Genomic DNA, 44,859 nt, shown 5'->3' on the forward strand with positions numbered 1-44,859 from the left:
GGCGTAGCGGGCGGCGAGGTCGCGTCCGGGCGAGGATGTGCCCGCCTGGAACAGCAGCGGTGTGCGCTGCGGTCCGGGCGGCACCGTCAGCAGGCCCTTGGCGTCGAAGTGCGGCCCGTGGTGCTCGATCTCGCGCACCTTGTCGGGGTCGGCGAAGACGCCGCGCTCGCGGTCGAGGGCGAGGCCGTCGTCATCCCACGACCCCTCCCACAGTTTCAGCGACAGGTCGACGTGGTCGGCCGCGATCTCGTAGCGCTTGTCGTGGTCGGTCAGCGGGATGCCGAACAGGCGCGCGGACGCGTTCTGACCGGCGCCGGTGACGATGTTCCAGCCGATGCGTCCGCGCGTGAGGTGGTCGAGCGTCGCGAGCTTGCGGGCGACCATTGGAGGCTTCTCGACCATGGTCGAGAGGGTGACGGCGAGACCCAGGCGGTCGGTCACGGCGGCGAGGGCGGGGAGGATCGCCATCGGATCGGCTTTCGGGAACTGGATGGCGCCGCGGATCGCGGCCGGCGGCACGGCATCGTCGACGATCGGGTATCCGTAGTCGTCGGCGAGGAACAGGAAGTCCACGCCGGCTTGTTCGCAGCGCCGTGCCATCGTGACCCAGTACTCCAGGTCGAGGTAGTCCGTCGACCGGTTCTCGGGCAGCTTCCACATGCCCATCGGGCCTGCGCTCTGGAACATGCCGAGCTTCCACGGTGCCGCCATCCGACTCTCCTCCGACCTGAGTGAACTGAACGGTTCACACTGTAGGCGGCGATTGTTTCGGCGAGGTCACCGGCGGGTCAGAAGCGCGTGCACCGTGGCGTGGTTCGCCGCGCGAAGCTCGTCGGGATCGACGCCGGTGAGGGTGAGGAACTGCAGGCCGCGCCAGAGGCCGACCAGCTGCGTCGCCGCGACGCGGGCGTCGTCGGCGCCGAAACCGTCGCGCCGCAGCACCTCGGCGGTCGCGTCGATCCACTCGTGCGCGATGCGGTCGGTGAAGGCGTCCCAGCCGTCGCGGTCGCGCATCGCGGTGCCGAACTGCTGGAAGAACAGGCGCAGGAACGGGTGGTTCTCGGGCGCGGAGAGGTCTTCCCACACCGCCAGCAGGCGCTGTTCGATCGGACCGTCGCCGGCGAGGCGGGCGAACATGTCGCGCAGGCGGGGAAAGCGCTCGAACGCCGCCTGCGCGGCCTCATCCAGCAGCCCCTGCTTGGAGCCGAAGTAGTACAGCACCATGCGGTTGTTCGACCCGATACCGCGCGCGATCGCGCTGAGGCTCATGTCGATCACGCCCTCGCGCAGGATGAGGTCGGTCGCGAGCCCGAGCAGGCGCGCGCGCTCCGGGCTGTCGCCGGCGTCGTTCACGCGAGCCAGGCGTCGATGGCGGACCTCGCGCGCGCCTTCGTCTCGTCATCGGCGAGGGTGGTCTCGATCGAGGTCCACGCGCACGCGGCGAGCTGCTCGTCGGTCATCCCGAGTTCCCGCCGGCACAGCTCGTACTCGTCGAGGATGTCGGGCCCGAACAGGATCGGGTCGTCGGCGTTGATCGAGCAGCGCACACCCGCATCCAGCAAACCCACGAGCGGATGCGCGGTCATGTCGTCGACGATTTCGAGCAACAGGTTCGAGGTGGGGCACACATCCAGCGGGATGCCGCGATCGGCCAGTTCCGCCACGAGCGCCGGGTCTTCCGCCGCGCGGACGCCGTGGAGGATGCGGTCGGCCTGCAGGGCATCCAGGGCGTCGCGGATCGACTCCGGGCCCACGAGTTCGCCGGCGTGCGGCGTGGACTGGAGCCCGGCGGCCTTGGCGAGGGCGAACGGCTCGGCGAAGTCGCCGGCGGGGTAGCCGCGCTCCTCGTTGGCGAGCCCGAGGGAGACCACGCCGTCGCCGGCGCGCGCGGCGGCCGCACGAGCGATCACCATGGCTTCATCGAGATCGCGCATCCGGTCGATGGTCGGCATGAGTCCGAAGGCGACGCCGTGTGCCGCCGACGCGGCGCGGGCCAGCGCGATGAGTTCGTTCAGCGCCGCCTCGACGGTGCCGTAGCGTTCGGCGTAGAACTGCGGGCTCACGGCGAGTTCGAGGTAGGCGACGCCCTGCGCCGCCTGATCGGCGAAGATCTCATCGGTCAGGATGCCCAGATGGTCGGGGTGGTCGAGCGAGGCCAGGAGGCTGCGATACGTCGCGCTGAATTGGGTGAAGCCGGCGAAGCCGGTCGTCGGCGTCACCTCGATGCCGAGCTTCTGCGACAGTCGCGTGAGCGTCGCCGGGCGCATCGCCGCCTCCATGTGGAGGTGGAGGTGTCCCTTGGGGAGAGCGCGCAGGTCGCGCGCGGCGGGGGCGGGAGTGGTCACGGGATGCTCCTGGGATCGGCGGAGTGAATCGAACGGTTCACACCCTACGGCCGCGATGTTTCCGCGACGTGTCGCGGCCGTGCCCGCACGCGACGAGGGCGCCCCGACTGCGGTCGGAGCGCCCTCTCTGGTCGCTGAGCGGATGAGGTCACCCAGCGAGCTGTTCGAGCTCCCGCAGGTGGCGGTAGGCGCCCTTGAAATAGAGGAGGGGCTCGGTGTCGCGCTCGTGCCATTCGGCCGGGCTCATCTCGACGACCCTGCCGATCACGATGAGGTGGTCGCCCGCCTCGTGCTCGGCCCAGATCTCGCAGTCGACCCACATGAGGGTGTCGGCGATGACCGGGTTGCCGGATGCCGCCGGGCTCCAGTCGATGCCGGCCCACTTGTCGGTGCCCTTGCGGGCGAACTGGTTCGAGACGGCGTGCTGATCATGGGCGAGCACGTTGACGGCGAACTTGCCGTCTGCGGCGATCCGCGGATACGTGGTCGACGTCTTCATGACGCTGAACGACACCAGCGGCGGGTCGACGGACACCGAGTAGAACGACTGGCAGGTGAAGCCGATGGGCGCGCCGTCTTCGATGCCGGAGACGATGGTGATGCCCGAGGCGTAGTGGCCGAGCGTGTCGCGGAAGCGGCGCGCGTCGATGGCCGTGGGCGGGGTGGGGTGAGACATGAATCCTCCTTCGGCCGTCGTTCAGGCGGTCACGGGCGCGTCGGCCGTCGCGGCGGCGACGGTGGCCAGGCGGTTGAGATTGCTGCGGTACTCGGCGGCGGCGTTGGCGACGACCTCGTCGAGCTTGTCCATCTGGCTGAGGGCCAGGTAGAAGCCGCGTCCGGGAACGGTCGCGCCGAGCTCCACCAGGAGCGGTGAGAGCGTGAAGGTCGGGCCCATGGCGTGGGTGAAGTCGGCGCCGGTGTGGACCGGGATCGCGGTGACGCCGGCGAGGCCGTTCGCGGGGTATCGATCGAGGAAGGCCTTGAGAAGGCCCGTGTAGGTCGCCTTGTACGTCGGCGACGCGAACACCACCAGATCGCTCTCGGCGACCTGCGTGTTCAGGGCGGACATCTTCTCCGACGGCCACGCGAAGATCTCATCCACGTGGTCGGCGAGGTCGATGACCTCGAGTTCGTACGAGCCGGGGCTCAGCAGGTGGGAGACCAGAAGCTCGGCCACCTTGCGGGTGCGGGATGCCGGCTTGGGGTTGCCGACGACGACCATCACTTTCAACGACATATGTTGCTCACATCCGTACCGGTTGAGGGGGAACGGAGAGTGCCGTGACTCCACGTAGCGCAGGGGCTGTGGAGCGCACGAGACCTCCACACGCATCCAGGTTCTTTTGGCCCGGAGCGCCCGCAACGGCTTACGCTGCGAGACCGATTCTGCCACCGTCGTGTTTCCGAAGTGTGTCGAAGGTCGTCACACACTCCGGCGCGCTGCAGTGTGCTCGTGCCCGAGGAGAACCTCGTCAGCGGCCGCGAGGGGCTCGCCCACTCAGACTCCACGTCGGTGACGACCTCCAGCGTCTCGAGCGAGACGGCCGCGGCGGCGAAGTCGTCTTCTTCGCGGAGGAACGACACCACCTCGCCCTCCGCCCTGCCGACGTCGACGGCGGCGCGTGGAGATGTGCACGCCGTCGGTCGGCGATCGTGTCGAAGCAGTGGCGGCTGCCGAGCACCTTGCCGCGCACGAGCTCAGCGAGCTCGCTCAGCGTCGTGGGCTCGGCGATGCGCGTCGAGCCGTAGGTAGCGCTGCGCCCCCGTTGCGCTGGTCGGTCATCGAGCCGACCCGTCGCGGTCGAACGGCGACGGCCCGAGCTCCTCGAGCAGCTGCGCCATGCGCGCGTACGCGGTGTTGCGGTACGTCACGAGCTCGGCGATCTTCTCGGGGTCGATGTCGCGGAATCCGCCGCCCGTCTTCGTGCCCAGGCGCCCCGCGTTGACGTGCTCCTCGAGGATCGCGGGCGTCGCGAAGCGCTCCGGGAAGTCGCCCTGCAGCGACCCGTAGCAGAACGCGTACACGTCGAGCCCGGCCATGTCGGCGACCGCGAACGGCCCGAAGAACGGCAGCCGGAACCCGAAGGTCGAGCGCACGATCGCGTCGATGTCCGCGGGCGAGGCCACGCCCTCGTCGACCAGCTGCGTCGCCTCGTGGAACAGCGCGTACTGCAGGCGGTTCAGCACGAAGCCCGTGGCATCCTTCACGCGCGCGGCGATCTTGCCGCCGCTCGTGATGAGCGTCTCGGCCGCGACGATGGCCGCGTCGGTCGTGCCGGCGTGGGGGATGATCTCGACGCCGGGGATGAACGGCGCGGGGTTGGAGAAGTGCACGCCCAGGAAGCGCTCGGGCGCCGTGACGGCCTCGGCCAGGCGCGTGATCGAGATCGTCGAGGTGTTGCTGCCGATGACGGCCGTCGCGGTGGCGGCTGAGATGCGCGCGAGCGTCTCGGTCTTCAACTCGATGCGCTCGGGCACCGCCTCCTCGACGAACTCGGCGTCGGCGACGGCCTCTTCGAGGCTGGATGCCGCGCGCACGCGCTCGGCGACGGCCTGCGCGCTGCCGGGGGCGATGAGCCCCTCGCGCTCGAAGTCCTGCGCCTCCTGTCGGATGCGTTCGAGGTTGGCGGCGGCGATCTCGGCCGTCGCGTCGCTGATGACGACGTCGTGGCCGGCGATCGCCAGCACCTGGGCGATGCCGCCCCCCATGTATCCGCTGCCGACGATGGCTACCCGCGTCATGCGCGCTCTCCCGTTTCTGCGGCGCCGTCGGCCCCGCCCTCGTACGCCTCGATGGCCGCCACCTTCTCCGCCGAGGCGGAGGTGGGGTCGAAGCGGTAGTCGAGCCACTCGCCGACGAGGCGCTTGGCCAGTTCCAGCCCGATGACGCGCTCGCCGAGGGCGAGCACCTGCGCGTTGTTGCTCAGCACGCTGCGTTCCACCGAGTAGCTGTCGTGCGCCGTGACGGCGCGCACGCCGGCGACCTTGTTCGCCGAGATCGCCACGCCTAGTCCCGTGCCGCACACGAGCAGCGCGCGGTCGGCCGTGCCGGCGGCCACCCGGCGGGCCGCCTCGACGGCCACGTGCGGGTAGGCGGTCGTGCCGCCGTCGTCGACGCCCACGTCGGTGACGCTCTCGACCCGCGGGTCGTTCTCCAGCAGCGTCCGCAGGGCGGTCTTGTAGGTGTATCCCGCGTCGTCGCTTCCCACGACGATGCGCCAGCGCTCGCTCATTCGGTGTCCTTCCGATAGGTGTCGGCGACCGTGGTCGCCAGGAGGGCCAACGACGTCGCTCCCGCGTCGGGGTGGCCGATGCTGCGCTCGGCCAGGGGACGCGCGCGTCCGATGGCCGGCCGCAGCCGTGAGGTGTCGCGCGCCGCGTCGGTCGCGGCATCCGCCGCCGCCGTCAGGGCGTCGCCCAGGTCGTCGCCGCGCTCGACGCGCTCGCGGAGCACGTCGACGTAGGGCACGAGGGCGTCGACCATGGTCTTGTCGCCCACCGTCGCCTTGCCCCGGCCCATGACGGTCTCGCGCATCGCGTCGGCGGCGTCGACGGCCGCGGCGCGCAGGTCTGCGTCGGCCGCGTCGAGCGTGCGACCGACGGCGCGCAGGGCTGCGCCCCACAGGGCCCCCGACGTGCCGCCCGCCTTCTCGCTCCACGCGTCGCCAGCCGCGGCCAGCGCGCCCGCGAGGCCCAGCTCGGGATCGGCGGCCGCGTAGGCGGCGTCGATCCCCGTGCGCATGCCGACGCCGTGGTCGCCGTCGCCGGCGATCGCGTCGATGCGGCCGAGCTCCTCCTCGTGGGCGTGCAGCGCGTCGCGCGCCGCCTCGAGGTAGCGCCGCGCGACCCGTGCGGCCGCCTGCGACGACTCGGATGCCGCGGGCCCGACCGGCGCGGCATCCTGCAGCGCGTCGTCGTCACCGTCGTCGGCCACGGTCGTCGCCGACGCGTCGACGGCCCCCTTGCGGTAGGCGGGGGTCGCCGCGGGGGCGGCCCACAACTCGGCGAGCTCGTCGTCGAGCCAGAAGAAGGTGACGGATGCCCCGGCCATGTCGAGGCTCGTCACGAGCTCGCCGACCTCGGGCTGCACGATCGTGAGGCCCGCCTCGTCGGCGAGCGCCGCGACATCCCCGAACAGCACGAACAGCTCTTCGTACTTGACGGTGCCGAGGCCGTTGACGATGACGGCGACGCGGCCGTCGCGGTCGTCGGGCGCGTCGGCGAGCAGGGCGTCGACGAGGGTGCGCGCGAGCTCGCGCGAGGGCACCATCGCGGTGTCGCGGATTCCGGGCTCGCCGTGGATGCCCAGCCCGATCGACATCATGCCCTTCGGCACGGTGAACAGCGGCTCCCCGGCGCCGGGGAAGGTGCACCCATCGAAGGCGACGCCCAGCGTGCGCGTGCGGTGGTTGGCGAGGCGAGCCAGGCGCTCCACCTTGTCGAGGCTGTCGCCGCGCTCGGCCGCCGCGCCCGCGATCTTGAAGACCACGAAGTCACCGGCGATGCCTCGGCGGCGCTCGATCTGGTCGATCGGGGCGCTCGCGATGTCGTCGGTGCACAGCACCGTGCGCACGTCGATGCCCTCCTCGCGCAGGCGCTCCTGCGCCTCGCCGAAGTGGAGCACGTCGCCGGCGTAGTTGCCGAAGCTGTAGAGCACGCCGCCGCCTCGCTGCGCCGCGCGGGCGACGCGGTAGGCCTGGCCGGCCGAGGGCGAGGTGAAGATGTTGCCGCACACGGCGCCGGCCGCGAGGCCCGGGCCGACGACGCCGGCGAAGGCGGGGTAATGCCCCGACCCGCCGCCCACGACGACGGCGACCGAGCCGTCGGAGATCGGTGCGCGGCGCACGACGCCGCCGTCGACGGCGCGGATGGTCTGCTCGTTGGCGCGCACGAAGCCCGCGAGGGCCTCGGAGACGAAGTCGTGCGGGTCGTTGGCGATGCGGGTCATCGTTCGCCCCCCTCCGTCAGCGGCGCGGGCTGGCGCACGCGGCTGGCCGCCGGCTCGTATTCGCGCTTGGGCAGCACGTGCCGGCGCAGGTAGTCGCGGTTGTCGGCGCACACCGTGAGCCCGTCGCCGCCGTAGTTCTCCACGCAGATGACGCCCTGGAACCCCTGCTCGATCGCGTAGCGGAAGGCCCGGCGGTAGTCGATGAGGCCGTGCGCCATGGGCGAGGGCATCGCGACGTAGCGGCCCGCCGCGACATTCTCGTCGCGCGAGTAGCCCTTGACGTGCCAGAAGTTGGCGTACGGGAGGGTCTTCTCGACCAGCTCCTGCCACGGCTCGATCGGGCGGTGCAGGCGCACGAGGTTGCCGATGTCGGGGTTCAGGCCCACGTTGTCCATGTCGATCGCCTCCACGAGGCGCACGGAGGAGTCGGCCGTGCCGAGGAACGTGTCCTCGTACATCTCCAGCGACATGATGATGCCGAGGTCGCGGGCGTGCGCACCCAGCTCCCGCAGGCGCGTCACGGCGAGGTCCCAGTCCTCCGGGTCGTCGCGGTGGCCCTCGACGGTCCAGAACCACAGCTGCTCCTGCTGCGCCGGCGTGAGCGCCTGGTGCAGGCCGAACGACACCGTGCCGATGCCGAGCGCCGCCGCGGCCTCGAGCGTGCGGTGGCTGTACGTGAGGTTTTCCGCGCCCGAGGCCTTGTCGATGACGCTGCGGCGGATCGCCGAGATCGAGGTCGGGATGACGCCGGCCTGCTTCGCGGCCCCGGCGAACGCCTCGAGGCGCTCGGGGGACAGGTCGCCCAGGCGCAGCCACGAGTCGGTCACGTCGATGCGGTCGAAGCCCGCGTCGGCGACCTCCTCGAGCACGCCGCCCCACACCGCGGCATCCGCGTCGGTGACGCTCGTGCCGTCGGACAGCGTCCCCGGGAAGGGGAGGGCGGCGGCCGCGATGGGCCAGTTGTCTGCGGTGTATCCGCTCATCGTGTGCTCCTTGCGGTCTCGCGGACGGGCGTGGTGAGCACGGGCTCGCCGACGACGCGCGGAGGCCCGTCGATGCGGAAGGTCGCCGGCTCGCTCAGATGCGTCAGCGACAGCCCGGCGGCCAGCTCGATCGTGCCGGGCTCGACGATGCGCGTGCGCTCGAGCCCGTGGAAAGAGAAGCGATCGGCGTGCAGATCGAAGGCGAGCGTGACCGATTCGCCGACCGCGGCATCCACCCGTGCGTAGCCGACGAGCTGGCGCACCGGGCGGGTGACCTGCGCGACGGGGCCGGAGCTGTAGAGCTGCACGACGGTCGCGCCGTCGCGCTCGCCCGTGTTCGTCACGACGACGGTGGCCGTCACCGTGCCGTCGGGCGCGAGGCGGTCGGCGTCGAGCGTCACGGGCGACAGTGCGAACGAGGTGTACGACAGGCCGTGTCCGAAGGGGAAGGCCGGCGCGATCGAGAGGTTGCTGATGCGGTCGCCGTCCTGGCCGAGCGGAGGCGCGAGGTAGGTGTGCGGCAGGGCGTCGCCGGTGTGCGGGACCTGCACGGGCAGGTGCCCCGACGGGTTGACCTCGCCGGTCAGCACTGCCGCCAGCGCCTCCGCGCCCTCGACGCCGGGAAGGAACGACATGAGCGTCGCGGCCGCGCGTTCGGCGTGCCGGCCGAGCGCGTAGGGCCGGCCCGAGACGACGAGCAGGATGACCGGGGTGCCGGTGTCGAAGAGCGCCGAGAGCAGGCGGGCCTGCTCGCCGGGCAGATCGAGCGACGGGGCATCCGACCCCTCGCCGGAGGTGCCGGCGCCGAACATGCCCGCGCGGTCGCCGACGACGGCGATCACGAGGTCGCTCTCGCGGGCCGCGGCGACGGCGCGCTCGAACTCGGCCTCGTCGGCGGCGGTCGCGAGCGGGACACCCCGCTCGACTCGGATGTCGGAGCCCGGCAGCGCCGTGCGCAGCGCGTCGGGAAGCGTGACGCAGGGCAGCCCGAGGCCGAGCTGCGGGTGACGCGGCAGCACGTGAATGGGGTACGAGTAGGCGCCCATCAACGCGCCCGGATCTTCGACGCAGGCGCCGACGACGGCGATGCGTCCCGGCGCCTGCGTGAGCGGAAGGGCCCCCGCGCGGTTCTCGAGCAGCACGATCGACTGCGCAGCGATGCGGCGGGCGATGTCGCGGTTGCGGGGGCTGTCGAGGTCGACCGTGCGCGGCGACGACGGCGCCCATTCGGCGTCGAGCAGGCCCAGCTGCGCCTTCTGGAGGAGCACGCGGCGCAGCGCCGTGTCGATGTCGGCCTGGGTGCGGGCCGGGTCGGGATCCTCGACGTCGAGCGCGCCGTACGCGGCGGTGTCGGGGAGTTCGACGTCGAGCCCCGCGTGGATGGCGAGGCGTCCGGCGTCCGGCATCGTCTCGGCGACGCCGTGCTTGGACTTGAGGAACGCGATGGCCCAGTAGTCGGAGACCACGGTGCCCTCGAAGCCCCACTCGCCGCGCAGCACGTCGGTGAGCAGCCAGCGGTCGGCGGCCGCGGGAACGCGGTCGAGCTCGGTGTACGAATTCATGACGCTGCCCACGCGGCCCACGCGCACGGCCATCTCGAACGGCGGCAGCACGAGGTCGCGGAACTCGCGCTCGCCCATCGAGACCGGAGCGTGGTTGCGGCCGCCCCGCGACGTGGCGTGCCCGGCGAAGTGCTTGAGCGTCGCGATGACCCCGGCATCCTGCAGGCCCTCGACGTAGGCGGTCGCGAGCGTGCCGACGACGTACGGGTCTTCGCCGAGGGTCTCCTCGACGCGGCCCCAGCGGTAGTCGGTCACGACGTCGAGCACGGGGGAGAGCCCCTGGTGCACCCCGACGGCCGCCATGTCGGAGCCGATCGCACGCGCCATCTCGCCGACGAGCGCGGGGTTCCAGGTGGCCGCCCACGCCATCGACGTGGGGTACACCGTCGCCCCGAGCGTCGTGAAGCCGGTGAGGCACTCCTCATGGACGAGGGCCGGGATGCCGAGGCGGGTGCTCTGCCGCAGGTGCTCCTGGCCCGCGGCGACCTTGCGCATCCCGTCCTCGGACGAGACGGGGGTCGTGCCGAAGACGCGGGTCAGGTGGCCGATGCCGTTCGCGACGGCCTGCTCGAACGCCGGCCGTCCCCGGGACAGCACGTCCTGCATGGGCGCGATGATCTGCGTCGAGTCGCGCCGATCGTCCCAGTAGCTGCCCAGCTGAGCGGCCTTCTCGGCCGGCGTCATCGCCGCGATGAGGGCGTCGACGCGCTCCTCGATCGGGCGGCCGGCGTCCTGCCAGACGGCCGGAGCGGTCTTCTCCTGGGTCGAGTCCATCGGCGATGTCGTCCTCTCTCGCGCACGTGATCGACGCGGGGAGGGAGTCGCCGTCGACCGGGGGTGGGGGTGATCCGTCCTACTTCTCGAAGCCTGCGCCGAACCTCCGCGCGGACTTCTCGATATGCCTTCTCATAGCGTAGGCGGCGGCATCGGGGTCCCGAGCCGAGATGGCCTCGAGGATCTGCTGGTGCTCGTCGAGCGCCTCGGCGGTGATCGCGGAGGTGCTGCGCAGGCGGAAGAGGTGCACGTGCGGGTGCAGGCGCGCGAGCGAGTCGCGCATGTAGCCGTTCTGGCTGCCGGCCGCGATCGCGTCGTGCAGCTGTGCGTCGATCTCGGAGAACCGGGCGTACGAGGCGACGTCCGAGACGCGCTGAGCGTGCAGGGCGCGCATGTCCTCCTGGAGGGCGAGCAGGTCGGCCACATCGTCAGGCGTCATGCGCTCGGCCGAGCGGCGGGCGGCCGCCGGCTCGAGGAGGAGGCGGATCTCGACCATATCCTCGAACTGCGCGCGGTCGATCTTCGGGGCCACACGGTACCCCGCGAGGTGGTTGCGCACGACGATGCCCTCGGCGTCGAGGCGGTGCAGCGCCTCTCGGATCGGCGTCTGCGAGACCCCGAAGTCGCGCGCGAGGGTGTCGATCGTGAGCCGGTCGCCCGGGTCGAGGTCGGAGGTGAGGATGCGGGAGAGGATCGCGCCGTAGATCTCGGCGCCGAGCGGCGTTCGCGCGGAACCGTCGCGTGATCGCAGTGCTGCGACCTTCTCTCCGCCGTCCGTGCGCGATTCCGTGGCCATGGTTCTCCCTTACCGAACGGCGATCGTATCCGATCTGATCACCGCTTCCTTCTAGTCTGCCGTAGATCGAGGTGCGACGCCACTGCGGGTCTCATCCTTGCCCAGGGCCCGTGAATACGTGGGGAAGAGGCGGGCAACAGGGGTGCGGGATCGCGGCTCGCTGTGGACGTTCTCGCAATGTCGGTTGACAGTTCGTGCCGCCGTCATTACGTTGATGCGAGAAGATCGTATCGGATATGCTGCCAACGGAGGATGAGCGATGTACGCGATGCTGCGATCGCCCGAACAGATCGTTTTCGGGCGCGGTCAACGCCACCGCATTCCCCACCTCGTTGCGCAGCGGGGTACCCGCGCCTTCATCGTCGTGGACCCGTTCCTGGCCGACGCCCCCGACATCGCCGCCCTGCGCGACGCGATGACGGACCTCGGCATCCAGTCGGTGCTCTTCAGCGACGTCGTGCCCGAGCTGCCGGTGCATGCCATCTCCGCCGCCGCGAGCGCCGCGTCGGAGTTCGGCGCCGACGTCTTCGTCGCCGTCGGCGGCGGCAGCAGCATCGACACCGCCAAGATGGCGGTCGTCCTCGCCGCGCACGGCGGGGAGGTGTCCGACTACTACGGCGAGGGCAAGGTGCCCGGCCCCGTGCCGCCGATCATCGCCGCCCCCACGACGGCCGGCACGGGTTCCGAGGTGACGCCCGTCGCCGTCATCACGGATCCGGTGCGCGAATCGAAGGTCGGCGTCTCGAGCCCGTACCTCATCCCCACCGTCGCCGTGCTCGACCCAGAGCTCACCCTCAGCTGCCCTCCCGCGGTCACGGCCGCCTCGGGCGCCGACGCGCTGTGCCACGCGATCGAGGCGTACACCGCCGTCAAGGGCGATCCCGCCAGCACCGCCTCGCCCCGCGTCTTCATGGGCTCGACCGCCCTCACCGACCTGCTCGGCCTCGAGGCGGTGCGCCGCCTCGCTGCGGGACTCGTGCGGGCCTACCGCACGCCCGACGATCTCGAGGCGCGGTCGCTGACGCTCTACGGTGCGCTGCTGGCGGGGCTGGCTTTCGGCACCGCCGGCACCGCTGCCGCCCACGCCCTGCAATACCCCGTCGGCGCCGTGACGCACACCTCGCACGGCATCGGCGTCGGATTGCTGCTTCCCTACGTCATGGCCGTCAACGCGCCCGCGCGCCAGGCCGAGCTCGCCGAGGTCGCGCTCGCCCTCGGCGCCGAGCCCGCCTCCGAGGCGGAGCTCGCCGAGCAGGCGCCGCTGCTCGTGCGCACGCTGATGACCGACATCGGCATTCCCGCCTCGCTCGCCGAGCTCGACTTCCCTCGCGACCGCCTGCCCTGGGCGGCGGAGGAAAGCCTGAAGGCCCGCCGCCTCGCCGACAACAACCCCGTGCCGCTCACCGCCGAGACGGCCCTGCGCATCCTCGAGGCCGCCTACGAGGGCTCCCTCACGTCACCGCCGTCCGCCACGGGAGGAAACCGATGACCACCCTTCTCTTGCCGAGCGCCACCGACGTGGCATCCGCCTCGCGCTTCGCCGTGATCAACCCCGCCGACGGGTCGGTCATCACCGAGATCGCCGATGCCGGGGTCGACGACGCCGACCGCGCCGTCGCTCTCGCACAGGTCGCCGCCGCCGACTGGGCGGCCCGCTCGTCGCGCGAGCGCAGCGGCATCCTGCTGCGCGCGTTCGACCGCATGATCGAGCGGCAGGACGAGCTCGCCGCCCTCATCTCGACCGAGAACGGCAAGGCCCGCGCCGACGCGCTCGCCGAGGTGGCCTACGCCGCCGAGTACTTCCGCTGGTACGCCGAGGAGGCCGTGCGGGTGCGCGGCGAGCAGTTCGACAACCCCGCGGGCACGAGCAAGGTGCTCGTCTCCCACGAGCCCGTGGGCATCTGCGTGCTCGTCACGCCCTGGAACTTCCCCGCCGCGATGGCCACGCGCAAGATCGGCCCCGCCCTGGCGGTCGGTTGCACGGCCATCCTGAAGCCGGCCGCCGAGACGCCCCTGACGGCGCTCGCGATAGCCGACATCCTCACCGAGGCGGGCCTGCCCGAGGGCGTGCTGACCGTGCTGCCCACGACGTCGGCGGGGACGGTCGTGGACCGGCTCCTCGCGCACGACGATGTAAGGCTGATCTCGTTCACGGGGTCGACCGAGGTCGGTCGCCACCTGCTCGAGCGCGCCGCACAGCGGGTGCTGCGCACCGCCATGGAGCTGGGCGGCAACGCCCCCTTCCTCGTGCTCGAGGACGCAGACCTCGATGCCGCCGTGGAGGGTGCCATGCTTGCCAAGATGCGCAACGGTGGACAGGCGTGCACGGCGGCGAACCGCCTCTTCGTTCACGAGCGCCTGCACGACCGTTTCGCCGAGGCGCTCGCCTCGCGGATGGGCGCCCTGAGCATGGGAGATGCCGCGGACCCCGCCATCGAGGTGGGCCCGCTCGTCAACGCCAAGAGCCGCGTGAAGGTGCAGGAGCTCGTCGACGACGCGATCGCTCGCGGCGCCCGCGTGCTCGTGGGCGGCGCCGTCCCGAAGGGCCCCGGCTACTTCTACCCGCCAACCGTGCTCGTCGACGTCCCCGCCGACGCCCGCATCCTGCACGAGGAGGTGTTCGGGCCGGTCGCGCCGATCGTGCGCTTCTCGGACGAGGACGCTGCGATCGCAACGGCCAACGACACCATCCACGGCCTGGTCGCCTACCTCTACACCGAGGACCTGCGCCGAGGGCTCGCGGTGTCGGCCCGGCTGCAGGCCGGCATGGTCGCCCTCAACCGTGGCCTGGTCTCCGACCCCGCCGCGCCGTTCGGCGGTGTGAAGCAGAGCGGACTGGGGCGCGAAGGCTCGACCGAGGGCCTCCACGAGTACCTCGAGACCAAATACGTCGCGACCAACTGGTAACGGCCGCGCGAAGACCACCACGAAAGGAAGGCAGTAGCGCCCATGGACTACCCCGAGATCGAAAAACTGTACGAGGGACTGCGCGTCTCGGACGTGCGCGACGGCATGGACTGGATCGGCCTCTTCAGCAAGGGCAGCGTGTCGCGCGACATCCGCCCCCTGTTCGACGGTGCACGACTGATCGGACCGGCGCTCACGGTGCGCCTCGTCGCCACGCACGAGCAAGCGCCGCCCATCAGCGCCGACGAGTACACCGAGTGGGCGCGCAACTACTGGTACAAGGAAAAGCACATCGAGCCGTACGTGTCCGACATCGTCAAGGGTGATGTCATCGTCATCGAGGCGCCGTACCTCGGGGTCGGCCAGCTCGGTTCGTGGAACACGCTGAACTTCTACCTCAACGGCGCCCAGGGCGTCGTCAGCTCGGGAGGCGTCCGCGACACCGACGAGTGCCGGCTGCAGGGCGTGCCGATCTTCACCCAGTTCATCGGGCAGTCGATGACGCAGGGGCGGATCGAGTACCTCGAGCACAACACCCCCATCACCATCGGCGGACAGCGCGTCAACCCGCGCGACCTCGTCGTCGGTGACGGAGACGGCGTCATCATCGTCCCCGAGCAGCACATCGAAGAGGTCGCCAAGTACGCCCGCCAGGAGGCGGACAATGACAAGCGCGGCCGTCGCAAGATGTACGAGCAGCTGGGCTGGGCGCCCGACCACACGGTCGAAATCGACTGACGCGCGCACGTTCGGCGCGGATTCAAAGGAGAAGCCATGCAAGTCGGATTCATCGGGCTGGGTGACATCGGGATGCCGATGGCCCTGAGCCTCGTCGACAGCGAGTTCGACGTCGTCGGGTGGGACCTGGCGGAGGAGAAGCTCGCACGCCTGACCGAAGCGGGAGGGACCGCCGCCACGGGCGTCGACGACTTCGCGGACTGCGAGGTCGTGTGTCTGGCCGTGCCGGACGATTCCATCGTCGAGAGCGTCCTGGTCGAACAGGGCCTTCTCGACGCGCTCTCCACCGGATCCGTGCTGGTGCACAGCACCGTGCTGCCCGACACGATCGAGCGGCTGGTCTCCGACGCTGACGGGGAGGTCCAGATCCTGGACGCCCCCGTCAGCGGAGGTGCCGCGCGCGCCCGTGACGGGTCGCTCACGATCATGCTGGGCGGCGAGCCCTCGGACGCGGCCCAGAAGGTGCTGGACGCCCTCGGCACGACCGTCCGGTGCGGTCGCCCCGGCGCCGGCGCCGCGGTCAAGCTCGCCAACCAGCTGTCGATGCTGGCGTCGCTGCAGGCGCTGTACGAGGGCCTGGAGCTGACCTCGGCCTACGACGTCGACACCTCGCTCGTGCTCGACACGCTCTCGTCCTCCACGGGCGACACGTGGGTCGCGCGCAACTGGGGCTTCTTCGACGACCTGGCCCTGGCGTACGACAAAGCCGGCGTCGAGGTGAAGTTCCGGCCCTGGAGCAAGGACCTCTTCGACGTGGTCTCCGCCGTGCGGCAGGCCGGGACGAGTGCCCCCATGGCGGCGCTGCTGTCGCAGATCCTCGCCGAGCGGGTCGAGCGCCACGCACACGAGTCGGGGTCGGGCTCGTGAGTCAGACGATGGTCAGCGACCAGCTGCCCGAGAACACGACGTTCGACGCCGACACGCTCACCCCCGACCCGGAGCGCCGGAAGGTGATGAAGCGCAACCGCCGCCGCAACACGCTCTCGGCGTACGGGTTCCTCGCGCCGTGGCTCATCGGCATGGCGGTCATCACCCTCGGGCCGATGATCGCGTCGCTGTACCTCTCGTTCACGCGGTACGACCTCATCGGGACCCCCGAGTGGATCGGATTAGACAACTACACCCGCATGTTCGAGTCGGACCCGCGGTACATGAAGTCGGTCGGCGTGACGGTGATGTACACGATGCTCGGGGTGCCCGGCATCCTCATCTTCTCGCTCCTGCTCGCCCTGTTCCTCAACCGGGGTATGCGGTTCCTCTCGACCTACCGGACGCTGTTCTACATCCCGTCCCTCCTCGGCAGCAGCGTCGCCATCGCGGTGCTGTGGCTGCAGGTGTTCGGCTCCAACGGAATCTTCAACGAGTTCCTGGGTCTGTTCGGCATCGACGGCCAGAGCTGGATCGGCAACCCGAACACGGCCCTGTACACCGTCGTCGCGCTCGCCGTCTGGACCTTCGGCAGCACGATGGTGATCTTCCTCGCCGGTCTGCGGCAGGTGCCGCTGTCGTACTACGAGGCGGCCCAGATCGACGGGGCCAACAAATGGCAGCAGTTCTGGTCGATCACGTTTCCGCACCTCACGCCGGTGATCTTCTTCAACGGCCTGCTCACGCTCGTGAACTCGCTGCAGTCGTTCACCCCGGCGTACGTCATCAGCGGCGGCACCGGTCAGCCGGCCGACTCGCTGCTCCTCTACACCGTGTACCTGTACCAGAAGGGGTTCGTGGACTTCCAGATGGGGTATGCATCCGCAATGGCGTGGGCGCTGCTGATCGCTCTCGGGCTGCTCACCGCCGGCATCTTCTGGAGTTCCCGCTACTGGGTTTTCTACGGGGAGGACTCATGACCGACACCTACACGATCACGACGGCGAACTCGCGTCGCCGGTCGCGGCTGCTGCCCTCGCGTCCGACCAAGAGCCGCGTGCTCGCCACGTGGGCACGCCATGCCATCACCATCGCGGTGCTGGTCATCATGCTCTACCCGGTCATCTGGATGGTCGACGCGTCGTTCCGCCCCAACGCCGAGATCGGCAACGACCTCATCCCGTTCACGGGCACGTTCACGCTCGACAACTACATCACCGGCTTCACGGCCTCGACGACGCTCAACTTCGGCGTGTTCTTCACGAACTCCTTCATCATCGCCGTGCTGGCCGTCGTCGGGAACCTGTTCGCGGCGACCCTCACGGGCTACGCCTTCGCCCGCCTGGAGTTCCCCTTCAAGCGGACGATGTTCGCGCTGCTCATGGTGACGCTGCTCCTGCCCTACCAGGTGACGATCGTGCCGCAGTACATCCTCTTCAACGAGCTCGGGTGGCTGAACACGTACCTGCCCCTGGTGGTGCCGAAGTTCCTCGCGACGGATGCGTTCTTCATCTTCCTGACCGTGCAGTTCATCCGCGGCCTGCCGCGCGACCTGGACGAGGCGGCGCGCCTGGACGGATGCGGCAACTTCGGCATCTTCCGGCGCATCATCCTCCCCCTGCTCGGCCCGGCGATCGCGACGACGGCGATGTTCACCTTCATCGCCACGTGGAACGACTTCCTCGGCCCGCGCCTCTACCTCTCCGACACCTCGCGGTACACCGTTCCGCAGGGCCTGGTGCAGTTCGTCGACTCGACGGGCGAATCCTCCCTCGGCGCACTCTTCGCGATGGCCACCCTCTCCATCGCCCCCCTGATCGGGTTCTTCCTCGCGTCGCAGCGGCTGCTCACCCAGGGCATCGCCACGACCGGCATGAAGTGACCTCGACCCCATAGAGAAGGAAACACAGCATGAAAACACAGCATCGTGTCCTCAGCGTCGGCGCCGTCGCGGTCGCCGCGGCCCTCCCCCTGACCGCCTGCGGCGGAGGCGAGACGCCCCCGACCGCCCAGGACGGCGAAGTCGCCGGCGAGATCCAGTACTCGTGGTGGGGCGGGCCCGCCCGCAACGACAAGACCCAGGCCGTGATCGACCTCTACGAAGAGGCGACCCCCGGCGTGACGGTCAACGGCACCACGGCCGAGTTCGCGGCCTACTTCGAAAGCGCCAGCGTGCAGGCCGCCGGCGGCAACCTGCCCTGCGTGCCGCAGATGCAGAACCGCGTCATGGCCGACTACGCCGACCGCGGCGCCCTCCTGCCCCTCGACGGCCTCGTCGAGGAGGGGGCCATCGACGTCTCGAACATCCCCGAGAGCGTGCTCGACAGCGCCCGCGGCGCCGACGGCAACCTCTACATGATCCCCTACGGCGCGGCCTTCGGATCGCTGCTGGTCAACGTCACGGACGTCGAGGAGCTCGGCCTGCCGCTGCCCCCCGAGGGCTACGACTGGGAGTGGCTGGACGAGTGGCTGACCGACATCAGCGAGGCCACCGGCACGCCCGCCACCGGCATCGTCGGCAACCAGCAGGACGTGCTCGAGGCGTGGCTGCGCAGCCACGGCGCCGACTACTACGAGGACGGCCAGGTCGGCTTCACCGCCGACGACGTCGCGGCGTTCTGGGACTACGCGGCCGACCTCCAGGAGCGCGGCGTGTCGATCTCGGCCGAGCGCGCCTCGGAGACGAGCGGTCTGCCGCTCGAGCAGAACGAGTTCAGCCAGGGCACGCAGGCCACCGTCTTCTGGCCGGCCAACGGCCTGGGCACGGCGCAGGCGACCATCGACCAGGCGGCCCCCGGTCACGAGCTGGCGGCCTACCCGCTGCCCAGCGGCCCCTCCGGCAACGGCAGCGCCTTCTGGCTGTCGGGCCTGGCGATCTCGGAGAACTGCGACAACGTCGCCACGGCGGCCGACTTCATCGACTTCTTCGTGAACGACCCCGAGGCGGCGCTCGTCTACGCGTCGGACAACGGCGCCAACACGCAGACCGAGAACCTGCAGGCGCTGCTGGATGACCCGGCCACGTCGGAGGCGAAGAAGTCGGAGCTTGCGCTCTACCAGACCCTCGCCGACGAGGGTGTCGCGCCCGCCGTCTACGGCAAGGGCTATGCGAGCCTGTTCCAGCAGGCGGTGACGCGCTACTACCAGCAGATCTCCTTCGGCGATCTGACGGTGGACGAAGCCGCGGAGCAGTTCACCAACGAGGCCGAAGGCGCCATCGGCTGATGCCGCGGGGGACGGGTTCACCCCGTCCCCCCGCCCATCCCTTCGCCGCCCCCACCCCTGAGAGAAGAAATGCACCCTGTCGCTCTGCACGGAATGAAGGTCGTCGACCTGACCCAGGTCATGGCCGGTCCGTTCTGCACCATGCTCCTCGCCGACTTCGGCGCCGACGTGATCAAGGTCGAGCCGCCCGGCGGCGGGGACCAGACCCGCCACTCCTGGGGGCGCTCCGGCAAGGGCGACGACGGCCCCGCGTTCTTCGCGCTGAACCGCAACAAGCGATCGGTCGTGCTCGACCTGCGCACCGAGGACGGGCTGGCCTCGTTCTGGGAGCTCATCTCCGACGCCGACGTGCTCGTGGAGAACTACCGTCCGGGCGTCGCCGCCCGGCTCGGCATCGACTACGAGGCCGTCTCCGCCGTCAACCCCGGCATCATCTACGCGAGCATCTCGGGGTTCGGCCAGACCGGCCCGTACGCCAACCGGCCCGGCTACGACCTGATCGCCCAGGGCATGTCCGGCGTCATGGGCGTCACCGGCCACCCGGACGCGCCGCCCGCGAAGGCGGGGGTGCCCGTCGCCGACCTCGGGTCGGGCCTGTTCTGCGCGTACGGCATCGCCGCCGCCTACGTGCACAAGCTGCAGACGGGGGAGGGGCAGCGCATCGAGACGTCGCTCTTCGAGGCGGCGCTCGGCCTGACGGTCTGGGAGGCGACGGAGTACTGGGCCAGCGGCGAGGTGCCCGCCCGCACGGGGTCGTCGCACCGCATGTCGGCGCCCTACCAGGCGTTCCGCACCCGCGACGGCTGGATGACGATCGGCGCCAACAACCAGCGCCTGTGGGGCTTCCTCTGCGCCGCGCTCGGCGCGCCCGAGCTCGAGAACGACGAGCGCTTCGCGACCAACCCCGACCGCATGCGGCGCAAGCCCGAGCTGGCCGGCGTGATCGAGGAGATCCTCGCCGACAACGACACCGAGTACTGGGTCGAGCGCCTCCTCGCCGGCGGGGTGCCCTGCGGGCCGATCCTCGCGTACGACGAGGTGCTGCGCGACCCGCACACCCAGTACCGGGAGATGGTGCAGACGATCCCGCACCCCGTCGAGGGGTCGGTGCAGACACTCGGATTCCCCATCAAGATGAGCCGCACGCCCGCCGAGGCCCGCCGGCATCCTCCCCTGCTCGGTGAGCACCAGGAGGAGATCTTCGGCCCGAGCGCCTCATGAGCGGCACCGTCTCCGCCGAGACGCAGGACGGGGTCGTCACGATCACCCTGTCGTACCCCGAACGACGCAACGCGATCACGCGCGAGATGTACGTGCGCCTCGAGGAGGCGCTCGCCGCCGTCGCGGCGGAACCCGAGGCGCGCGCCGTCGTGCTGCGGGGCGCCGGCGGGGCGTTCGCCGGAGGCACCGACATCCGGTGGCTCGAGGAGATCGGCGGCGGCGAGGAGGGCGTGGCCTACGAGGCCCGCATGCGCGAGGTGCAGCGCGGTCTCATCGTTCTCGACGTGCCCGTCATCTCGGTCGTCGACGGGGCCTGCGTCGGCGGCGGGATCGTGCTCGCAGCGCTCAGCGACCTCGTCCTGTGCACGCCGGGCTCCCGCTTCGGGTCGCCCATCGCGCGGACGATCGGCAACACCCTGTCCCCGACATCCATCCACCGGCTCGCGACGACCTTCGGCCGTCGCAACACGGCCGAGATGCTGTTCACCGCACGGCTCTTCGGGGCGGACGAGGCGCGGGAGGCCGGCTTCGTCAACGCGGTGCTCGAGCCGGACGCCCTCGAGGAGCGGCTGGCGGAGATGCTCGCCTCGATCCGGGCGTGCGCGCCCCTGACCCTCGGCTCGTTCCGCCGGCTGTGGCGGCGCATCGATGCCTCCCTCGCCGACGTCGAGCACGACGACGTCTACGCCGACATCTACGGCAGCGCCGACTTCGCCGAGGGCGTGCAGGCGTTCCTCGGCAAACGAACCCCGCGATTCGAAGGACGATGATGCTCACGGTCGATTCCCACCACCACCTCTGGCCGATCGACGTGATCGACCGCCAGCCGTGGCGACCCACCGACGACGCCGTGCTGCGCCGCGCGTTCGAGCTGGCGGAGTTCGAGGCGGAGCTCGACGCATCCGCCATCGACGGCAGCATCGTCATGCAGTCGGTCGACGCCGCCGACGAGAACCCGCGCCTGGCCGCGTACGCCGCCGCGAGCGACCGCATCCTGGGGTGGGTCGGATATGCCGACCTGCCGAGCCCCGACGCCGAGCGGGAGATCGACTCCCTCCTCGCCCTCCGCGAGAGCCCCGGCGGGGACAAGCTCGTGGGCGTGCGCTGCCTCGTCGGGAGCGACCCGATGCGCTGGACCGGCGAGCGCGCCGGGCTCGCGGCCCTCCGCGCCGCCGCCGACGCCTCGCTCACGTGGGACGTCGTGCCGATCACCGACGAGCAGGTGGATGCCGTGTGCGTCGCCGCCGAGCAGCTCCCCGAGCTGCGGATCGTCGTCGATCACCTCGCCTCCCCGCCCGTCCACGACCCGGCGGCGCACGACGCGTGGCTCGGGCGCCTCGACTGCCTGGCCGCCTACCCGCAGGTCGCGATCAAGCTCTCCGTGGGCGTGGCCGTGCTGCAGCGCTGGTCGTCCTGGGACGAGGACGCCCTGCGCCCGTTCATCGAGGACGCCCTCACGCGGTTCGGCCCCGAGCGGTGCATGCTCGCGACCAACTGGCCCGTCGTGCTGCTGCGCGCCTCGCACGCCGAGGCGTGGCAGGGGGCGCGGTCGGCGCTCGGGGCTATCGACGACGACGCCCGCGCGCTCGTGGACGGCGGCACCGCCCTGCGCTGGTACGGGATCGCCTCGTGACCGGCTCGCGGCTGCGGCTCGGGCTCGTCGGCACCGGATGGGTCGCCGGCCAGCACGTCGCCGGGGCGCGGGGGATCGGGGCCGACGCCGTGGAGATCGCGGCCGCGTGCGACCCGCGCCGCGGCATCCTCGACCAGTTCTGCGACCAGCACGGCATCGCGCACCGCTTCGACACGGCCGACGAGATGATCGCGTCGGGGACCGTCGACGCCCTCGTGCTGCTGACACCGCCGGCCGTGCGCTGGGAGGTGATCGGCCCGGCGCTCGAGCGCGGGCTGCACCTGCTCATCGAGAAGCCGTTCGCCCAGTCGGGCGCGGATGCCGTGATGTACGCCGACGCGGCGGAGCAGGCGGGCGTCGTGATGGCCGTGAGCCAGAACTTCCGCTGGTTCCCCGAGTACACCTGGCTGGCTGCGCGCCTGGACCGCCCCGACGTGGGCCGGGCCGACTTCCTCGAGGCGCGCACCTTCCAGGACCGCCCGCAGGCGCCCGGCGTCTGGCGTGCCGAGGAGTCCCGGCTCGAGATGGCGATCTTCAGCGTGCACCTCATCGACCGGATGCAGTGGCTCGCGCCGACGGCGCCCCTCACGGTGCGGGCGCTCACGCGCCGCCGCCGGGGCAGCGAGGTGCGCGGGGAGCAGTTCAGCTCGCTGCTCGTGGAGTTCGCCGACGGCGTCGTGGGGTCGATGACCTCGTCCTGGGCGAGCCGGGCGATGCCGAGCAACACCTTCCGGGTCGACACCGACACCGGCTCCGCGATGGTCGAGAGGGCGCTGCCGATGTCGGGCGACGCCGTCGGCAGCGCCGCCTTCGGCGGGGAGCCGGAGCGCGCGGAGTTCTCCGAGACCGCCGCCGGCGAGCACGCGGCGCTGTCGTACGGATCGAGCGCCCGGGAGTTCGCGCTCGCCATCGCGGAGGGCCGCCGGCCGGTGCACAGCGCCCGCGACAACCTGCGCACCATGGGGATCATGGAGGCGGCCTACCGGTCCGCCGCGCGCGGCGGCGGCGTCGTGACGATCGAGGAGGCCCTGTACGGGCATCCCGGGCATGGCTGACGGGTCGGCGGCGCCCATCGGCGTCGGCCTCATCGGTCTCGGCAACAGCGGCCGGCACTACCACCTGCCGCGGATCGTGGCGGATGATCGCTTCGACCTGCGCGCGGTCGCGACCTCGAACGGCGGTCCGGACGCGGAGCTCTCCGTGCCGTGGCACCGGGGGTGGGAGCCCCTCCTGAGCGACCCCGGCATCGAGCTGGTCGTCATCGCGACGCCTCACGGCCTGCACCACCGCATCGCGGCGGCGTTCCTGGACCGCGGCATCCACGTGCTCGTCGAGAAGCCCATGACGGTGACCACCGTCGAGGCCGACGACCTGCGACGACGCGCGGCGGCCACGGGAGCTGTGCTCGCGGTGCACCATCAGCGCCGGTGGGAGGAGGACTTCGTCGCGCTGCGCGAGCTCGTGCAGCGAGGCGATCTGGGCGAGCCGTGGCGGATCGTTGCGTCGCGCGGACACCAGGGTGACTACGTGTCCACGACGACCCACCGTCCCCACGCGGGCGAGCGCGTACTGCCGTGGGCGCGCTCACGCCGGGACGGCGGGGGCGTCATGCGCGTCATCGGCCCGCATCCCATCGACCACGTGCTGCAGCTGGCGCAGACGCACGCACGTCGCGTCTCCGCGCGCCTGTCGATCGGCGCAGGCGAAGACGTCGAGCGGTGGGCGGGGATCGAGATCGACTTCGGATCTGCCCTGTCCGGCCGGGTCGAGACCTTCCGCTGGCAGGGCCCCCCGGGTCCGCGCTTCGCCGTGTGGGGTGAGGCCGGCGCCGCCGTCGCCACGGACGGCAGCCGCCTCGTCATCCGGCTGCACACGGGCGCCTCGCACGAGGTCGTGGGCCTGACGCCGCCCGGCGTCCTCGGCGCGGAGGTGTACGACGACGTGTTCGCCGCGCTGCGCACCGGGGGCGCGCTGCGGGCATCGGCCGAGCAGGCGCGCGCCGTCGTCGCCGTGATCGAGGCCGCCGAGCGCTCCTCCGACGCCGCCGGCGCGTGGGTTCCGCTCGCACACGAAAGCGGCTCCGAGACCCGTTGAGGTCCCGCAGCCGCTTTCGTCTCCGCGAGGGGTGTCAGCCGAGGGTGCCCTCGGCCTCCGCGATGAACGCGTCCGCGGCATCCTCCACCGACATGTCACCGAAGGCCACTCCCTGGTAGTAGCGGGTCAGGGCGTCGAGGAAGACGCTCTGGTACCCCTTGCCGTAGACGACCGGCGCGATGTCGGCCTCGGCCAGGTATGCGTACATCTCCAGTTCGGTCTTGCGCGTGTCGGAGATGTCGGGGCTGTCGAGCAGGGCCTCGAGGTTCGCCGTGTTCGTGTTCGCACCGTTGTCCGAGGCGTAGACGAGCGCGCCCTCTTCATCGTTGACGAAGAAGTCGATGAACGACGCCGCCGTCGCGACGTTGTCGCAGTCCTTCGAGATCGCCAGGCCTGACAGCCACAGCGCGTTGCCGGGGCCTGCCGCGCCGCTGGGCATGACGACCGCGGTCAGCTGCGTTCCCGGCGCGACGCCCTCGATCGTGGCCTGGGCGCTCGAGAGTCCGTTCGCCGGCCAGAAGAAGGATGGCTGCTGACCCTGGCTGAAGGGCTGCTGCTCCAGCGGAACACCCATCAGCTCGGAGCCGCGCTCGGCGCTGATGGTCACACCGGCCTCGCGCAGGGCCTCGCTGTAGTTCCAGAACTCCACGAGGGTGTCCTTGTCGAAGCCGAGCGCGCCCTCCTCGTTGTAGAGGTTGTCGCCCTGGCTGCGCACCCACGCCTCGAGCTGGTCGTCGTTGCCGCCGAAGATGTCGATCGCGGGGGTTTCGGACGCCTCGGTGAGGCTCGTGAGCCAGGTGGCGAGCTCATCCCAGTCGTAGCCGTCCTCGGGCACGCTCTCGCCCCACTCCTCGACCTGCGTCTGGTTGACCAGCAGCGCCCCGAATGCGGCGCCGTAGGGGATCATGTACAGGTTGCCGTCCTTGCCGCGGCCGCTGTCGAGCACGCCCTCGGGGATGTTCGAGACGTCGATGATGCCGCTCTCCACGAGGTCATCCAGGGGGCGGAGCGCTCCGCGGTCAGCGAAGTCGGCCATGACGCGGTTCTGCATCTGCGGCACGCACGGCAGATTGCCGCCCGCCGCCTGGACGCTGGCGTTCTCCCAGTAGGCGTTGTACTCCGACGTCGTGCCCTTGACGGTGACCTCGGGGTTCGCCGCCGTGTACAGGTCGATGACCGCCTGGGTCTTCTCGTTGCGTCCCGTGCCGCCCCACCAGGCGTACTGGATCTCACCCTCGACTGCACCGAGGTCGGGCGCCGGCTCGCCGCCGCCGCCCCCTCCGTCGCCGTCCGGTCCCGCGCACCCGCCGAGGGCGAGTGCCCCGACGACGGTCATTCCCACAGCCCACATCTTCGTGTTCTTCATGGTCTTCGCTTTCTGGTCAGCCGTGCGTGTGATCAGGCGATCTGCACGGTGTCGTCGAGAGCCCAGCCGAGCTGCTCGTACATCTTCCGCCGCCCGCGCTTGTCGTTGTCGGCCTCCTGGCGGGCGTACTTCGCGACCTCCTCGAGGTGCTGCTCGGGGACGATGATCACGCCGTCCCCGTCGCCCACCACGAGGTCGCCCGGGTTCACGCGCTGTCCGCCGATCGTCACGGGGACGCCGTGCTCGAGGTACTCGATGCGGCCCTGCGTCATGGTCTGGCTGATGTGCTGCGCGAAGACGGGGAACTTCTGCAGGCGGCACTCGTCGGTGTCGCGCACGCCGCCGCTGGAGACCACGCCCTGCGCGCCGAACGTGAGGTACGCGATGGTGTTGTTCGACCCCAGCTGCCCCACACCCAGATCGGGTGCCTCGATGACGACGACGTCACCGCGGGAGATGTCCTGCTTGTAGGGCGAGATGTGGCGCGAGCCGTACCAGTACTGGTGCGCCCAGTCGGTGTACTCGTCCGGGGTCATGGGCGGCGCCTGCTCGTGGGACGCCACGAGGCGCACGGTCAGGGCCGGGCCCGCGATGCGCGCACCGTCGAAGAGCGGGCGGATCGACGGAGAGACCGAGCCCTTGCTGAACAGGCCGATCCAGTCCATCCCGTCGCGCACGTCCGAGACCCGCAGCCCGGCATACAGCTTCTCGATGTCCCCGTAATCCATCATCGCACTCCCACTTCTTCGTTGGAATTTAGATCCGATCGGATTTACCGGACGATACTGCGGGAGAGCTGGTCTCGTCAATGGGAAATTCGCGGTTGTGCCAGGATCGCCTCCTCGCTTCGGGGTAAATTCCGATCTGATCCAAACCATTCTGAGAACTTCTGGTGCTGGCAACGCGCGTCCGGACATTGGGCGTAGGCGGTCAGTGCGCGGATTCGATAGGATGTGACCCGGTTCAGCCCCTCGTTCGGAGCGTTGACCCGACGTGCTTCCAGGGTCGTTCGGGGGAATCCGGGTGAGCGCGAAGATGTCGGTCTGGCGATGTCGAGGTGATCCCGAGAGTCTTGACCAGCTTGTCCATCCGGCGCACGACGTCGTCCGTCCCGGCGGACAGCAGCGCGTTGATAGTGGTCTGCAGCACCCGCCTCATGATTTCCGGCGACAGGTCGACGAGGGCTTTGGCGAGCAGGCGGGACCGGAGTGCAGAGTAAGCCGCTGCGGGCCCTCTCGGAACACGAGCTGCGCTCCGGCCGGAGACCACCCCGGCAGGCGCCGAGACCCTCAGGAGCGGTGGGTGCGGTAGTACTCCAGCAGGGCGCGGGTGGATGCATCCTGCGCGGCGATGGCGTCCTCGTCGCCCTCGATCGCCGGAGCGATCTGCAGCGCGAGCTGCTTGCCGAGCTCGACCCCCCACTGGTCGAAGGAGTTGATGCCCCAGATCACGCCCTGCGTGAACGTGATGTGCTCGTACAGAGCGACCAGCTCGCCGAGCACGCGCGGGGTGAGCGCCGGCGCGAAGATCGACGTGGTCGGCCGGTTGCCGGCGAAGGTGCGGGCGGCCACGAGCGCACCCGTCGTGCCCTCGGCCTCGACTTCCTCGGCGTTCTTGCCGAACGCGAGCGCCTTGGTCTGCGCGAGGAAGTTCGACAGGAACAGTCCGTGAACGTCGCGGCCGTCGTCCTGAAGCGGGTATGCGGGGTTCGCGAAGGCGATGAAGTCAGCCGGGATGAGGCGGGTGCCCTGGTGGATGAGCTGGTAGAACGCGTGCTGTCCGTTGGTGCCCGGTTCGCCCCAGAACACCTCGCCGGTGTCGGTGGTGACGGGCGTGCCGTCCCAGCGCACGGACTTTCCGTTGGATTCCATGGTGAGCTGCTGCAGGTACGCGGCGAAGCGGCTGAGCTGCTGGGCATAGGGGAGTACGGCGTGCGACTGGGCGCCGAGGAAGTTGACGTACCAGACGTTCAGGAGCCCCATGAGCACCGGCACGTTCTCGGCGAGGGGCGTCGAGCCGACGTGCTCGTCGACGGCGTGGAAGCCCGCGAGCAGCTCGCGGAAGACCTCCGGGCCGAACTCGATCATGAGCGACAGGCCGATGGCCGAGTCGACCGAGTAGCGGCCGCCGACCCAGTCCCAGAACCCGAAGGCGTTGTCGGTGTCGATGCCGAAGTCGGCGACCTTGGGCAGGGCGGTCGAGACCGCGACGAAGTGGTGGGCCACTGCGTCGGTCTTCGCCGCATCCGACCCGTCGATGGCGCCGGCTGCCTCGAGCCCCGCCCACAGCCAATCTCGCGCGAGCCGGGCGTTGGTGAGGGTCTCGAGCGTGGTGAAGGTCTTCGAGGCGACGATGAAGAGGGTCGTCTCGGGGTCGAGCCCCTTGGTCTTCTGGGCCATGTCGGTCGGATCGATGTTCGACACGAACCGAGCCTGGATGCCGGCATCGGCATATGGCTCCAGCGCGGCCGAGATCATCACCGGGCCGAGATCCGAGCCGCCGATGCCGATGTTGACGATATGGGTGACCTTCTTGCCGGTCACGCCCTTCCATTCCCCGCTGCGTACGCGGTCGGCGAAGGCCGCCATGCGCGAGAGCACCTCCTGCACGTCGTCGTCGACGTTCTGTCCGTCGACGACGAGCGCGGGCTCGGCGTCGGCCGGGCGACGGAGGGCGGTGTGCAGCACCGCTCGATCCTCTGTCGTATTGATGTGCTCGCCGGCGCGCATCGCGGCGTAGCGCTCGGCGACACCGGTCTGTTCGGCGAGCTTCACGAGCGAGGCGAGGATCTCGTCGGTGACGAGGTTCTTCGACAGGTCGACGTGCAGGTCGGCGAGCGGGAAGCTGAGCTTTCCGACACGGTCATCGTCGGCGGCGAACCAGCCGCGCAGATCGGGGTCGAACGAAGCGCGGTGGGCGTCGAGCTCAGCCCACGCGGAGGTGCCGGTCGGATCGATGGGAGCAGTCACGCCCCTACCGTAGCGCGGCGGCTCGGTCGTGGTCGGCCGAACGTCCCCGGTTCGCAACTCCTCGAGAATCGGGCGGGAAGCGCCACAGCCGCGCCGCACGGCGCTTCGGCTGCCCACTTTGAGGAGTTGCGAACACGCGCATCCGGCATGGCGTCGCTCGCCTCCGCGGCGTCACGCGCCGAAGGACTGCGTGCCGACGACGGAGAGCAGGCGGATCTTCTCGCCGTCGTCGCCGCCGGGTTCCGGGGTGAGCACCAGCAGGGCCTGCGAACGGTCCTCGGTGAACAGCACCTGACAGTCGACCTCGATGGCGCCGACCTCCGGGTGCAGCACCGTCTTGTGATCGGCGAAGCGCCGCGCCACCACCTGCTGCTCCCACAGGTCGCGGAACTCCGCGCTGCGCGAGGTGAGCTCCGCCGCGAGTTCCCCCGCTCGGGAGCGGACGCCCATCTCGCCCACGGCGGCACGCAGGCCTGACACGAGTGCGCGGCTCTGCTGCGGGTGGTAGCTCTCGGGGTAGTGCGCGCGAGCATCCCCGGGTCCGGCGAACCACCGATACGCCTCGTACCGGTTCCACCCGGTCTCGGCCACGTGATCGCCGAAGAGCGCCACAGCCAGCGCATTCTGCTCGAGCGTCTCGCCGAGGGTCGAGATGATGAGCGCCGGGGTGTCCTCGAGTCGGTCGAACACGCGCCGGAGCGCGGGGGAGACATAGGCGGATGCGGTGCGCCGGTCGGGCGCGGCATGCCCGGCCACGCGGAACAGGTAGTCGCGCTCATCGGCGGTCAGACGCAGCGCGCGGGCGAGGGCGGCGAGCATCTGCGTGCTCGGCTGCGGACCGCGCCGCTGCTCGAGCCGCGTGTAGTAATCGGTCGACATCGTGGCCAGCTGCGCGACCTCCTCGCGACGCAGCCCCGGGGCGCGCCGCCGCGCGCCGGCACCCAACCCGACATCGGCCGGCTGCAGCGTCTCCCGGTGCCGGCGCAGGAACTCCGCGAGCGCATCCCGATCCATGTCCCCATCCTTCCTCGCGCCACCGGCTCCATCCAGGGATCGTCGATCCCCCGATGAGCGCTCTCTGGTCGGCCCCGACCGGCCGGCGAAGACTCGTCCCATGCGAATGAGCGGAAACACCATCTTCATCCCCGGCGCGACGAGCGGCATCGGGCTGGCCCTCGCCGAACGATTCCACGCGGCCGGCAACACCGTGATCGTCGGCGGTCGCCGCCGGCACCTGCTCGACGAGATCGCCGCCGCCCACCCCGGCATCGACGCCGTCGAAATCGACACGGCCGACGCCGCCTCCATCGCGGCAGCGTGCGCGGATGTCATCGCGCGGCATCCCGACCTCGACGTCGTGATCGCGATGGCCGGCATCATGCGCGCCGAGGACTGGACCCACCCAGACGGCTTCGTCTCCTCGGCCGAGCAGATCGTCACCACGAACGTGCTCGGCCCCATCCGGCTGATCGGCGCCCTCATCGAGCACCTGCGTGCCCAGCCGGATGCGACGATCATGACCGTCTCGTCGGGCCTCGCCTTCGCGCCGCTGCGCGCGACGCCGAGCTACAACGCCTCGAAGGCGGCCATCCACATGCTGAGCGAGTCGCTGCGCCTGCAGCTTGCGGGCACATCGGTGCGCATCGTCGAGCTCGAACCGCCGGCGGTCGCCACCGACCTCATGCCCGGTCAGCGGCAGAGCCCGATCGCGATGCCCCTGGCGGAGTTCGTCGACGAGGTCATGTCGATCCTCGAGGCGGAGCCGGATGTCACCGAGGTGCAGGTCGAGCGCGTGAAACACCTGCGATACGGCGAGCAGCGCGGCGACTACGCCGACGTGGTGGCGACGCTGAACGCCACAGATCCGCACGCCTGACCCGCGCAGCCCGCTGCGCAGCTGTTCCGCGCGGTTCGCAACTCCTCAAGAATCGGGCCGGAAGCGCCACAGCCGCGCCGCGCGGCCGTTCGGCTGCCCACTGTTGAGGAGTTGCGAACGCGCGCACGGGGCAACCCGCGCGGCACCCGCGCCGGCGCGCGCCGCGCGCACCGGGCCACCCGCCCCGGACTTCCGCACCAGGCCACCCGCCCCGGACTTCCGCCCCCGGCACCCGCAGCCGCTCCCGGCCACCCCTCTCGCGACGCGCGGGCTCAGCCGCAGCCGCAGCTGCCGCCGAGCTGGAGGGCGACGGCGACGGTCACCGTGCGGGGCGCGATCGAGCCGTCGCCCGGGTCGGTGAGCAGCAGATGGGCGGCGAGGCGGCCCATGAGCTCCATCGGCTGCCGCACCGTGGTGAGCGTGGGGGTGGATGTGCGCGTGGCCTGGATGCCGTCGAACCCGGCGATCAGCACGTCGCGCGGCGCCTCGACACCCCGCTCGCGCAGCGCATCGATGACCGCCAGCGCGGTCTGGTCGGTCGCGCAGACGAGCGCGTCCGGAAGCGACCCGGCATCGGCCCGCTCGAGCAGGGCGGTGAAGACGGGGTCGACGCCGACGTCCACCGGGTCGACCAGTTCGCCGGTCGCCCCCGCGTGAGAAACCACGGCTTCGTCGAAGGCGTCGCGGCGCTGGCGGGGATCCCAGCCGTCGGCCGCGCCCACCCACCCGAGGCTGCGCGCGCCGTGCACGGTGACGAGGTGGTCGACGAGCGAACGGATGCCGCCGACGTTGTCGGCGAGCACGTGGTGCCCCGGCCCGCCGTCACTGGAGACCATCACCACCGGCACCGAGGAGCTCAGCGCGGCCGTCGGAGCCAGGCCGACGTGGCCGGGGAGGATGGCGAGCCCGTCGACCTGACCGGCGGTCTCGGCGATCTCGTTCGGCCCGGTGCCGCCGCGTCGCAGCAGCACCCCGGTGGTGTTGCGGCGGCATTCCAGCACGAACCCGCGCTGCACCTCGTCCACGTAGAGCGGGAAGACCTTCGGCTCGCTGGCGCGCGCGTCCTCGGCGGCATCCCACTCCAGAACGGGTGCGCCGAGGTCGAGCGTCGACAGATCGACGAGACCCTCGTCGGCGGCCGGCGTTCCGGGTGCGACGTCGAGCAGCAGGTCGAACAGGTGCAGCCCGAGCACCCCGGTGCGGCCCCGGGCGAGGTTGCGCGCCGAGCCGCTCGGCACGTACCCGATCTCGCGCGCCGCCTGCAGCACGACCTCGCGCGTCTCAGCACGCACCTTGTCGGGGCGGCGGAACGCGAACGACACGGTCGCGATCGACACGCCGGCCCGCTCCGCGACGTCGTAGACGGTCGGTCGGCTCGTGGGCATGTGCTCCTCGCTCTCCTGGGAGATCCTACTGACGCGCCGCCACCGGCTCCGAGGCCGCCGCCACCGGGGCCGGCGCCACCGGACGCAGGCCGAAACCGCGCGGGAAGACGGGGTCGGCGGTGCCGTCGGGAACATCCGTCGCCGACGCGCGCACCGCATCCATCGACCGGGGAATCTCCACCGGCAGCACGCCGCGCGGCGGGATGCGGCCCGACAGGGCCGCGAGGACGGCCTCGTCCGAGCTGCCGTAGTCGGCGACGAGGGCGGATGCGACCGGCAGCAGCGGGGTGAGCACGGCCGGGCGATCGAGGTTCACGACGATCACGAGCGGCACCTGATCGGCGATGCGCGCGAGACGCACGGCGAGTCCGGGCGGGAACTCCAGCGACCCCTGGTGGAACCACTTCTCCAGGAAAAGGTCGTCGCGCGGGTCGAAGGGCGCCCCGATCCGCACGATCGCGACATCCGCCTCCTCGGGCCGCGCGGCGCGCTCGCCGTACGCGGCGAGGGCATGATCGGCGAGGCCCTCGGCGTAGATCCGCGCGCCGGGTGCGGCGAACAGCGGCAGCGTCTCCTCCCGGTCGACGAGCACCGTGACCGACTCCGCCTGAGCCCGTGTGCCGGCTTCGCGGAAGGCGGCGTTTCCGACGATGCGCTCCGCGGCGTCTTCGTCGACGTAGGGGTCGTCGAACAGGCCGAGCTGGAACTTCACCAGCAGGATGCGCCGCACCGACGCATCCAGGCGCTCCTCGGCGACGGCTCCCGAGCGCACGAGGTCCAGCAGCAGGTCCACGCACTCCTCGCCGCCGAACTGGTCGACGCCGGCTTCGAGCAGCATGCGCATGCGCCCCGTCGCGTCGAGGTGCTCCACACCCCATGCGCGGGCGGGGAGCACCTGGTCGCCGACGTGGTTGTCGTTGACGAGCTCCCAGTCGGTGACCACGACGCCGTCGTAGCCGAGCTCCTCGCGCAGCAGGTCGGTGACGATCTGCCGGTTGTAGGCGAACCCGACCTCGTCGATCGCCCGCCCGTCGCGCTCGAGGCCGACCGGCATGCCGTAGTACGGCATCATGCCGGCCGTGCCGCGGCGGATCGCCTCGCGGAACGGCGCGAGGTGGTACTCGAACATCCCGCCCGGGTAGTCCTGCTCGCGGCCGTACGGGAAGTGCGCGTCCTCGCCGTCGCGCTGGGGTCCGCCGCCGGGGAAGTGCTTCGTCGTGCACGCGACCGACTCCGGCCCGAGCGCGTCGCCCTGGAAGCCCTCGAGATACGCGGCCGTGATCTGCGACACGCGCTCGGCGTCGTAGCCGAACGTCTGCGCCTGGCGTCCCCAGCGGGGCTCGGTCGGCAGGTCGATCTGCGGGTGCAGCGCCGCGCGGATGCCGACGGCGCAGTACTCCCGCCGGGCGATGTCGGCGAAGGTGCGGATGACCTCGAGGTCGTCGAGGGCAGCGAGGCCCATCGGCTCCGGCCACTGCGAGAAGGGCCCGGCCGAGAAGGCGACCCCGGTGTTCTCGACGAACGCGTGGCGCGGGTCGGTGCTGATCGTCACGGGGATGCCGTGCGGCGTCTGCTCGGCCAGCCGCTGCAGGTTGTTGCTCCAGCGGGCGCCGGCCCGTGCGGTCGGGATGTGGTGCACGTTGAAGTGGCTCATCCCCTTGCCGAGGATCACCGTCGAGGTCGGCGACTTCGAGATCGCTCCGGGGGTCTCGAGCAGATCGCCGTCGTCGCCGAGCTCGATGACCGTCTGGAACATCAGGCCCGCCTTCTCCTCGAGCGACAGGCGCGCGAGGAGGTCGGCGGTGCGTTCTTCCGGCGTGAGGCGAGGGTCCTCGTAGGGATCCATCACGCCGTTGCCGTTGAGGTCGCGGAAGGGTGTGCCATCGGGTGCGGTCGAGAGGGTGGGCTGCATCGGAAGGGCTCCAGAGGGGGTCTCGGGTCGGAAACAGGGATGCGCGGCGCGGCCGGGCCGGTCACTTCAGGCCCGTGGTCGCGACGCCGCGGATGAACCAGCGCTGCAGGAACACGAACAGCACGATGATCGGGGTGATCACCAGCACGGACCCTGCCAGCAGCAGCCCGTAGTTCGTGGCGTTCTGCCCGGTCGAGTACAGCGACAGGGCCACCGGGAGGGTGTACATCTCCTCGGTCTGGGCGGCCACGAGCGGCCACAGGAAGTTGTTCCACGACGACAGGAACGTGAGGATGCCGAGGGTCGCCAGCGGCGGACCGCACAGCGGCATGACGATCCGCGTGAAGATGCGCCACTCGCCGGCCCCGTCCAGGCGTGCCGCCTCCAGCAGCGGCTCGGGGATGCCGAGCATGAACTGGCGCATGAGGAACACGCCCACCGGGGCGGTGACGAACGGGAGGATCAGCGCCGGGTAGGTGTTCACGAGTCCGAGAGAGGAGACCATCACGAACAGCGGCACGAAGGTCACCACGCCCGGCACCATGAGGGTCACCATCACCAGCAGGAACAGCAGCCGCTTGCCGGGGAACTCCATCTTCGCGAGCGCGTATCCGACCATCGAGCAGAACACGAGGTTGCCGAGCACGGTGAACACCGCCACGATCGCGCTGTTGGCGAAGAACTGCCAGAAATCCAGCGGCCCGAACCAGGCCGCGAAGTTCTCCAGCGTCGGGTTCTGCGGCAGCCATGTCGGCGGCCGCTGCAGGATCTCGCCCTGTGTCTTGAGGGACCCGAGCAGCATCCACACGAACGGGATGAGCCACAGCACCAGCCCCACGGTGAGCACCGTGTAGGTGAGGGCGCGGGGTCCGAAGCCGCGGCGCCTGCGCCGGCGGGGCGGGGTGGGGGATGCGGCCGCGGCGGCATCCACGGGACGGTCGAGGACGGTCGTCGTCATCGGTTCAGTCCTTCGATCGGAGCAGGCGGAACTGCAGCAGGCTCAGCAGGGCGATCGCGAGGAAGAGCACGTAGCTGGCCGCCGAGGCGAGGCCGTACTCGCCGAATCCGAACTGCTGGTAGGTGTAGTAGGCGACCGAGAGGGTCGAGTCGAGGGGGCCGCCGCGGGTCATCACGAACGCCTCCTCGAAGAACTGCAGGTAGCCGACCGAGATGAGCACGGCACCCAGCAGCAGGGTGGGGCGCAGCAGCGGCAGGGTCACCGACACGAGGCGTCGCCACGCGGATGCGCCGTCCATCGTCGCCGCCTCGTTGACGTCTTCGGGCACGGCCTGCAGGCCCGCGAGGAAGATGATCATGAGGGTGCCGACGTTGCGCCACACCGCCATGACGATGAGCGAGGGCAGGGCCCACGTGGTGTCGTTCAGCCAGTTGGGGCCCTCGATGCCCACGAGTGCGAGGGCGGAGTTGAGCAGTCCGTCGGGCAGCAGGATGTAGCGCCAGACCACGGCGACGGCGACGATGCTCGTGACGACCGGGGCGTAGTAGCCGACGCGGAAGAACGACACGATCTTGCCGCGACCGCTGTTGAGCGCGAGCGCCAGGGCGAGGGCGACGACCATCGTCAGCGGGATGCCGACGAGCACGAACACCGCCGTCACCCGCATCGAGGTGAGGAACCGCGGATCCTGGAAGAGGGTGAGGTACTGCTCGAACCACACGACGTTCACCGCGAACGGGCTCTGGATGTCGCGTGAGGTGAAGTCGGTGAACGACATCGCGAACGACCCGATGATCGGGAAGAGCATGAACACCGCGAAGACGGCGACGAAGGGGAGTGCGAAGCCCCATGCGATGAGGGCCTGACGCTTGCGCTGCCGATCGTGCAGCCCGCCCTTGCGGGTTCCCGGGCTCCCGGAGCCCGTGCGGGCCCCGGGAGCGACGAGTGTCGAGGTCGACATGGGTCAGGTCACTCCAGGCCGATGGCGTCGGCGTCTGCCTGAAGGGTGGCGAGCACGCCGGCGATGTCGCCGTCGCCGCGGCGGAGCTGTTCGAGGGCCTGGTCGCCCTTCGCGGCCACCTGCACCCAGCTGGTGGTCACCGGCGGGGCCTTGGCGGTCTCGAGCTGCGTGCCGAAGGTCTCGAGGCTGGCGTCGTCGGCGAGCGCCGGGTCGTCCCAGGCCGACTGCGCGGCGGGGAGGTCACCGGTGGCCTCGTAGAACGCGACCTGCGTCTCGGGCTGGCTCAGCCAGTCGACGAGCTTCCATGCCGACTCGGCGTTGTCGCTGCCGTCGAAGACGACGAGGTTCGCGCCGCCACTGAACGACACCGACTCCTCGTCGGCCGGCAGCACCGCGGTGGCGTACTGGTCGGCGAACTCCTCACCGGCGGCCAGCTCCAGCGAGCCGCGCAGGAAGGGACCCTCCACGACCATCGGGGAGACGCCGGAGACGAACTCCGACTCCGTCGCGCCCGAGGAGAAGTCGGCGTTCGGGTCGGCGAGTCCCTCGTCGAAGAAGCTCTGGTAGTACTCCAGCCCCTCCGCCATCTCGGGGGTGTCGAGGGTCCACGACTCTCCGTCGGTGAGCTCCGCGCCGGCCGACCACGGCATCCACATCGACCCCTGGAACGAGTCCGCGCCAGCGGGCAGGCGGATGCCCCACTCGCTGCCGGCCTCGGTCTGCAGGTCGGTGGCCATCTGCTTCAGCTCGTCCCACGTGGTCGGAGCTTCGTCCCATCCGGCCTCGGCGGCGAGGTCGGTGCGGTAGTAGAGCACACGCGTGTCGACGTACCACGGCACGCCGGCGGCGCGCTCGTCGAACTCGGTGGTGCTGACGGCGCCGGGGAAGAAGTCGGCGGTGTCGATCGCGTCGGGGACGGTGGCGAACGCGTCGCCGAAGTCGGCCATCCACGTCGAGCCCATCATGGCGACATCCGGTGTCGTGCCGCCCGCGATGGCGGTCTGGAACTTGTTGTGGGCGGCATCCCAGGGAATCGCGGTGACCTCGACCGTCGCGTCGGGGTTCGCCTCTTCGAACGCCGCGACGAAGTCGGGAAGCGCCTCGCCCTCGGCGCCCATCGCCCATACGGTGATGGTGCCTTCGGCGGGGCTGTCGTCGAGGGTGACGGCCTCGGACGGGCCGGAGGCGCCCTCGTCCGCGCGTCCGCACGCGGTGAGGGTGAGGGATGCGGCGGTGAGCACCGCGACACCCCCGAGAGCGGTCTTGAGCTTCACGTGTTCCTCCTTGAATCGCGGCTGATCCGGCTGTGGATCTATGCGCATAGATTGCGATGGCTCCCAGGAGTCTAAGCGCATAGATTGCGATCTACAACCCTCATGCGAATAGGGCGAGGTTTATAACTCCTCAACAACCGACGTGAATGCGCGTTTTGGGCGCCCTCAGGTCGATACCCGGTCCGGAGAGGAGGTTATGAACGCGCGCGGTGTGGGTGCGACGCGTTGGGTGCCCGCCTAAGAGCGGAAGTAGCGGCTGGCGGAGCTGGTGTAGAGCAGCAGCAGTCCGATCAGCGGAAGCACCGATCCGAAGATTCCCGCGAACAGCCCCTCGCCGGTGAAGATGCCGATGATCTCGAGGGCGATGTTGATGACGAAGACGACGGTGGCGATGATGCGGGCCGTGTTGTTGCCGCGCCACAGGCCGACACCGACGGCGAGGGTGACGACGCCGACGACGAGGCTGATCCAGGCGAGCAGCGCCGAGGGGGTGATGAGCAGTCCGCCGAGGATGCCGAAGATCGCCCCGATGATCTGGAAGAACCCGACGAGCCAGGCGACGATCGCGACGAGGGTGACTCCGAGAGGACGGTTCATGCCTCACACGCTAGCGGGGCCGTGTCGGGTTCGCACGTGCGGGCTCTGCGGCATCTCATAGGAATCTCCCCGGGTGAATCACGGGTCGATGAGGCAGGGTGGAGGGGTCGGCTCGCCGGCCGGCATCCCCCCCTCGCTGGAAGGTTCCGCATGTCCGACGACGTCCGACACGATGCATTCGACGAGCTTCTGTCTTCGCAGAACGAGCAGGGCGGCGGCTCGGGTGAGGGCGGCAACGCGTTCACCGTCGCCTTCCGCGGGTACGAACGCCGCGAGGTCGACGACGCCATCGGGGAGTTGACGGCGCGCGTGCAGCGCTATCAGAACGAGCTCGCCGCCACCGAGCAGTCGCGTCGCGACTCGCTCGACGAGATGCGTGCGGAGCAGCAGGCCGAGATCGAGAAGCTCGTCTCGGACAACGCCGGGGCCCTCGACAAGCTGCGTTCGGAGCAGCAGGAGGCGCACGCTCAGCTCGAAGCCGACCTCGCCGCGGCGACCGCCCAGCTGGGCGAGGCCGAGACGAAGGTGACGGCGCTCACCGCGGAGCTTGCGGGCACCCCCGTCGAAGAGGGTGTTGCCAACGACCGCGAGCAGTTCGAGGCCGTGCTGCGGGTGGCAGAGGAGCAGGCGAGCCTGCTGATCCGCAACGCCGCGTCGCAGGCCGAGCGCCTGCTCGAAGCCGCACGCGAGCAGGCTGAGGGTGTGCGATCCGAGGCGAAGACCGACGCGGCGACGATCGTCGAGAAGGCGCAGCACGACTCCGACCAGAACCGGCTGCGCATCGACACGGAGTACACGGCGCACGAGGCGCGTCTCGAGCGCGAGGCCGCGCACGCGACCGAGAAGGTGCAGCAGGCGGAGCGCGAGGCGGAGGCGATCCGGTCCGAGGCTGAGAAGGGTGCGGCGGCGCTGCGGGCGATGGTGACCCGCGAGACGACCGACATGCGCACCGAGGCCGAGGCGGCCGTGCGGGAGATGAACGCGCGGGTGCTGGAGTTCGAGGAGACTCTCACGCGGCGGCAGGACGATGCCCAGCAGGAGTTCCTCGTGCTGCACAACCAAGCGGTCTCCCACGCCGAGCGGATCACGTCCGATGCGAACGCGCAGGTGGCGGCATCCCTCGAGCACGCGCAGCGCATCTCGAACAAGGCCGAGGACTACGAGCGCCTCATGCGCGCGCAGGCGCAGCAGATCGACGCCGACGCGCGGGTGAAGGCGCAGCAGACCATCGACCGGGCGCGCGAGAAGGCGCAGAAGATCGTCGACACCGTCACCGGACACAGCAACGACGTATTGCGCGACGCCGAAGACCGTGCCCGGCAGCTGCGCTGGCAGCAGCAGCAGATGACGAGCTTCATGGCCGAGGTGCGCGAGCTCATCCGCCCCGACGGCCTCAAGGTCGCGGATCCGGCCCCGTCCGGGGATTCGGGAGACGCCGAGGCGTCGCGGAGCGTCGAGCGGTCGGGCACCGTCGAGGCATCGGAGGCGTCTGACGAGCCCGCGGATGACGATCCCGCCGCCGGCGACGAGGGGCCCGGTTCCGGCGAGTCGAAGACGAAGGGCGCTGCTTCCGGCGCGTCGAGGTGACGTGAGGGCGGAGTCGCGCGGCTGACGTGCCCCAACTCAGGCTGAGAAGGTCTTACCGGCTCGCATTCGGCCCCGGCAGGCCGTCGCACCCTGAGTAAGGGCACGCGGGTGGTGGTTGCCCACGCCCAACCTGGGCGTCGTGCCGGTGGCAATGTCGATGCCGCCGGTGCTTTGGGTCGGGTGCCGGCTCACCCGCGGATCCGGCCCTAACTCAGGCTCAGCGAGTGCCTGAGGTTTCCCAGATGGCGCTTTACGTCGTCGGAGCCTGAGTTGGGGCACATGGACAGGGGAAACGGCTCCGTCCGCCCGGGGGTCGGCGGCGGGCGCCGGCGGCGAAGGCCGTCGTCCGCGGGCGTCGCGTCAGGGGCGGCCCATGCCGTGGTATTCGAAGCCGGCCCCTCGCCAGGCGGTGGCGTCGAGGCAGTTGCGGCCGTCGATGACGACCTTGCCGGTGACGAGGGTGGCGGCGTGGGCGGGGTCGAGGTCGCGGCGCCATTCGTCCCATTCGGTGACGACGATGACGGCGTCGGCGCCGGTGAGGGCCTGGTCGCGGTCTTCGACGTAGTCGAGTTGGGGGTGGATGCGGCGGGCGTTCTCGATCGCGGCGGGGTCGGTGACGGTGACCTTCGCGCCGAGGCCGTGCAGGCGCACGGCGACGTCGAGGGCGGGGGAGTCGCGGATGTCGTCGGAGTGGGGTTTGAACGCGGCGCCGAGGACGGTGACGTTCTTGTTGTAGACGGTGCCGCCGAGGGCGGTGACGGTGAGGTCGACGGCGCGGTCGCGGCGGCGGAGGTTGATCGCGTCGACCTCGCGGAGGAACGCGACCGATTCGCCCTTGCCGAGTTCTTCGGCGCGGGCGCTGAATGCACGGATGTCCTTCGGGAGGCAGCCGCCGCCGAAGCCGATGCCGGCGCCGAGGAACTTGCGGCCGATGCGGGCGTCGTGGCCGATCGCGTCGGCGAGGGTGGTGACGTCGGCGCCGGTGACTTCGGCGATCTCGGCCATCGCGTTGATGAAGCTGATCTTCGTGGCCAGGAACGCGTTGGCGGAGACCTTCACGAGCTCCGCGGTGGCGTAGTCGGTGACGATGAACGGCGTGTTCTTGGCGATGGCGGTGTGGTACACCTCGCGGAGCACATCGGCGCAGCGTTCTCCCTCGGGGGTGGGATGACCGTTCTCGGACGGAACGCCGGCGACGAGCCGGTCGGGGTCGACGGTGTCCTGCACGGCCCAGCCTTCGCGGAGGAACTCGGGATTCCACACCAGCGTCGCACCGGTCTCGGCGACACGGCCGGCGAGGTTCGCGGCGGTGCCGACCGGCACGGTCGACTTCCCCGCGACGAGGTCGCCCTCGGACAGGTAGGGGAGCAGGCCGTCGACGGCCGCGTTGACGTAGGTGAGGTCGGCGGCGTATCCGCCGGCCTGCTGCGGCGTGCCGACACCGATGAAGTGCACCTTCGCGCCCTGCGCGGCGGCCATGTCGGTCGTGAACGACAGGCGTCCGGACGAGATGCCCTCGGTGAGGATCTCCTGCAGGCCCGGCTCGAAGAACGGCGCGTCACCCTTCGACAGCGACGCGATCTTCCGCTCATCGACATCGATCCCGACCACCTCGTGACCGATCGAGGCCATCGCCGCCGCGTGCACCGCACCCAAGTACCCGCACCCGATCACCGAAAGACGCATGAAACCCCCATGAGAGAAGACAGACACTCTGTCTTACCAGACAGACGTTTCCACTCTGTCACGGCGCTCGCACGGCGCGGAGCACCACATCCTCCACGTGGTGGCCGCTGGCGGCTCCGGCCGGTCGCGGCCGCGTCTCGCGCACCTCGATGCGCCAGCCGCCGTCGGCCGCGAGTGCAGCGGCGATCTCGTCGACGCCGACGTACGCCGCCGGATCGAAGATGCGCGTGTGCGCCGCCGGATCGCTCTGCTCGAGCGCCCACGACGGCTCGTGCGCGACGACCAGCAGCGTTCCTCCCGGTGCGACGGCACCGAGCAGCGCCTGCAGGCCGCGGCCCTCGGGTGTGCGGGCGAAGGATCCGTACTGCAGCGAGACGAGGTCGTACTCCTCCGCGCCGTAGGGGTGGATGCTGTTCGCATCCGCGTGCACGGTGCGCACGTCGAGCCCGCGGCGCGCGGCTTCCTCCTCGACCCGCCCGAGGGCGCGGGAGGAGACGTCGGATGCGGTCACGTGCCATCCCCGCTCGGCGAGCCACAGCGCATCCGCTCCTTCGCCGGTGCCGACGTCGAGCGCTCGACCGGGGACGAGGTCGGATGCGTCGGCGACCAGCGTGCCGTTGGGGTTGCCGCTCCAGACGCGCTCGCCGCCGTAGCGATCGTCCCATTCGACCTCCACGCCGGAGGGGCGGGCGCCCGAGGCCAGATCGTCGCCGGCGAGGCTGAAGGCGATCTGCGCGCCGACGAGGCTGCCGTTCGCCGCGGCGGGCAGCACCTGCAGGCTCGGGTCGGCGACGTTGCCCGCGGCGAAGACGCCGTCGACGGCGGTGCGGCCGGTGACATCCACCGCGAGCGTCTCGCCGAGACCGCTGGGGTGGGGTGTCGCCTGCAGACCGAGGCCGGTGAGCATGCCGGTCCGTGCATGAAAGCGCGATCCCACGAGCACGGCGTCGGCGGCGAGCATCCGGCCGTCGACGAGCTCTATCCCGAGGGCGCCGTCGGCCTCGGCGACGCGCGACACCGCGGTCTCGACGACGGGCACGCCCGAGGCGGCGAGGGTCTGCAGGGCGTCGCGATCGATGCCGGTGCCGTCGTGCACGACGACCGTGAGCCGGTCGGTGAGGTGCCGCATGAGCGGAGTCGGATGCAGCCCCAGCGGTGTCGTCACGATCTGCACCACCCGGCGGTCGCGCACCTCCCAGCCGTGGCAGAAGGGGCAGTGGATGACCTCGCGGCCCCACCGCTCTCGCAGCCCGTCGATCTCGGGCAGCTCGTCGGTCAGGCCGGATGCGACGAGCACCCGTCGCGCCAGCAGCGCGCTGCCGCCGGAGAGCTCGAGGCGGAAGAGGTCGCCGTCGCGCCGCACATCGAGCACGCGCCCGGACAGAACTTCGCCGCCGTACGAGCGGACTTCCTCGCGGCCGATCGCGCGCAGCTCGGCCGGCGGTGCGCCCTCGCGCCCGAGGTAGCTGTGCATGTGCGCGGCGGGGGCGTTGCGTGCCGTGTCGTCGTCGACGACGATGACCGACCGGCGCTGGCGGGCGAGCTGCAGCGCGCCGGCGAGGCCGGCGGCGGACCCGCCGATCACGGCGACGTCGCAGCGACGCGTCATCGCGGGCGGGGTGTGTGCGGCGGCGTTGTGCTGATCGTGGTGGTGGCCCATGTCGACAGCGTAAGCTCGTCTGGCGTATTCAGGATGTCGGCTTGCACAATTCGCAAGGCCGGTGCATGCTCATTCCATGGTGACCGCAGACGTCGAGAAGCTCGCCCGCGCCCGCCTGCGCAGCATCCGCACCACCCTCGGCTATTCGCTCGATGAGATCGCCGCGCGGAGCAATCTCAGCGCGTCGACGATCAGTCGCATCGAGACCGGCAAGCGCGCGCTGAGCCTGGACGTGCTGGTGCCGCTCGCCGGCGCGCTGCAGGTGAGCCTGGATGCCCTCTTCCACGCCGACGACGATGACGACGTCGTCATCCGTCCCACCCAGCATCGTGCGGGCAATCGCACCACGTGGGCGCTGAACCGCGTCGACGGGCGCACCCTGGCGATGAAGATGCGGCTGGAACCCGAAGCCGCGCTGCCCGCACCCCGCGTGCATCCGGGATGCGACTGGTTCCTCGTGCTCGAAGGTCGCGTGCTGCTGCAGCTGGGCGAGCGGCGGATCGAGGTCGGTGCGGGGGAGGCGGCGGAGTTCTCGACGATGACGCCTCACGCGATGACCGCGATCGACGCGCCCGCCGAGCTCGTCATGGTGTTCGACCGCGAGGGTCAGCGCGCGCACCTGCACCGCTGAATTCGTGTCGGGCCGCGTCACAATCCCGCACGGCGGCCCGCGGTTCGGGCACAGTAGGGATGCCGCCCGATTGGGCGGATCCGCATCCGATCTCTTGGGGGATATCCGTGACCAACGTTCCCGCCTCGCCGTCGCTGTCGCAGCCGCTCTACGGTGCGTCGTTCGGGCAGGCCTTCACCCGCTTCTGGAAGAAGTACGCGACCTTCAGCGGCCGCGCGAGCCGCAGCGAGTTCTGGTGGTGGTACCTCGCGAACATCATCATCGTGACGGTGCTCTACATCATCACCGCGATCGGCGGCTTCGCCGGGGCGAGCATCGACTCGGCCACCGGTGCGTCGGCGCCCGGCCCGCTGTTCGGTGTGGGGATCGCACTGCTGGTCATCTGGTGGCTCGCGATCATCGTGCCGACCCTGGCGCTCTCGTGGCGCCGTCTGCACGACACGAATCGTTCGGGCCTGTTCTGGTTCCTCGGGTTCATTCCGGTCGTCGGCGGCATCATCCTGCTGGTGCTGTTCGTGCTCGACAGCGACCCGGCCGGAGCGCGCTTCGACGCCTGATCCTCGCCCAGCCGCAATGCGGGCCCGTCACCCCGGTGGGTGGCGGGCCCGCATTGCGTTCTGCAGCGGGCACCCGGGTGCGGTCAGTCCTCGCCGCGGTCGTCGACCGTGGCCTCTTCGGCGGCATCCATCGCGGCTTCGCCCTCTTCCGGCGACTCCGAGCCGGCGCCGCGGGTGCCCTCGTTCGGACCGGGCGCGGCGCTGTCGTCGTGGCGGTTCGTCGATTCTTCTGTCGTCATCGTGACTGTTCCCCTTTCGTCCTCGTCTACTCAAGAGGCTGCGCGGCCGAGCGTGCAGGGGGTTGCGGATGTCGGGGAGACGTGGTGGGTCGTTCGGCCGGCGCGAGCCCTAGGCTGGGCGCCGTGACCGACATCCTGGGAGAACAGTTCGTGCTCGACGACGGCGCGGTGCGCGTCGAGGTGAGTGCGCTCGCCGCCGTGCTGCGGGAGGTGCGGGTGCGCGGCATCCGGATCACCGAGACCGTCGACCCGAGCGGACTGCCGCCGAAGGGGTGTGGCATCGTGCTGTCGCCGTGGCCGAATCGCGTTGCGGATGCGCGCTGGCAGCTGAACGGCGCGACGCAGCAGCTCGACGTGACGGATGTCGCGCGCGGCGGTGCCATCCACGGTCTGCTGCGCAACACGGCCTACACGCTGCGTGAGCGCACGGATCGGTCGCTCACGCTCGCCGCGATGATCCATCCGCAGCACGGCTGGCCGTTGCTGCTCGAGTCGTGGGTGACATACGCGCTGGACGGCGACGGTGTGGCCGTGACGCACGGCGTGCGCAATCACGCGGATGCGCCGGCCCCGTGGGCCGTCGGCGCGCATCCCTACTTCCGCGTCGGCGAGGTGTCGACGGATGAGCTGACGCTGCGGGTCGACGCCGGTGTTCGTCTCGAGCTCGACGAGCGCCTCAATCCGGTCGCGGAGCGGGATGTGACCGCGGGCGAATTCGATCTGCGCGGTGGGCGTTCGCTCCACGGTGCCGATCTGAACGTCGCCTACGGGCGACTCGCGAATCGCGACACCCGGGGGACGATCGCGCGGCTGGAAGCGCCGGACGGTGCGGCGACGGAGGTGTGGGCCGATCCGGAGTTCGGGTGGTTGCAGGTGTTCACGCCCGCCGATTTCCCCGGCGCCGACGGTGTCGGTCGCGCGGTGGCGCTCGAGCCGATGTCCGCGCCGCCGAATGCCCTGAACTCCGGCATCGATCTGATCTGGCTCGCCCCCGGCGAGACTCGCGAACTCACCTGGGGCGCCCGCCACCTCCCCGCCTGACCCGCCCCGCCCGCCGCCTCTCCCGGCCGTTGAGCACCCGCGCCCACCGGTCGTTGAGCGAGCGAAG

General features: G+C 70.6%; 41 protein-coding genes (1 of these 41 only partly in view). 17 read left to right on the plus strand and 24 right to left on the minus strand.

Annotated features, from left to right (window positions below):
- The 11 genes from ACGG9C_RS07040 to ACGG9C_RS07090 form a co-directional block, all read right to left on the minus strand.
- On the minus strand, window positions 1-711 hold the 5' portion of the coding sequence (locus tag ACGG9C_RS07040; protein WP_390178435.1) for an NtaA/DmoA family FMN-dependent monooxygenase. It extends 651 nt beyond the left edge of the window; the window shows 711 of its 1,362 coding nt (coding positions 1-711); the start codon lies at window positions 709-711; its stop codon lies off the left edge, out of view.
- A 66-nt stretch (window positions 712-777) separates the two neighbouring features.
- The gene (locus ACGG9C_RS07045) at window positions 778-1,353 is read right to left on the minus strand and encodes a TetR/AcrR family transcriptional regulator (RefSeq protein ID WP_286720194.1); all 576 of its coding nucleotides are present in this window, start codon (window positions 1,351-1,353) and stop codon (window positions 778-780) included.
- Window positions 1,350-2,345: an adenosine deaminase gene (gene add / locus ACGG9C_RS07050; protein ID WP_390178436.1), complete on the minus strand. Its 996-nt coding sequence runs from the start codon at window positions 2,343-2,345 to the stop codon at window positions 1,350-1,352. Before add ends, ACGG9C_RS07045 begins: the two co-directional genes overlap by 4 nt.
- A gap of 148 nt (window positions 2,346-2,493) precedes the next feature.
- Window positions 2,494-3,021: a flavin reductase family protein gene (locus tag ACGG9C_RS07055; protein WP_390178437.1), complete on the minus strand. Its 528-nt coding sequence runs from the start codon at window positions 3,019-3,021 to the stop codon at window positions 2,494-2,496.
- Window positions 3,022-3,042: 21 nt separating this feature from the next.
- Window positions 3,043-3,582, minus strand: coding sequence for an NADPH-dependent FMN reductase (locus ACGG9C_RS07060; RefSeq protein ID WP_194383781.1), 540 nt, complete (start codon window positions 3,580-3,582; stop codon window positions 3,043-3,045).
- 542 nt (window positions 3,583-4,124) lie between these two features.
- A complete protein-coding gene (locus ACGG9C_RS07065; protein ID WP_390178438.1) occupies window positions 4,125-5,087 on the minus strand; it encodes a 3-hydroxyacyl-CoA dehydrogenase family protein in 963 nt (320 codons plus the stop codon).
- Window positions 5,084-5,578, minus strand: a complete 495-nt coding sequence (locus ACGG9C_RS07070; protein ID WP_390178439.1) for a ribose-5-phosphate isomerase — start codon at window positions 5,576-5,578, stop codon at window positions 5,084-5,086. Before ACGG9C_RS07070 ends, ACGG9C_RS07065 begins: the two co-directional genes overlap by 4 nt.
- The gene (locus ACGG9C_RS07075) at window positions 5,575-7,293 is read right to left on the minus strand and encodes a dihydroxyacetone kinase family protein (RefSeq protein WP_390178440.1); all 1,719 of its coding nucleotides are present in this window, start codon (window positions 7,291-7,293) and stop codon (window positions 5,575-5,577) included. Before ACGG9C_RS07075 ends, ACGG9C_RS07070 begins: the two co-directional genes overlap by 4 nt.
- Window positions 7,290-8,276 carry a sugar phosphate isomerase/epimerase family protein gene (locus ACGG9C_RS07080; protein ID WP_390178441.1) on the minus strand — a complete coding sequence of 329 codons (987 nt, stop codon included), beginning with the start codon at window positions 8,274-8,276 and terminating at the stop codon, window positions 7,290-7,292. The genes ACGG9C_RS07075 and ACGG9C_RS07080 overlap by 4 nt, the downstream gene beginning before the upstream one ends.
- Window positions 8,273-10,612, minus strand: coding sequence for a glycoside hydrolase family 3 N-terminal domain-containing protein (locus ACGG9C_RS07085; RefSeq protein ID WP_390178442.1), 2,340 nt, complete (start codon window positions 10,610-10,612; stop codon window positions 8,273-8,275). The genes ACGG9C_RS07080 and ACGG9C_RS07085 overlap by 4 nt, the downstream gene beginning before the upstream one ends.
- 79 nt (window positions 10,613-10,691) lie before the next feature.
- A complete protein-coding gene (locus ACGG9C_RS07090) occupies window positions 10,692-11,408 on the minus strand; it encodes a GntR family transcriptional regulator (RefSeq protein WP_390178443.1) in 717 nt (238 codons plus the stop codon).
- A gap of 259 nt (window positions 11,409-11,667) precedes the next feature.
- Here ACGG9C_RS07090 and ACGG9C_RS07095 point away from each other — a divergent pair, with 259 nt between their 5' ends.
- The 12 genes from ACGG9C_RS07095 (at window position 11,668) to ACGG9C_RS07150 (ending at window position 24,093) form a co-directional block, all read left to right on the plus strand.
- Window positions 11,668-12,897 (plus strand): iron-containing alcohol dehydrogenase, encoded by a 1,230-nt coding sequence (locus ACGG9C_RS07095; RefSeq protein ID WP_390178444.1) that lies wholly within the window; start codon window positions 11,668-11,670, stop codon window positions 12,895-12,897.
- Window positions 12,894-14,315 (plus strand): NAD-dependent succinate-semialdehyde dehydrogenase, encoded by a 1,422-nt coding sequence (locus ACGG9C_RS07100; RefSeq protein ID WP_390178445.1) that lies wholly within the window; start codon window positions 12,894-12,896, stop codon window positions 14,313-14,315. Before ACGG9C_RS07095 ends, ACGG9C_RS07100 begins: the two co-directional genes overlap by 4 nt.
- 42 nt (window positions 14,316-14,357) lie before the next feature.
- Window positions 14,358-15,053, plus strand: a complete 696-nt coding sequence (locus ACGG9C_RS07105) for an RraA family protein (RefSeq protein ID WP_390178446.1) — start codon at window positions 14,358-14,360, stop codon at window positions 15,051-15,053.
- Between the two features lie 36 nt (window positions 15,054-15,089).
- Window positions 15,090-15,920 carry an NAD(P)-dependent oxidoreductase gene (locus ACGG9C_RS07110; protein WP_390178447.1) on the plus strand — a complete coding sequence of 277 codons (831 nt, stop codon included), beginning with the start codon at window positions 15,090-15,092 and terminating at the stop codon, window positions 15,918-15,920.
- 8 nt (window positions 15,921-15,928) lie between these two features.
- Window positions 15,929-16,900, plus strand: a complete 972-nt coding sequence (locus tag ACGG9C_RS07115) for a carbohydrate ABC transporter permease (RefSeq protein ID WP_390178448.1) — start codon at window positions 15,929-15,931, stop codon at window positions 16,898-16,900.
- Window positions 16,897-17,802, plus strand: coding sequence for a carbohydrate ABC transporter permease (locus tag ACGG9C_RS07120; protein ID WP_390178449.1), 906 nt, complete (start codon window positions 16,897-16,899; stop codon window positions 17,800-17,802). The genes ACGG9C_RS07115 and ACGG9C_RS07120 overlap by 4 nt, the downstream gene beginning before the upstream one ends.
- 29 nt (window positions 17,803-17,831) lie before the next feature.
- Window positions 17,832-19,145 carry an ABC transporter substrate-binding protein gene (locus ACGG9C_RS07125; RefSeq protein WP_390178450.1) on the plus strand — a complete coding sequence of 438 codons (1,314 nt, stop codon included), beginning with the start codon at window positions 17,832-17,834 and terminating at the stop codon, window positions 19,143-19,145.
- Between the two features lie 69 nt (window positions 19,146-19,214).
- Window positions 19,215-20,366, plus strand: a complete 1,152-nt coding sequence (locus ACGG9C_RS07130; protein WP_390178451.1) for a CaiB/BaiF CoA transferase family protein — start codon at window positions 19,215-19,217, stop codon at window positions 20,364-20,366.
- Window positions 20,363-21,136 (plus strand): enoyl-CoA hydratase-related protein, encoded by a 774-nt coding sequence (locus ACGG9C_RS07135; protein WP_390178452.1) that lies wholly within the window; start codon window positions 20,363-20,365, stop codon window positions 21,134-21,136. The genes ACGG9C_RS07130 and ACGG9C_RS07135 overlap by 4 nt, the downstream gene beginning before the upstream one ends.
- Entirely contained in the window at window positions 21,136-21,999 is an 864-nt protein-coding gene (locus tag ACGG9C_RS07140) for an amidohydrolase family protein (RefSeq protein WP_390178453.1), read from the plus strand. The genes ACGG9C_RS07135 and ACGG9C_RS07140 overlap by 1 nt, the downstream gene beginning before the upstream one ends.
- On the plus strand, window positions 21,996-23,054 hold the full coding sequence (locus ACGG9C_RS07145; RefSeq protein WP_390178454.1) for a Gfo/Idh/MocA family protein: 1,059 nt from the start codon (window positions 21,996-21,998) through the stop codon (window positions 23,052-23,054). Before ACGG9C_RS07140 ends, ACGG9C_RS07145 begins: the two co-directional genes overlap by 4 nt.
- Window positions 23,047-24,093: a Gfo/Idh/MocA family protein gene (locus tag ACGG9C_RS07150; RefSeq protein ID WP_390178455.1), complete on the plus strand. Its 1,047-nt coding sequence runs from the start codon at window positions 23,047-23,049 to the stop codon at window positions 24,091-24,093. The genes ACGG9C_RS07145 and ACGG9C_RS07150 overlap by 8 nt, the downstream gene beginning before the upstream one ends.
- Before the next feature lie 34 nt (window positions 24,094-24,127).
- Here ACGG9C_RS07150 and ACGG9C_RS07155 read toward each other — a convergent pair whose 3' ends face one another.
- From ACGG9C_RS07155 to ACGG9C_RS07170, 4 genes are all read right to left on the minus strand, one after another.
- Complete coding sequence (locus ACGG9C_RS07155; RefSeq protein WP_390178456.1) at window positions 24,128-25,459, minus strand: extracellular solute-binding protein; 1,332 nt, start codon at window positions 25,457-25,459, stop codon at window positions 24,128-24,130.
- A 32-nt stretch (window positions 25,460-25,491) separates the two neighbouring features.
- On the minus strand, window positions 25,492-26,190 hold the full coding sequence (locus ACGG9C_RS07160) for an RraA family protein (RefSeq protein WP_390178457.1): 699 nt from the start codon (window positions 26,188-26,190) through the stop codon (window positions 25,492-25,494).
- A 558-nt stretch (window positions 26,191-26,748) separates the two neighbouring features.
- Window positions 26,749-28,428, minus strand: coding sequence for a glucose-6-phosphate isomerase (gene pgi, locus ACGG9C_RS07165; protein ID WP_390178458.1), 1,680 nt, complete (start codon window positions 28,426-28,428; stop codon window positions 26,749-26,751).
- Window positions 28,429-28,599: 171 nt separating this feature from the next.
- Window positions 28,600-29,442, minus strand: coding sequence for a helix-turn-helix transcriptional regulator (locus ACGG9C_RS07170; protein ID WP_390178459.1), 843 nt, complete (start codon window positions 29,440-29,442; stop codon window positions 28,600-28,602).
- A gap of 100 nt (window positions 29,443-29,542) precedes the next feature.
- Between ACGG9C_RS07170 and ACGG9C_RS07175 the strand changes: the two genes are divergently transcribed.
- Window positions 29,543-30,304: an SDR family oxidoreductase gene (locus tag ACGG9C_RS07175; RefSeq protein ID WP_194383776.1), complete on the plus strand. Its 762-nt coding sequence runs from the start codon at window positions 29,543-29,545 to the stop codon at window positions 30,302-30,304.
- 272 nt (window positions 30,305-30,576) lie between these two features.
- Here ACGG9C_RS07175 and ACGG9C_RS07180 read toward each other — a convergent pair whose 3' ends face one another.
- The 6 genes from ACGG9C_RS07180 to ACGG9C_RS07205 form a co-directional block, all read right to left on the minus strand.
- Window positions 30,577-31,689: a LacI family DNA-binding transcriptional regulator gene (locus tag ACGG9C_RS07180; RefSeq protein ID WP_390178460.1), complete on the minus strand. Its 1,113-nt coding sequence runs from the start codon at window positions 31,687-31,689 to the stop codon at window positions 30,577-30,579.
- 25 nt (window positions 31,690-31,714) lie between these two features.
- Window positions 31,715-33,601, minus strand: a complete 1,887-nt coding sequence (locus tag ACGG9C_RS07185; protein ID WP_390178461.1) for a glycoside hydrolase family 3 protein — start codon at window positions 33,599-33,601, stop codon at window positions 31,715-31,717.
- Window positions 33,602-33,662: 61 nt separating this feature from the next.
- Window positions 33,663-34,559 carry a carbohydrate ABC transporter permease gene (locus ACGG9C_RS07190; RefSeq protein ID WP_194383773.1) on the minus strand — a complete coding sequence of 299 codons (897 nt, stop codon included), beginning with the start codon at window positions 34,557-34,559 and terminating at the stop codon, window positions 33,663-33,665.
- A gap of 4 nt (window positions 34,560-34,563) precedes the next feature.
- Window positions 34,564-35,520, minus strand: a complete 957-nt coding sequence (locus ACGG9C_RS07195; RefSeq protein WP_071045604.1) for a carbohydrate ABC transporter permease — start codon at window positions 35,518-35,520, stop codon at window positions 34,564-34,566.
- A gap of 8 nt (window positions 35,521-35,528) precedes the next feature.
- The gene (locus ACGG9C_RS07200) at window positions 35,529-36,794 is read right to left on the minus strand and encodes an extracellular solute-binding protein (RefSeq protein WP_390178462.1); all 1,266 of its coding nucleotides are present in this window, start codon (window positions 36,792-36,794) and stop codon (window positions 35,529-35,531) included.
- A 237-nt stretch (window positions 36,795-37,031) separates the two neighbouring features.
- Complete coding sequence (locus ACGG9C_RS07205) at window positions 37,032-37,391, minus strand: hypothetical protein (protein WP_390178463.1); 360 nt, start codon at window positions 37,389-37,391, stop codon at window positions 37,032-37,034.
- A gap of 150 nt (window positions 37,392-37,541) precedes the next feature.
- On the opposite strand from ACGG9C_RS07205, the gene ACGG9C_RS07210 reads away from it, so the two are divergent.
- Window positions 37,542-38,978, plus strand: coding sequence for a cell division initiation protein (locus ACGG9C_RS07210; RefSeq protein ID WP_390178464.1), 1,437 nt, complete (start codon window positions 37,542-37,544; stop codon window positions 38,976-38,978).
- Window positions 38,979-39,338: 360 nt separating this feature from the next.
- On the opposite strand, the gene ACGG9C_RS07215 is transcribed toward ACGG9C_RS07210, so the two are convergent.
- Complete coding sequence (locus ACGG9C_RS07215; protein WP_071045608.1) at window positions 39,339-40,664, minus strand: UDP-glucose/GDP-mannose dehydrogenase family protein; 1,326 nt, start codon at window positions 40,662-40,664, stop codon at window positions 39,339-39,341.
- Between the two features lie 58 nt (window positions 40,665-40,722).
- Window positions 40,723-42,324 (minus strand): FAD-dependent oxidoreductase, encoded by a 1,602-nt coding sequence (locus tag ACGG9C_RS07220; RefSeq protein ID WP_390178465.1) that lies wholly within the window; start codon window positions 42,322-42,324, stop codon window positions 40,723-40,725.
- A gap of 76 nt (window positions 42,325-42,400) precedes the next feature.
- Between ACGG9C_RS07220 and ACGG9C_RS07225 the strand changes: the two genes are divergently transcribed.
- Together ACGG9C_RS07225 and ACGG9C_RS07230 are read left to right on the plus strand one after the other, a co-directional pair.
- On the plus strand, window positions 42,401-42,955 hold the full coding sequence (locus ACGG9C_RS07225) for an XRE family transcriptional regulator (RefSeq protein ID WP_390178466.1): 555 nt from the start codon (window positions 42,401-42,403) through the stop codon (window positions 42,953-42,955).
- Between the two features lie 107 nt (window positions 42,956-43,062).
- The gene (locus tag ACGG9C_RS07230; protein ID WP_194383769.1) at window positions 43,063-43,512 is read left to right on the plus strand and encodes a DUF805 domain-containing protein; all 450 of its coding nucleotides are present in this window, start codon (window positions 43,063-43,065) and stop codon (window positions 43,510-43,512) included.
- An 83-nt stretch (window positions 43,513-43,595) separates the two neighbouring features.
- On the opposite strand, the gene ACGG9C_RS07235 is transcribed toward ACGG9C_RS07230, so the two are convergent.
- Complete coding sequence (locus ACGG9C_RS07235) at window positions 43,596-43,751, minus strand: hypothetical protein (RefSeq protein ID WP_176759454.1); 156 nt, start codon at window positions 43,749-43,751, stop codon at window positions 43,596-43,598.
- 123 nt (window positions 43,752-43,874) lie between these two features.
- On the opposite strand from ACGG9C_RS07235, the gene ACGG9C_RS07240 reads away from it, so the two are divergent.
- On the plus strand, window positions 43,875-44,792 hold the full coding sequence (locus tag ACGG9C_RS07240; RefSeq protein ID WP_194383768.1) for an aldose 1-epimerase family protein: 918 nt from the start codon (window positions 43,875-43,877) through the stop codon (window positions 44,790-44,792).
- Window positions 44,793-44,859 lie beyond the last annotated feature (67 nt).

It is taken from the genome of Microbacterium sp. MTN4-26 (assembly GCF_042846595.1).
Taxonomy (GTDB): Bacteria; Actinomycetota; Actinomycetes; order Actinomycetales; family Microbacteriaceae; genus Microbacterium; species Microbacterium luteum.

Coding starts and splice junctions, on each gene's coding strand:
- ACGG9C_RS07135 (WP_390178452.1), top strand. CDS start 20,363: ATGAGCGGCACCGTCTCCGCCGAGACGCAGGACGGGGTCGTCACGATC.
- ACGG9C_RS07235 (WP_176759454.1), bottom strand. CDS start 43,751: ATGACGACAGAAGAATCGACGAACCGCCACGACGACAGCGCCGCGCCC.
- ACGG9C_RS07225 (WP_390178466.1), top strand. CDS start 42,401: ATGGTGACCGCAGACGTCGAGAAGCTCGCCCGCGCCCGCCTGCGCAGC.
- ACGG9C_RS07220 (WP_390178465.1), bottom strand. CDS start 42,324: ATGGGCCACCACCACGATCAGCACAACGCCGCCGCACACACCCCGCCC.
- ACGG9C_RS07055 (WP_390178437.1), bottom strand. CDS start 3,021: ATGTCTCACCCCACCCCGCCCACGGCCATCGACGCGCGCCGCTTCCGC.
- ACGG9C_RS07175 (WP_194383776.1), top strand. CDS start 29,543: ATGCGAATGAGCGGAAACACCATCTTCATCCCCGGCGCGACGAGCGGC.
- ACGG9C_RS07215 (WP_071045608.1), bottom strand. CDS start 40,664: ATGCGTCTTTCGGTGATCGGGTGCGGGTACTTGGGTGCGGTGCACGCG.
- ACGG9C_RS07170 (WP_390178459.1), bottom strand. CDS start 29,442: ATGGATCGGGATGCGCTCGCGGAGTTCCTGCGCCGGCACCGGGAGACG.
- ACGG9C_RS07095 (WP_390178444.1), top strand. CDS start 11,668: ATGTACGCGATGCTGCGATCGCCCGAACAGATCGTTTTCGGGCGCGGT.
- ACGG9C_RS07075 (WP_390178440.1), bottom strand. CDS start 7,293: ATGACCCGCATCGCCAACGACCCGCACGACTTCGTCTCCGAGGCCCTC.
- ACGG9C_RS07130 (WP_390178451.1), top strand. CDS start 19,215: ATGCACCCTGTCGCTCTGCACGGAATGAAGGTCGTCGACCTGACCCAG.
- ACGG9C_RS07180 (WP_390178460.1), bottom strand. CDS start 31,689: ATGCCCACGAGCCGACCGACCGTCTACGACGTCGCGGAGCGGGCCGGC.
- ACGG9C_RS07155 (WP_390178456.1), bottom strand. CDS start 25,459: ATGAAGAACACGAAGATGTGGGCTGTGGGAATGACCGTCGTCGGGGCA.
- ACGG9C_RS07110 (WP_390178447.1), top strand. CDS start 15,090: ATGCAAGTCGGATTCATCGGGCTGGGTGACATCGGGATGCCGATGGCC.
- ACGG9C_RS07100 (WP_390178445.1), top strand. CDS start 12,894: ATGACCACCCTTCTCTTGCCGAGCGCCACCGACGTGGCATCCGCCTCG.
- ACGG9C_RS07150 (WP_390178455.1), top strand. CDS start 23,047: ATGGCTGACGGGTCGGCGGCGCCCATCGGCGTCGGCCTCATCGGTCTC.
- ACGG9C_RS07085 (WP_390178442.1), bottom strand. CDS start 10,612: ATGGACTCGACCCAGGAGAAGACCGCTCCGGCCGTCTGGCAGGACGCC.
- ACGG9C_RS07160 (WP_390178457.1), bottom strand. CDS start 26,190: ATGATGGATTACGGGGACATCGAGAAGCTGTATGCCGGGCTGCGGGTC.
- ACGG9C_RS07060 (WP_194383781.1), bottom strand. CDS start 3,582: ATGTCGTTGAAAGTGATGGTCGTCGTCGGCAACCCCAAGCCGGCATCC.
- ACGG9C_RS07090 (WP_390178443.1), bottom strand. CDS start 11,408: ATGGCCACGGAATCGCGCACGGACGGCGGAGAGAAGGTCGCAGCACTG.
- ACGG9C_RS07190 (WP_194383773.1), bottom strand. CDS start 34,559: ATGACGACGACCGTCCTCGACCGTCCCGTGGATGCCGCCGCGGCCGCA.
- ACGG9C_RS07140 (WP_390178453.1), top strand. CDS start 21,136: ATGCTCACGGTCGATTCCCACCACCACCTCTGGCCGATCGACGTGATC.
- ACGG9C_RS07120 (WP_390178449.1), top strand. CDS start 16,897: ATGACCGACACCTACACGATCACGACGGCGAACTCGCGTCGCCGGTCG.
- ACGG9C_RS07210 (WP_390178464.1), top strand. CDS start 37,542: ATGTCCGACGACGTCCGACACGATGCATTCGACGAGCTTCTGTCTTCG.
- ACGG9C_RS07195 (WP_071045604.1), bottom strand. CDS start 35,520: ATGTCGACCTCGACACTCGTCGCTCCCGGGGCCCGCACGGGCTCCGGG.
- ACGG9C_RS07070 (WP_390178439.1), bottom strand. CDS start 5,578: ATGAGCGAGCGCTGGCGCATCGTCGTGGGAAGCGACGACGCGGGATAC.
- ACGG9C_RS07115 (WP_390178448.1), top strand. CDS start 15,929: ATGGTCAGCGACCAGCTGCCCGAGAACACGACGTTCGACGCCGACACG.
- ACGG9C_RS07125 (WP_390178450.1), top strand. CDS start 17,832: ATGAAAACACAGCATCGTGTCCTCAGCGTCGGCGCCGTCGCGGTCGCC.
- ACGG9C_RS07185 (WP_390178461.1), bottom strand. CDS start 33,601: ATGCAGCCCACCCTCTCGACCGCACCCGATGGCACACCCTTCCGCGAC.
- ACGG9C_RS07080 (WP_390178441.1), bottom strand. CDS start 8,276: ATGAGCGGATACACCGCAGACAACTGGCCCATCGCGGCCGCCGCCCTC.
- ACGG9C_RS07065 (WP_390178438.1), bottom strand. CDS start 5,087: ATGACGCGGGTAGCCATCGTCGGCAGCGGATACATGGGGGGCGGCATC.
- ACGG9C_RS07205 (WP_390178463.1), bottom strand. CDS start 37,391: ATGAACCGTCCTCTCGGAGTCACCCTCGTCGCGATCGTCGCCTGGCTC.
- ACGG9C_RS07105 (WP_390178446.1), top strand. CDS start 14,358: ATGGACTACCCCGAGATCGAAAAACTGTACGAGGGACTGCGCGTCTCG.